Genomic DNA, 53,200 nt, shown 5'->3' with positions numbered 1-53,200 from the left:
GCACGCGATGGCGTCACCATCACCTCGAAACAGAAGGTCACTGCCGCCAAGGTGACCTCGAGGCAGAAGGTCAAGGTTCAAGCCGATCAAGGCATTACCCTGCAGTCGATCGCCGCCGATAGCGATATCGTGCTTGCAAGCGGCGCCGGTCTGCTCAGCATTTCTGGTGATGTCAACAGCGGCACGACTGTGCAGATGAGTTCGGGCGGCGGCATTGCTGCAGGCAGCGTCACCGCTGGGAGTGGTGCTGCAACGCTTTCCGCGACCTCAGGCGATATCGCGATTGCAGGGGCGGCCAATAGCACCGGCGACCTTACTCTGACCGCTTCTGTTGGTTCGATCTCGGCCGCTTCGCTGTCAAGCAACCAGAGCATCACCTTGAATGCCGGCCTTGATATTGCAGTCGCCGGTAATGTCCTGGCGCAAGGCAATGTCAGCGCCACCGGCCGCTCGGTGTCCGCCGGTATGGTCGTCTCGGGCATCAATATCGCTGCCACCAGTGCCGATCCGAGTGGTAATGTGGTGCTCGGGACTGCAGGTAATCTTAGCCTGACGGCGACCGGCGGCAACATCACGACGGGCAACCTGTTGTCCGCCGGAGCGCTCAATACGACGGCGACCGTCAATATTACCGCAGGCAGCCTTCAGTCTACCACCGATCTGACGGTAACCGCGGCGTCGCTGACATCGAGCGATATCACGTCGCATGGGGCGCTCACGCTGAACGCAGCGACGAATGTGAGCGGTCAGATTCTCGGCGCAAACAACGTCCTGATCTCGGGCTCCGCAATCTCGGCTGGGACCATCGTCTCTGGCGTCGATTTTGCACAAACCGCTGCGAGCGGCGGCAATCTCGTGCTCGGCAGTGCCGGCGAGATGACACTGGCGGCCTCGGGCAACATGTCAGTCAATACGCTGCTTGCAGCCGGAACGATTTCCGCCACATCCGCCGCTCTCACTGTCGGGAACGTCACCGGTCATCAGGCCGTCACACTCACAGGCACTTCCAGCCTGACGGCGACCGGCCAGGTTCTCGGTGCTGGTAATGTTTCGCTTTCTGGCGGCACGATATCCGCCAATCAGATCGTCAGTGGTCTCGATTTCGCCGGAACCCAAGCCAATGGCGGCAATATTACGCTTGGCACGGGTGGTGATCTGACATTACAGGCCTCGGGCAGCCTGACGGCCACAGCCTTGCTCACGGCCGGCACGATCACGGCTACGGCGGCGGACCTCAGTCTTGGCAGTGTCACGGGCCACAAAGATATCGCTCTTACCGGCACTTCCAGCATGACCGCGACCGGCCAGATCCTCGGCGCGAACGACGTCACCCTCTCCGGCGGCACTGTCTCGACCGGCCAGATAGTGACTGGTGTGGATTTCGCGGCGATGGCGCGATCTTCGACCGCCGCAATCGTCATAGGCTCGGCTGGCGACCTGACGATCAACGCCACGAGCGCGACGACGGGTCCGCTTCTTGTCGCTGGCGATTTCACTGTGACGGGCGGCTCGTTCTCGGGTTCGACTGTCACCGGTCACGGCAATGTCACGATCAATGCCGCTACGAACTTGACAGGAACGCTGCTGGCGGGCGGCAATGTCGGTATCACTGGCGCTGACATTTCCGCAGGCACACTCGTCTCGGGCGTCGATTTTGCCGCCACCAGCCAGTCCGTGGACGGTAGCGTGGTGCTCGGCCCCACCGGCGCACTCACGCTCAATGCCACCGCTGGCAATCTCAATGCTTCCAACTTGCTGGCGGCAGGCGGGATCAACGCCACCGCAAGCGGCAGCATCGGCAATACCACCCCGGTCAACGTGGTTGCTCACCAGAGCCTGACGATGACGGCCGGTGGCACGATCGCCCTTGCGGGCCAATCCATGGCGGCAGGCAATGTCAGCCTGCAGGCCCAGTCGATATCAGCTGGAAGCCTGGTGTCTGGCGTCGACTTCGCGGCTACCCGTGCGTCCACTACCGGGGCTCTGATGCTTTCGCAGGGCAATGCCCAGTCCGGTACGATGACGCTCATCGCTACGAATGGCGATATCACGGCCAGCAATGCGCTATTGTCCGGCGGCAATTTCTCCGCCGCGGCAAGCAGCGATATTAGTTACGCATTGCTGCAGAGCCTTGCGAATGCCTCGCTGACCGCGCCGGGTACCATCACCTACACCAACAACACCAATGCCACCGGCAATCTGACGATCGATACCGGTACGATCGATTTCTCGGGAACGCGCGGCGCCAAGCTCGCCGTCGGCGGTGATCTTGCCGTCACGGCCACATCCGCAGACCTGACGGGAAGCAACCTCGTCCTTGGCGGGCTCACGCTCAATCTCAGCGGTCAGGCCGATCTGACCGATGCGCGGGTGAGTACGGTTACGTCTAGCGTTACCGGTACCGGTAACGCGGGAGCCGGCGGCTCCGGCGACATCGCCATCACCGCAGCCGGTCTGACCGCAAGCGACACCACGACCTTGCTCGCCGCCCATGACGTGACGCTCACCCTGCCGACGCTCACCAACAGCGGTCAGATCGCCGCCGGCAACGATTTGACCATCAGTACATCAGGCGATCTCACCAACAATGCGACCGGCCTCCTCTATGCCGGGAAGGACGCGTCTCTTCTGGTCGCGGGGACGCTGACCAACGATCAGGGCGCTATCCTTGCCGGCAACGATCTGACGATTGCAGGCAGCACGATAACTCAGCGCAACGGGGCGACCACCAACATTTCCGGCTTGATCCAGGCCGGTCGTGACATGTCGATCCTGACATCCAATCTCACCAACAAGCGGTCAACGACGCCGACATGGGTTACCGGTCAGTTGGTTTCCTCGGGCGATGTGGTTGGCACCTTCGTTCTCAATCCCGATGTTGCTGGCAAGCCCTTCGCCTATCTGGAAACCAGCGACCAGAACATTTTCCAGCTTTATCCCGGCATCGATCCGCCGGCATGGCAGGATTACCAGCCGCTGCTCTGGTCGCAGGCAACCCTTGCCGACGGTACGACATATCATGCCTGGACCTGGACTTCCGCCAATGGGCCGGTTCTGGTGGGACCGATCTTCGACTGGATCAAGGCGCGTGTGCCGAAGGACGCCAACGGCAATCCAGTCCTCGACCCCAATAACCCGTCGAAGTATTTCATTGTTGATGAGGTCGTCAGAAACGGCACTGACGCCAGCACGACCTACACATGGGACCCAACAGCCAATCTCAGCCAATCGGTTTATGAGGACCGGTTTACCGGCGCACTCAGCCCTGAGGCGGTCATTCGGGCCGGTGGCAACCTCGCCGTCGACGCGACCAACCTCACCAATTCCTACAGCAGGATCGAGGCCGGCGGTAACGCGACGCTCAGCGGGTCTACGCTCACCAACGAGGGCGTCGTCCTCAATCGCACCACGATGCTGACCTGCAATGCCCAGAGCGCCTGCACGGCCTACAATGCCGATGGTACGGCTGATCCCTCGCGCGATATCGCCAATGGCACCTCGATCGTGTCAGGTTCGCAGGTCGTCGGAGGTGCCGCCGGCACGCTCAAGGCGGCCGGTGCACTGAGCCTCAATTTTGGTACGGTCAACAACACGTCCCTCGGCTCGACGGGTGGCGGCGCGACTGTGAGTGCGCCTTCGACATCAAGCGACCCGCTGTCCGCCCTGGACGGCATGACCGCGGGTGGCGCTCTCTTTACGGTCAACAGCGCACTCTCGAATGTGGCTGGCAACAGCGCACCGACCGCGGGCGGCGGCCTTACCGCGGCGCTTGGAAACCTGACCCAGATCTCCGCGGCGAACGTCGCGCAGCTGGCAGCGCTGGCGAAGCCCCAATCCGGCGGTGTTGGCGGTACAGTTCCGGGGCAGGCGTTCATTTTCGAGACGCGCGCGGCTTTCCTCGACGTTTCGAAGTTCTATGGCTCGGCCTACTTCATCAATCGCGCCGGCTACAATCCGGAGACAGGCATTCCGTTCCTCGGCGACGCCTATTTCGACAATCAGCTGATCGACACGCAGCTGCGGCAGCTCGTCGGCGATGGGCTCGGAAACGGCTCCTTCATCCCCGGCAACAACGCCATCGACCAGATGAAGTCACTGCTCGACAATGGTGCAGCTTACGCTGAAGCCAACGGTCTGGCTTTCGGTCAGGGCCTCACGCCTGAGCAGGCTGCCAATCTGAAGCAGTCGATCGTCCTCTATCAGGCCCGGACCGTCAACGGCGTCCAGGTGCTGGCCCCCGTGGTCTATCTGTCGGCTGCCGACCGTGCCAAGGCGGGAACATCGGCCGGTGCCATGATCGCCGGCAACACGGTCGATCTCAATGTCGGAAACCTGAACAATTCCGGTGCGGTTGCAGCTGCCGGCGGGCTCAACATTGCCGCCAGCACGATCAAGTCGACCGGCACCTTCTATGCCGGTGGCAACCTGAACCTGACGGCTTCGAACGGCATTACGCTTGCCGCCCAGACCATGACCATCGGCGGCCAGAATGTCGTCAGTCCGAATGCGAGCGTCTCGGCCGGCGGCAATGTTCAGCTGGCCGCCAACAACAGCGATCTCAATCTCCAGGGCGCCAGCGTCAAGGCCGGCGGCAACGCGCAGCTATCCGGCAACAATGTCAATCTCGCCGCAGTCAAGGTTGACAATAGCGGTCAGCAAAATGCGACGGGCGCCCGCGTCGATGCGGGCGGAAGCCTGAACATCACCGGCGCCAACGACGTCAACGTCATCGGTTCTTCTGCTAAATCAGGCGGCGATCTCAGCGTCAAAGCCACGAATGGCGCGGTCAACGTCGTCTCGACCGATCTCACCCGCAAGACGGACGATGGCTACACCAGGACATCAGGCACCGATCAGCAGGCCTCGCAGCTCTCGGCCGGCGGCAATCTACAGGTCAATGCCAATACCGGTGTTCTGATCTCTGGTTCCGACCTGACAGCCAAGGGTGACGTTGGCTTGACGTCCAACGGCGACATCAATGTCACCACCTCGCAGAACCAGTCGAACTCGACGTTCGGCAAGAACTCCTCGTCCGAGCTGACGCACAACGGCTCTACCATCACCGCCGGTGGCGATCTGGTCGCGAAGTCCAACAGCGACATCAATGTCATCGGCTCGACGATGGCGGCGGACGGCATGCTCGGCCTACAGGCGAAAAACAACGTCACCATCGCTGAGGCGACCGATGCCTATACGCTCGATGTCAAAAGTTCGAGCAAGAGGAGCGGCTTCCTGGGATCGACGAAGGAGAACGCTTCCGGTCATCTGGAAAATACCACATCGGCTGGCTCCACACTCTCCGGTAAGGGCGGCACCACCCTCATCTCCGGCGGCAATACCACTGTCTCGGCCTCTAAGGTGACGGCGGGAGACGCCACGCATACATCCGATCTCAATATCCAGACCGGTGGCAATCTCATTGTCACCGCCGGCAAGGACACTGAGACCGAACACGACAGCGCCAAGCGCAAGGGTTTCCTGCGCAGTGGCAGCTCCAGCTATGACGGCTACAACGAAACCACTGTGGGATCGCAGCTTTCAGCCTCCGGCGACGTCAACCTGGACGCCGGCAAGGCGGCGGCCATTGTCGGCTCGAAGGTCAATGCCGATGGCTCGCTGAATATCTCAGGTGAGAGCGTCAGCATTCTTGGCGCGCAGGAGAACCATCAGTCCGACAGCCAGCGCAAGGATTCAGGCCTCTTCGTCGGCTCCGGTGGTGGCTTCATCTCGCTCTACGGCAAGAACGAGAAACAGGGCCAGCAATCCTCCACGGACAATGTGAGCTCGACGCTTTCGGCCGGTCAGGATGTCAACCTGACGGCGAGGGGCGGCGCGACGATCGCAGGCGATCGCGCTGGTGATCTCAACATCATGGGATCGTCGGTCAGCGCCGATCGCGACATCAACCTCTCCGCCACCCGTGACGTCAATGTCACGCCCGGCGCCGAGAGCTCGTCACAGTCCGAACAGCAGAAGAAGTCCGGCTTCGGCTTGGCCCTCTCGGCCGGCGGCGGCGGTTTCTCGATCGGGATCGGCGCGCAGTCCACGAAGGACAGCAAGGCGCAGCAGTCCGACACCAATGCCATGTCGACGCTCTCGGCTGGCCGCGACCTCAACATCTCGGCTGGTCATGACGTCAACCTGCAGGCGACCAGCGCCTCGGCCGAGCGTGATGTGAGCGTCTTTGCCGGCAGTAACATCAATCTGCTGTCGGCCAACGACGTCACCAATTACCAGGAGGCACACGAAAAGAGCTTCGCCGGCGTGACGCTGACGGTCTCCAGCCAGGTCGGGAAGGCGGCCCAAAGCATCATGAACTCGGCCGAGCGTCTGTCGGACAGCGGCGACGTCAATGCGGTGACCAATACAGCCATTGCTGGCCTCGGCTTCTATCAGGCCTACAAGGACCTGCAGGGCGTCTATGATCAGTATCAGAAGTCCGGTGATATCGGCGTCAACGTCTCATTGACGGTCGGCGCCAACCATCAGGAAAACAGCTGGTCCTCCTCATCCTCGACGCCCGTCGTCACCGATATCCGCGCTGGCCGCTCGATCTCGATGGAGGCAGAGAACGGCTCCATCACCAGCGATGGCGCGCAGATCCTGGCGGGTTATGACAAGAACGGCATACCCACGACCTCCGGCGATCCGCTGGTCGGTGATATCTTCCTGTCGGCCAGGAACGGCGACATCAACCTGAATGCTGCGACAGGCACGTCGGATTCGACCAGCGCCAACTCCTCCTGGAGCGTTGGCGTCGGAGTCGGCGCGACGTTCGGCGGTGGTGGAAACGGTGATCTTGGTCTGGTTGCCAATGTCGGCTATGGCAAGGGCAGTGGCGACACGGAAAACCTTAGCCACACCAATACCCACATCAATGGCACCGGTGACATCACCATCGTCACCAACGACCTGTCGCTGCGCGGGGCGACGGTGACAGGCAACTCCGTCACCGCCAACGTGAAGAACCTGACGATCGAAAGCCAGTTGGATACGGCCAAAGCCAAGGCTGATCAGCTCAATCTTTCAGCACAGACAGGCTTTGGCTCGACCAATGCTTCCGGTGTCACCCAAAAGGCCAAGGGCGATGCGGCGCTAGTCTCCGAGCAATCAGGTATTCATGCTGGAACGGGCGGCCTGTCTATCGATGTGAGTGGCCAGACTTCACTGGTCGGCGGGTTGATCACTAGTGAAGCTGGTGAAGGTCGCAACAGCTTTTCGACCGGCACACTGACGGTCACCGACATAGATACGCATTCCACCTGGAAGGCCGATACTTACGGGCTTTCGATTGGCACCAGCGGCATCATGCCGACCCCGCCAGTGAAAGCGAGCGAAAACAAAACCGGTCAGGCGCTTTCGGCGATTGGCGGCAATATTCCGATCATCATCACCGATCCGGCGCATCAGACGCAGGATGTTGATGCGATCCGCCGCGATACCAACAACACCAATACTTCGCTGCCCGGTCTGCCCGATCTCGAGCATATCCTGCGCGATCAATACAAGACCCAGGCGGATCTACAGGCGGCGCAGGCAACTATGGCAGGACTGGCCGGAGACATCGCCAGCCAGTTCTACAGGCAAGCCGCTGAGAATAAAGACCAGGCTGGCATGGAGTATTGGAAGGAGGGTGGCGCGGGTCGTGCGCTATTGCACGCCATAGGCGGTGGCATCCTCGGAGGGGTTAATGGATGGGAGGGAGCGCTTAAGGGCGCCCTAGGCGGTACCGCAAGCACGATAATGGCGCCGGCCATTGCCGACCTTATCAAGGGTATGCTGAAGGATAGCTCCTTGTCGGACGCCGACAAGGAGACGCTTGCCACGTTTGTCGGCTCAAGCCTGAGTGCTGCGGTTGGTAGTGCCGTCGGTGCCGGTGAAGGTGGATCCTATGGAGCCGCAAACTATCAGAACAACTATCTCAATCATGCCGACAATGACGCTCTTGCCGCCGCAAAAGCCGCATGCGATGGCGGAAATGGGGATCCGAAGGCTTGCGGCGAGCAAACTCGACTTGAGCAGAAAGACAGCCAACAACAGGAAGCCTACGTCGGGTGCCGGGCCAATGGTTACAGCGGTTCTGGTTGCCTTACAGTTCTAAGCGATGTCGTGGCGTCGCTCTCCAGCTATGCCGGCACGATATCCTATTGGGCGTCAGAAAAAGACCAACAGGCCGCCAAGCAGCTTCTCGAAGGGTCCGGCGGAGCTGACCAAATCCTCAAAATTCTCGCGCCAAACGGTGTCGAAAACCTGACTGCCGAGCAGAAACGTGACCTCCCAGCAATTTATGGCCTCTTAGTCACGGATCCGGCAGGCTTTTTCGGCATTCCGTCGATGATTCAGCAGGCAAGTAATGGCGATCCTGCGGCCATGGCGCAGATCGTCGCATTGGCCACCAAGCTCAAGATTTTCGGCACGTCGACGCTTGGTGAGATTGCCAAAACAAGCGAGGCAGCCTCAAAGTCGAATGTCTGGTCACTTAACCCAATCGATAGAGGTAACTCGATTGAGACATCCCTGGCGCAAACCGACTACAGCAGTGCGAATGGCTGGTTCCGCATCGGTGCGGAAAGAAACGGCTATTTCCCATTAATTGATTTTCAGAACGGGAATACAGTCGTCAGTGTGAAAACCGTCGACACCACAGGTTCGACCTGGATGTCGCGAATACAAAATACAATTGACGAGCTCCGAAGGAGCGACATAACCGTTGATGGAAGTCCGGCAACCAAGATTCTTGACATTCGAGTTCAGCCGGGTGGAATTGATGCAGCACAAGCATTGGTAGACTACGGCAGAAATCAAGGCATAACGGTGCTGGTGAAGGAGTTTCGATGATGGCGCGCGACAGATCAGAAAAACTAAGGCTTGTTTTTACCTTAAAACCGCGCAGTGGAAACACGGTCACCATCACCGAGAAGCCCAAAATCGAAGTGCAGCGGCGATACGGCGAACTCTCTGCTCTCGAAGCTCTAGAGGCCATTCTCTCAGTGCTGCGTACGCTGCAACTGGATGACAAGCTTCACGCTAACGGCAGGCCTATAAAGCTAAACAACCTTTTAGCATCAGCTAAAAATACTGACCATCTAGGTCAATTTGAGACAACCACACTCGTCTTTAACTATGGTGCCGTGGCGAACGCTGAACTTTGTCAGGTGATAATCGCGGAGAAGATTGCAGGCGCCGCTATCGATTGGGAGAAATGGGCGGCACCGTTCATCGTCTCTCCCCATTTTGTGCAGGCATGGATTGCCGATGTAGAATACGACAAGTGGCAAAACACTGAAGATCCCTTAATCTACAAGGCCGCCAATCGGGATTACTCATCTCTACCTATGCGTTCGAATGGGTTGCCGCCGCCAGTGGAGCAGATGGTGATTGATATTTCCCAGAATCCTGGTCGCTGGGAATTTCGTTCCGGGTATATAGAGGCAGTCGGTTCCATCATGTGGCTCAGCGATCTGTTCTGGCGGTATGTCGGTTCAAACCGCAAAGAGTGGCTAGCCGAATTTTCACAGGCGAAGACGGAGCAATTGACGGAGAACGTGCTCCGCGTAGAGGTCTCCGAGACCAGTTTTAAAGACCAATCTACCCGTGATCTGCAGGATCGTTTGCGCAACGTTCTTTACGGCTGAGGTTGCGTAGAGAAATGCCGGCGCTGTCGATGGCAATGGCGATCTGGAGTCAGATGTAAGAACCGTTTCCGGAGAATTTAAATTGAACGCAAAACTTTTTGCCACAATCGCGCTCGGCTTAGTGACGAGTCTCCTGGCAGGATGCGCCGGAGGGCATGATCCGGCTAAGGCGGCCGCTGAACACAGCGCGGCTGTCGCACAGATCGCATCGAAGAAAAGCCAGAAAGGTGCCTTGCTGCTCGTCCGGATCGTGGATGGGAACCTGATGGGTGATCAATATTGCTCAGGGCATATTCGCCTGCGCCGGATGGACAACGGCAAACCTGATAAAAATACGCCGTTTGAAGATATCTATTCCGCCGATCGGTGGCTGCTGCCCAATGAAAAGAAGCCGAAGGATATGCAGGCGACTTTCCTTTATCGCGTGGCGAACGCCAGCTCCTATGCCCAGTCTTTCAGGCCTATCGCACCCGGCCGCTATGCCATCACCTATGCGGATTGCCAGTACGGCATCAGCCAGTTTAGCAACGGCGTCAAGATCGAGGCCGGTGGTGACCATAATTTTCTGTTCAGTTACGTTAGCCCGCTGGGCGGCGCCAGCACGATTACAATTGGTGCCGGGCAAATTGTCGATGCCGGCTACATCCGCCTAGTGGGACGACGTAGCAATCCTATCGTTGTAGCATCTGAGGCCTCGGCGGCAGAGCGAGAGGTGATGAAGGAAGTTCTTCCTGAAGCGTACACCTCGATAACTTTTACCCAATTTACCCCTTAATGGGACGTTGCGCGGCCGCGCTTGATTATGCCTTTTGTGCTGCCTCGCAAAGGACCGATCGAAGTTCAACGCTCCACAAGTTCCAGCTACCATTACATCTCTCGCCGTCCCGATCAGGCCAACCCCGGAGTGAATGGCCTCGCTCGATTGCAGCCACTTCATGAGCGACGTTCGTTCCGCGAACGATCAGCACAGGTTCCACTACGTTGAGCGGAATGATGGTCAGATCGGTCGGATCATGTGCCCAGTTGTCAAACGCAGGCGACGCGCCCTTTCCATGGTGGAACGCCGCAGCAGATATCGGTGGTTTCCATTATTCGCATCGGATCCTCATGTCGGCGCCGGGATTGGCGCTCGTAGAGTTTCGTTGCTGCCGCAGCCAATCACGGGAGCGGCCGCTTGCGTCGCGCCAGCACGATCACCGCAACGCCGACAATGGCGACCAGGGCTCCCCGATAAATCCAGGGCGACTGGTCGATCATGAAGCTCTCGGCCGGATAGGGAAAATACCCACTGCCCTGCCCCATCCAGACGAGACCGATCAGAATAAGCAGTCCCCCTAAAACATATGCAAACTTCACCATGGCGATCTCCTTGTTCCAGATTGGCGGGCAGAAAAGTAGCGACAATTTCAACGAATGCGACGGTTGGGGCTCCGCCTGCAGCAGACCCCCTCGCCCGAAAAAGGGTCGGGATAGCCGAAGCCAAATGGCCTGGTGCCTTAACCCGGGACATCCACTTGCAAGCGAACTACATCCCCAATCCCAGCCCTTTGTTCAGGGTCCGCTTTAACTCGTATTGACGCGACAGCTCTGCCTTCTGTGCCCGATCGGTAATACGAGCGACAGCCTCGATGCGATGGAGCTTATCGGCAACCTCTGGTCCAAGCCGCAGGTTCCCTTTCTTCAACTCGCGCGGATCGGAACTGCCGAACCGTTGCTCAAGCGCCTGGACGATCGTCTTCGCCTCATGGAGGGCCTGTCGTCCTTCCGGCGTGCCGGACAGTTGCTCAAGGAACTTCGGCTTGTCGGCCTGAGAGAGGGCATCGAACTGCTTCAGCAGCTCCTCGCTGCGGCTAGTCAGTCCGGGCACCTCGACCACATCGCGCTTCTCGCGGTGCCAGGTTTCGGATTGACGCTCCGCCTCCAGCCGGCGCTCCCAGCTGAGACCTGCGGCCGCGACATGATTGCTCAGCGCGGTGGAGTAGTGCCTTGCAGCCTTGCGCTGCCTGTTCTCGCCCAACAGGCCCACTTTTCCACACAGCTCACCGAACTGCTCCGGATGCTCGGCGACAGTTTTGGCGAGCGCCTCGCGGCCAATCCCTTGGTCCACGATCGCCGCGCTGATCCTCTCCGCGGCGCCGACGGGATCCGTGTAGACATGGCGGCCAACGGAACGCACCGTGTCCATGGCATCCTGCAGATGCGGCTGTGCCCTCTCCCGGGCTATGTCCTCGACACTGCGGGAATATCCCGTGATCGCGGGCACCAGTGGCGCCACCCTCTCGAGCTGCTTCTCCCCTACCCGCCCGACCTGCTCCGGTGCTGCCGACATCTGAGCCTGGGCCTGCGTCGGTGACGCAAGATCGATGGCAATCTCGCTGCGAACGCCAAACTCTTCGGCAATCCCCCGCCGCTCGGCAAAGGCGCCGATATAATCGAGCGTCGTTTCCTTCGCGCCAGAGCGGCTCAAGCTCGTGCTGAGCACCTTCATATCCTTGAGCTCGTCCGAAGCCGCATAAAGCTTCACGCTGTCGCGGTGACGCGTCATGGCCACATACGTCAGATGCCGGTCCATGCTGGCGGACGCCATGACGAACGCTCGGTCGACGGTCGCCCCTTGAGACTTATGGATCGTCGTTGCGTAGCCATGATCAAAGGCTTGGTAACTATTGACTGGTATCGAGATGGTCCGGGCGCCGTTCCGCCCGTCGCCTGAGCCGTCGAGACGTATTTGTAGTGCGTCCGCCTCGACGGCCTCAACCGTTCCCAACATGCCATTCTTCACACCGAGATCGCGGTTGTTCTCCAACAGAAGGATACGATCGCCGGGTGCAAAGGCGCGCTTGCCGTCATTGGTCTGATAGACCAGTTCGCGGCCCAGCGTTTCTGCGTCCCGGTTGACCTTGGCCGCGCCCTCACCTGCGCCAGACGCCAACAGCCCACGCTCCTGAAGCGCGGCACGAATATCCGCATTGATCGCCCGAACGTCGGCGCGGCGATGCGCCAGTGCGATGCGGGAACCCGATGGATGCTGCTCAAGATCCGCCAGGTAGTCGCGCACCAACGAGGCCCGTGTCTCGTCCCTGTCAGCACCGAACTGAACCCCACCCCGATCGGCATGGGCGGTCAGTCCCTCGACCGTTCGATGGGTGGCAAAGGCGATCGACGCATGGCGCTGCCAATCCTCCTTCTGTCGGCGGATTTCCGAGAGCTCGACCGCACCCACCTGCTCGGCGATCGCCCTGAAGGGTGAGCCGGCGCCGATCGCCTGCAACTGCTCGTGATCGCCGACGAGCACCAGCTTTGCTCCCCTCGCCTCCACTTCAGCGACGAACCGTGCCAGTTGTCGGCTGCCAACCATGCCGGCTTCATCGATGACCAGGATGTCGCCCTTTCCAAGCTCGCCCTTCCCTGCCTGCCAGCCATATTCCCACGAGGCCAATGTGCGCGAGGCGATGCCAGAGGACTCTTCCAATCCCTCCGCCGCCTTGCCGGCGAGTGCGGCCCCGTGAACGCGGTAGCCCTGGCGCTCCCAGGCATCGCGCGCGGCCGCCAGCATCGTCGACTTTCCCGCTCCCGCAAACCCGATCACAACAGCGATCTGCTGCGCTCCGGTGACGTGCTGAATGGCCAGGCGCTGCTCCTCGCTCAAGCCGGACCGCTCGATCGCTCGCTCTCGATCGACAAGCGGCATCACGTCGCGTTCAACTTTTCCGGAGAGGGAGGACGCGGTCCTTGCCCGGATGGCGCTGTCCTGTAGGATTATAGCCTGATCGACATGATGTCGATCAACACCATGGCCGAGAGCGCTCGCCATTTTCGATGCCCTCTCGGCCATGGCATGTTCGATCTCGACCATCTCCCGCGTCGAGTAACGCGCCAGCTCACCGTCCCGCTCGGGCTGCAGTTCGACCAATGCCGACGACGCCATGACGGAAGCAAAGGCATTCGGGAAACCTTTGATATCGTCGATATAGCGATGCAGCGCCCGCGCCACGTCGTGTCGATCGAACACACTCTTCTCAGCCGTAATGATCGCCAGAACCTGCTCAGGCTTCTCCCGGATCAGTTCGGCATTGCGCCGGGCCGCCTTCTCATCGAGCCGCGTCCGTGACACCTCCAGCCCACGCCGATCCATCTGCGAGGCATGCACACCCATATGCTCGGTCGGCTCGATTTCCAGCCCACGTTCCTGATGCGATCGATGATCGATCCGCACATCAAGTCCGGCCCGCACCAGATGACGATTGGCGTGGCTATCCCAAGCCTGACGGATATCGCGAAGCTGCATATGAGAGGTTGGCTGATCATGGTTCAACAGCCACTTGTTCTTGCGCTCGATCAGCGTCTTCTCGCCAAGCCCAGTCTCCCGCACCATCCGCGTCGTCATCAACAGATGGGCATGAACGTTGCGAACGTCCTCCTCCCCTTGCGGCTGGTGAATGGCAAAGTCGACCGCGGCACCATAGCGGTTTGCCAAGTCGCGCGCGAAGTCCCTCGTCAGCGAAAGGCGTTGCTCCGAATTGAGCTCATGCGGAAGCGCTAGTTCGAACTCCCGCGCCACCCGCGCATCCTTGCGCACCTCGGCGCGTTCGACCGCATTCCAAAGGTCGGATCGATCGCGTGCCCAATCGGCCACGACACCTTCCGGTAGCACGATCTCCGCGTGTTCGACACCTTGCTTGCGGGTGAAGTCGTGCACCAGGCCATCGCGCTCATTGGTGAGTTTGACGGCCGCACGATAAGCAGCGGATGCAACCGCGCTGCGGCCGCCGCTACGGGCTATCGTCTTCATGCTGAAGTGATAGATCGCCAAATGAGAGTTTTGCGAATTGAAACGGCCAATCGAACATAACAAGCCTTGAGTTGCGCTGCAACTCGTAAGTGCACCCTTAGAAACTACACTCGCTTCGCTCCCTCCGTCGGGATTTAGGCAAGACGCACCAACATCAGTATATATTCAGGGTTGTTGCAGACGCAACGCTGTGTAGTCTCGTGAGCATGCCGGAAAACAATACATCACCGCAACGGCAATCCTTGTTCATCTTCAGAACGGTTCAGTAGACAGCCGGCAGGAAAGGATAACATGGCGCGCAAAACCCTGGAACAACGCATTGCCGAACTGGAGGTTAGCAAGAAGGCGCTGCAGGCGCGTCTTGGAAAACGAGAGCGCGCGGAAGACACGCGGCGAAAGGTGCTGCTTGGGGCGCTCGTGCTGCATCGGCTGGAGAATTCCAACGATGCAGACTTCACCCGACGACTGGGCGACTGGTTGCGGAGCGAGCTACCCGGCTTCCTCACCGCGATGGTGACAAAGCTCTGTTCGACGACATCCTCAAGCCGGGCTCCTCGTCTGAACCGATCGGCGGCGGGAAATGACGTTTGCCCGATTGGTGAAACTGACTGTCAAGGCGCCGGTCATGGCCGTCGGATGTGCGATCATCGGCACTCTTCTTGCCGGACTGCTCGTGCTTGCCAACGGTCTCATCCATCTGGTTGCTGGGATTGAGCATGGGGCTGTCAGCCAACTCTTCGTTGCCGTCGTCAAATATCTGCCGCTTCTATTTGGTGTCGGAGGTTTCCTCTCGGCCTTCATGACGGATGCTCCGATCGCTGCCGTGTTCGGCTCTGCCCGTTGGGCAACGACGAAAGAATTGCGGACGCTCTCGGCCATCGATAACGGCCTGCTGATCGGCCGGGATCCGGTGACGAACAAGCTGCTGCGCTATGACGGACCCGCGCATCTGCTGACAATGGCGCCGACACGAACCGGCAAGGGCGTTGGCACCATCATTCCCAATTTGCTGACCGCCGAACGCTCGGTGATCTGCATCGATCCGAAGGGTGAGAATGCCAAGGTCACCGGACGCACTCGGGCGCGGTTCGGGCTGATCCATATCCTCGATCCGTTCGCCGTGACGGGACAACGATCGGCCGCCTTCAATCCCCTCGATACGCTCGATCCGAATGGCCTCGACGTCGCCGAAGACGCAAGCACGCTTGCCGACGCGCTCGTCTTCGATGAACCCGGCATGGCCGGGGAAGCGCATTGGAACGAGGAGGCCAAGGCGCTCATCGCCGGGCTGATCCTCGCGATTGCCGTTGGGGAATCTCCGGAGCGCCGACACCTCGCAACGCTGCGAGAATATCTGACGTTTCCACCGGAACGGTTCGCCACGCTGCTCGCCGTCATGCGGGAGATGGAAGAGGTGAACGGTCTGATTGCCCGCGCCGCCAATCGACATCTCGGAAAGTCCGATCGGGAGGCGGCCGGCGTTCTCTCTGCCGCCCAACGTCACACCCATTTCCTAGACAGTCCGCGCATGACCGCCGTGCTCGGCCGATCGGATTTCCGCTTTGCTGACCTTAAGCGCAACAACGCAACGGTGTTCCTGGTACTGCCACCGGATCGGCTTTCCACCTATTCGCGATGGCTGCGGTTGCTGGTCACCCAAAGCCTCACCGACATGGCGCGTGATCCCGCCTCCCCTACCCGGCCCGTGCTCTACCTGCTCGACGAATTCGCCGCCCTTGGCCATCTCGCTCCCGTTGAACGCGCCATGGGTCTGATGGCCGGTTATGGCGTTCAGCTCTGGCCAATCCTCCAGGACATCCATCAGCTGCGCGCCACCTATGGAAAGCGCGCCGGCACCTTCCTGTCGAATGCCGCTGTCCTTCAGGTGTTTGGGGTCAATGATATCGAAACCGCTGAGCTCATCACTCGTTCGATCGGCAAAACAGACGCGCAGTACATCACCCGATCGTGGAGCGAGGGTAAGAACTCCACATCGGAACACATCTCGGCACGTGATCTCATCAACGCCGACGAGATCCTGCGCCTGCCAGACGACAAGATGGTTGTGCTGAGACAAGGGCAGCGGCCGGCATGGGTTAAGAAGTTGCGCTACTATGCCGATGTGGAATTCGAAGGGAGGTTCGATCCGGCGTGAACGGCCTCCCGCGGGTCGGCGCCCCTTCACGGGCAGGTTCGCAGGACCTCCCACAAGCCATCCTCACGATGCAAATCGCTCTTCCTAAGCTTCGCGGTGCGCCGCAACCGACCTCATGGGGAACATGTCTTCCCCATAATGGTGAAGGCGTGTGTGATGGCGCCGGCAGAGCCAACGAACTTGCAACGGGTTGTCGTACTGGTCGTGGTGGGCGTCGACTGCTTCAATGCCGCAGACCTCGCAGACACCTTTTTCCAGTTGCCCGGTCTTCAAGGCTCTCTGGACCGCCAGATGCGCGTCGTACTTTGCTGGGTTTGCCCGACGCCAATCCGCCTGTCGTGTCTCGCTCTCGATCATGATGTTGGCCCAGTCATGTTGTTTCGAGTATGTATTGTCGAAGGCAATGCCCGTAATGGTTTGTGCGCCAAGCACTTACGGTAGTCGGCGACTAATCTTCGAGAGATATCCAGTGCCAAAGCCGCCTCCTGATTATAATTGTGATTTTGGCCTAGAGAATCGAACGCCGACGCCACCCCCGTTTTCGGGGATAAATTCGATACCTGCCTTCTCGAAGGCAACTTGGATAGCTTCAACGGTTGAAGCCCGAAGCTGTTCACCTCGTTCTAACCTGGCGATCGTATCGGGAGATACGTGCGCGAATTTGGCCAAATCGCGAGTTCCCCATCCCAGCGCCGCGCGCGCCATTTTGCACTGAATCGGAATCATTTCGTAACACCGATACGATTTTGTATTGAAGTCTGCTGCATTGGCGGATATCGTATCCATGTTACGATTTCATCGTTCCACCGCTCCTGGTTAGCCCACCACGAGCGGCACGACCAAAATCCATAAGTGAGGCTCGGATCATGGCTGATTCTGAGAATAGCAGAACTTTGCCTGCAATTACGCCTAGAAAAAAGCACTCAGTGAGCGGCGCCACCGAAATCTTACCGCGCGTGATCGACCGCCGGAACCTGCTTCCCGTCGCCGCGCGCCTGCTGAGCGCACTGATCGCGGAATCCCGGCAACCCAGGCAGAGTGGTCCGACGCCCGTCAGAGAAATGTGGCCTCGCTGGTACGAGTACCACCAGCAGCACGTGAGGGCCATCCGTCTTAGGGAAAAGCTGAAGGCGGAACTGCTCAAAGCGGCCGGCGGCCTTCCTGTGGTTATGCTTCCGAACGTCGGAAAGGATGGCGTCGTCGAGGTTCGCTCTTTTGCCGACATCAATCGAATGGCCTCTCAGTTCGATACCGAACACCTGTCTCAAGCGCGAGCGGAGCTTCGTCGGCGCCGGAAACGATGGAAAGAAGCGGATCGGCGCCTGGGATACAGTGCGATCCTTGCCCGAGAACAAGAACTCGCGGAACGGGCTGGGATATCCGGACGTGTCATGTGGATCACACGACCCTCCTCGCTGATCGAAGTCACGGCGAAGCTCCATTGCCTGATCGTCATGCACGATCCCGGCTTGAAGCTTGAAGAAGCACCTTGGCCCGAACTACGGACAATGCTGAAGGATCTCCTTCTCCTTATGGAAAAGGGCTGGCCGGAACCAGGCAATGGACCTGCATATACCGGCAAGGCAGCGGATGTACGAGGCATTCTAAATTTGGCAGCCCGATACCGAGACGCCGCCAACACGCTTGGCGAGGGTTTGTCGAAGCCCAATCACCTTCCGCGACGTCTTCTGGCTCTCCATTCGATTAAGCTGTATCTGGATGCTCTTCTGCTTGCTAACGGCCTTAATCGCCAGACAATCTGCAGCTTTGAGGGCAATTTAAACGAGCGAACTCGCGTCGCAATGGATCTCGGCCTGGTTCTACGCAAGCGTACAGCGGCACATTTGGCAACTCTCTCATCAAGCAGAGAGTATCTCGCCGTCAGTTATGGATCGGAGACGACGGCTACGCTCTCGCAGATGAATCGAGTCATGGCAACTCTGGATGAAGTCTCGCTAAAAGTACGAAAGATGTTGAGAGGGTTGCACGGTAGAAGAGACGATCATTCCCGTCATAACGCAAGCTAGTTGGTGATTTCGGGCAACAGTGAGGGTGCTCATCATTTGAAGCTCTGAAAAACGTCATTCCTTTCACGACGGTGTCACCGACGCAGCCTAGCCGACCAGTCTACGTTTTTCTTTTCGTGAGATCCCTTTCTTGAAACATCATCGTCCGCACATCGTAGTTATCGGCGCAGGTATCATCGGTTCGGCGATAACATACAATCTAGCCATTCGGGGTGCGGACGTCTCACTCATTGATCAAGGCATAATGGCCGGTTCCGGCGTGACAGGTCGAGCGTTTGGTTGGATCAACGTTATCAACGGAGTACCAGGCACCAGTAGTTATGCCCTCTGGCGCCAAGCCGTCGCTGAGTACCGAAACCTGAGAGATGCCCTGCCAACGACCTTTTCCGACGCTCGTTCCGGTTCCCTGCTGTGGAAGGCTACATCAGAGGAAACCGAGCAGTTTGCAGAACTTCACCGGAATGCCGGGGAGCGCATTGACCTGTTGCAACGAAGCGCCATACAGAAGCTGGAACCACGCCTCCGCCAAGTACCGAACCTCGCCGCGTTCTCACCGAATGATCTGGCTCTCGACCCAATGCAGCTTGCCAAAGACTTGGTAACTGCTGCAAGTGCCGCTGGTGCCTCGACGCGTTTCGGGGCGGCCGTCAGTGCTATTGACGCTGTCAATGGCAAAGTCTCCGGGATACGAGTCGGGGATGAGAAAATCGCTATCGACATTGTAGTTATAGCGGCGGGTGCTGGTGTCCACATGCTAGCTGATCGACTTGGTGTTCAAACAGGCCTGAGGACGTCTCCGGCCTTGCTTCTCCGCTACGCTTGTGATTGCCGCATCATCAACCACATCCTGCGTAGTCCGCAGCTGGAAATTAGGCAGGCCAGCGACAGCACGCTACTCGTTGCGAAATCCTACATCGACAACGGAGATGAGAATGGCCCTCGGCTCGTCGGTGAGAAAATGTTAGCTGTAATGAAGGAAGAGCTGGATTTACCCAACGAGCCCGCTCTGAAAGGTGCGCAAATCGGCGATCGCCCTGTTTTTGCCGACGGCTTACCGCGGTTCGGATTCCTTCCGGAGATCAGTGGTCTCTATCTTGCAGTCGGCCATCCCGGCGTTACCCTTGCACCATTGATTGGGCGCTTGACCGCAGAGGAGATACTCGAAGGCAGGAACCTGAACTCGGCGCGGCTCTCGCTCGAATGAGCATTGGTGCGCCGCACGAAAATCCACGTCTGGTGCTGCGCAGCTCTACCGTATATCTACGCGCCTTTCATGTTCAGCGACCAACAAGGCCACAGAACGGGTGAGGCAGCTGGCGGCATCCGGTTCATCTACGTTGACCAAGGTCTCGTGCTCGTGCAAACCTGGGACGGAAGGTACGGATAAGTGCAACTACGGCGGAAGTTGCGGCATCCTACAGGTCGATGGAAAGGATTTCGGCCAGACTTAGATAGCGGAGGGACTGGCGGTGCCATTCGTATGCGGCCGAAACGGTTGTCCTCCTACTCCAAGCCCCTGGTGCGGCTACACTCCCCGGAAAGCTCCTACTGGCTCGGCGCTCTCATGAGGCATCTTGACCGGATACGTGGCCGCAGAGAAAATACTTTCCATATCGTTCCGATCCGCAGAGATCAAAACTGAGGGCTGTGTCATCCAAGCAACCAGTGACGTCTGAAAAACAAACCGATCTGGTGACCACCCTTTGGGGAATAGGCGAAGCGTATACCTGCACATGCAAACCTCATTTGAACCGCAGTCTATCCACTAATTGTGCCCACCGCGTTCGTAGGAAATTTGGCTCGGCTTCAGACCGGGTTGCCAGCATGAAATCGGGCAACGGTACGTTTGGCATGGTATCGTACGCTTTGAGGATGGTCTCCAATGGCGTCAAAGTCTGCTCGCGGTCCCAATAGACGATCTTCAACCATGTGGCCGCGCGCGCATATTGGCCGGCTCCCAACCAAGTTTCCTCGAGATTGGCCTGTAACATTCGCCGCCCGGCCTCCAACAGGTCATCTTCATCAAACCGCGCCCGCCCTAGCTTATTTAGACAAAGCGCATAGGCAAACGCCCGCGGCTTTAACGTTGTTTTGAGCGATGGGGTTTTCGGCTTCAAGTGCCGCTCATATTCCTCGACTGCGGTGTCGTGCTGACAAGCCTGAAGGCTGAACGCCATGAAGTCGTCAAGAATTCTGTCGACGAGCAGCCGCCGCGAACTATGCGGCAAGCCCTTGATTTCCTGAGGAACGAAACGTTGGAGCTTGTAATCAAACTTGTCGACACCGAGTACCTTGGTAAAGCCGGTTCGCATGTATTCAATCTCTGCTTCTTGTGCGGTTTTCCACGATGCTTCGTCGTTTCCTTTATCGTGCATCCATTGGCCAAGGGCCTTGGCCCAGTGCAATGTCTTGCGGTGGAAGCAGGGCAAGGATCCAAACCTTTCCTCTTCTTTTTCCTCGATGGCCTTGTCCAGCCATTGGAGCGCCCGTGGAAGAACGGGTGCTATTTGCTTTTCACGACGCACCAGCCAGGCACGGATAACATCACTAATGTCATGCACCGCAAAATTCCCCATCGGCCTTGCGGGATCGTATTCTGTACGAAGTGCATGGGCGATAGTTCCATCGATCACCTCATGCATTCGAATGGGATCGAATTTCTTCAAAACTGTCTCCGCTTCCTGGGATTGAAATTCGGAATCCTTGCTGACACCGAGTTCTTGATAAACGCCGTTCCCGCTCTTATGCTGACGGGGTGTCTTCAATGTCGAAGTCCAGAGCCGCGACGAAGACGACGGCCCTTCGCCGTACGCATGAAGCCAACAAACGTCGACGAGCCAAATCGCTCAACTGCCGCCTCACAAGGTACTTGCGACATCCATAAACGCTGGTCGTTTTAAGCAAGTTAAGACCATGGATCAAATGTCGACAGCAGCCCGTAATGTGCGGGACAGAAGTAAGCGGTGCGCCAAGACGACTAAGAAGCCTCTCGAGACGGCGCTCCGTTCAAGCGCATCAACGCCATCAACATCGGCCCCATTGAAAACTCGCCGCGCTCGGCCTTCCGGGTGAGATCACGCAGATATGCTCCGGCCGAATTGATGTGCCCTGCCCTTTCGAGGATGCAAGCCATCACTGCGGCGGCGTTTTCGGGACCGAGGATATCGCAGGCATCCTGATAAGCGCTCGGACTGACGCCCAGCATGGATCGAACCACGACTGCCGCTGACATCAGCTCTCGCCAGCTGCCGATCGAGCCTCCCCGCCCGTAATTCGAGATCTCAGGGCAGGCTTGCAGGACCATACCAAGGGGGAACGCCTTTATCGGCTCCCCCGGAAGTTTCATGGCTTGGCTCGATTTCGCCCCCTGCTCTTTTTCGAGAGCTGGTTCAAGATCAGAAATGGATTCGGGATTTGAATTCTGTATGTGCCGCTCAATTTGAGACTCATTGGCGCGCAATTTATTCATTTTGATCCGCATTTTCAGACGGTTGAGTACTTCTTCGCGAAGCATCGTCAGCTCATCGAGCACATGGGCGACATCATCGATCGTAGCGGCTCGCGGAAGCCGCCCAATGATGTCACGGAAGATAAGCATGATCTTCTCCCAATCACCCTCCACACCCTCCTCTATCGCAACGTTGACGAGCTTCGAGATGTCACGGCGGCAGATGGTCAGCGTTCTTTGGTCGTACGGAGAAGCTCTCGATCTGCTTGAACCTGGGCAGCGATCGTTTCGATCTCGGCTGCCCGTGCGAGCAATGGAGCCAACGAGAAGCCAAAAGCCTCTGAGACCTCGCCTGCCCCGTCGCGTCGCGCATAGCGCTTTCCATTGGCGCTGTCCTTCCGCAAGATCAAACCGGCCTCTACTAGGACAGCCAAGTGCCGTCGAAGTGTTGCAGCAGTCATTCCCCGGGCACGGATCGAGAGCTGAGCGTTTGATGGGAATACCACCAGCCCGCGCTCCTCCGAAATTTCATCGCCCGGATAGAACGTTAGCAGTGCGTCGAGAACTGTCAGGGCGCGGTCCGATACCCCTAAAGAAGGCCTTGCTTCACAGATCGCGCGAAAGAGCTTCCACTTGTTCCTATTAATGCCGGGTTCGATCTCCTCGGCCAGTTGCTGGCTTGCCAACATGCCAAGCGTCATCGCCCGCCGCCCAAAGGGCGTCGACACACTTCCACTCTCCATTTCCTTCACCTTTCAATAGGCAAAAGAAGTTCGCTCACCAAAACGGTGCCAAAGACCCTTGACTGCGATTCGTGGAAATGCGATTCTCGACCTTGCTAGAGAATACGAGAGAGGCTTCCACGGGCAACCGTTTGGGGGCCTTTTTCTTTTGCTGCCTACCCTTCCTCAGTTTTGGTTGACGACAGAAACTCTTGGTGCAACCGTTCCAAATTCTCAGCGATGAAGCGGCCAAAATTGCCTGCATCATCAGACTTGAGCGCGATTGAATAGCTCTTGCCGGTGCCCTTGAACTCTGCGCGAACCGACGCATCACCCGCTCGCCACTCGCCCTTTTGTGGCACTTCCTTCTCTACCTGATCCGCCTTCTTGATCTCGGACACCAGGAACTCGAAGCGAGCGTCCGATTCGAGGGAGCCGAATGTGTCCCCCTGGACGAGCTTGAGGACAAGCTTCTTGGTGGACGGCTTCTCGATCTTCTGCGCGAAATCGATCCATCTGTCTCGGCCGATGGATTTCGCGGGACCGATCTTCGTTGCAACGGCTTCAGGCACTCGGCCGGATACCGAGAGCATGCGGGTCAACATCGGAGCGTCAGTTGCAAGAGCCGACTGGATCGTAGGCTTGTCATAACCTAGATCGAGCAAGCGTTGAGCAAATATCGATCGCTCGATGAACGACAGGTTTTGTCGAGCCGAGTTTTCCTGGCCTTGGGCGATCACATGTTGGGCGTCAGTGATTTCCTTGACGACTGCCCGAACTTTGCGACCCAGGTCTTTTGCGGCCCGGGCTCGGCGATGGCCGAAAACGATTTGATATCTACCGTGCTTCGACTGGTGAGGGCGCACCAGAATTGGGGAATCTTGCCCTCGTTCCCTGATAGCTTTCACAAGTTCCGAATAGGCGACATCGTCTTCGGCCATACGATCCGAAACAAAGGAGCCGTCGAGATCGGCAGTGTCTAGTTCGAGAACCTGTTCGCCCGCAAGATTCTGGTCGGCGAGGGCGGCTTTTTCAGCTAGCTCGTTCAACGAGCTGATCATCGATCGGGACGCGCCTTTGGCAGCGTAGGTCGGCGCAGGCTTCCTTTCCTGGTCGTCGCTTTTAGGCGACGTGATATTTGAGAATACGTCCCTTCTAGCCATGACAGACACTCGCCTTTGTTGATTTCATTGGAGAAAAATGCCGTTTGTACGGCTGACAATTCTGCTTATGCATTCCGACGCCCCCATGCCTTATGCAGCAGATCGATCACCTCCGCATTCACCGCGTCCATTGATTCACGGGCACGGTCATAGGTCGAAGGCGTGAACTGCGAGCGCTCGACTTCATAGAGCGTTTGTTTGGTCAAACCGGCGTCAGAAATTGCCGTTGATTTCACCATTTGATTTCGCATCATCTGGGCGGCAAACATCGACTGCATGAAACCGACCATTTGCTGCTGTGGAATGTCGGTCGGCTCATATCTCGTCACGAGATACCGGAACCAGTCGAGCGAGACATTCACGCCGACGGCTTCAACCGACTTCAAGATGTTGCCGAGCATCAAGAGGAACTGGCTCATCGACATAATGTCAAGCATCTGAGGATGAACGGTGATCAGGACGGACGTAGCTGCCGTCAACGCTGTGAGCGTGAGGTAGCCGAGCTGCGGAGGGCAATCGACCACGACGATATCATACCGATCGTCGACCTCCGCGAGAGCGTCTCCAATCCGGGTATAGAATAGCTTTCCCGCATTGGAATCTTTCCGCTGCATGGCGATGGGCGTCTCGTACTCGTATTCTTGAAGTTCCAGATTTGCAGGGACGATATCCAGATTAGGGAAGTTAGTCGACTGGATGATTTCGGTGATGGACTTCCGCTCTTCATCGTAGCGCAGCGACTCGTAGAATGAAGCCTTGTCGTCAAGCTCGGGCTGAATGCCGTAGAGTGCGGTCAGCGATGCCTGCGGGTCGAGATCGACCGCAAGGACACGATAGCCACGCAATGCCAGGAACTGCGCCAAGTGTGCAGAGGTCGTTGTTTTACCGGAGCCTCCCTTGAAGTTTACGACGGCGATTACCTGGAGTCGCTCGCCTTCCTTACGGTGCGGAACGCGATCAAGGAGGGCGCGCAAATCATTCATCTGGTCGGCCGAATAGTATCGCCGCCCTGTGGACGTCGTCGTAGCAGGCTCGACGCCCTTGCCTTGAAGATGTAGCTTCTTGAGATAGCTTTGCGAGACACCGACGAAATCGGCAACCTCGGCCAACGAAAATTGGCGCAAAGACTTCTGCGCGTTCGGCGGAAATTTTTCCTGCCGCAGCATGTCGAGCTTTGACGAGATATCGCCCCCTTGTTCAAGGATCGTATCTGCAAAACCCGGCACTTTCTCAGAAGTGGCCATTTTCACGCTCATCTTTCGAAATCCACTCAGTCACGATATTTTGGCACTTCCGCACCAATTATCGGGACAATGCTCCGATTCCGTCTTCATGGCAAGAAAAAGAGGGTAAACGAAAGGTTAACGCGGTCATTCGCTTACAGGAGCCGAGTCGTCGTTCGATGGGAATAGAGAAAGAGGCGGAGGCGGAAGGGCACAGTTTTACACACAAGTATCGCTCCAGCTTGCCGCCACGACCCGGTATATGGCAACACAGCGAGGGGACTGAACGCGCATGATTAGACGGCCTTCGGTCCGGGCGGGCAGGGGTGCGCGAGGATTCTCCTCGCCATCCGCCGTGCCACTGTCTTCACAGAGGAGCCGCATGTTGAATGGAAGCGGTCACATTCCGCTTCTTAATCATGCTACCCTTTTAGCCGGCGTCATTACCATATCCACATGGATATTCTCAAACGGGCAATTTAATGCGCCGCGCTCGTCCTTCTCGATCAACCCCAGATCTACCAATACCGCCGCGTCTTCATGGACACGCTTAACGTCCCGGTCCAATCTCCGCGCCAGTTCCCGCACCCCTACCGTACCGCTTCCCAAAAGCACGTCCAGCAATTGCCAGCGGCGCTCGGTCAAGCGGGAAAAGAAAGCGCCCGGCGTCTCGAAGTTGAGCGTTTCACCCTGATATTCACCCGTCGAAAGACCGCTCGCGGCGCGTTTTCCGGCTGCGCGCAGTGCCGATTTCCAGTCGGCGTTTGTCGTGATCGTCAGTGTTCTCATGACTGCCTCCGCTTTTCGATTTCGGACAGAAAGTCCTCGATGAGTTGGTCGAGTGTTGTGAACTGGTAGGGAAACTCCTTGCCATCCAAATGCATGTGATCGCCTTTTCCACGCTCATTGTCGAAGCCAACAACACGCGCACCGTTCCGAATGTAGACCATACGGTACTTAAATCCGTGGTCGGTTGGGGGAACAGGCGTTGGCACTTTCCAGACGACGAATTGAATAATGCTTCCGTCTGCCTCGACACTCTTATGTTCGGTGATCTTCTGTGCCTTCATGTTGTCCATAATGCCAACATCCTACGGCGTTGTCAAATCCGCCAACATGCCCTCCATTGAAAAACCCGGTGGCAGCGAGGAGAGGCTGCGACCGGCGACCGCTGGTGTTACTCAGCCGCCTCGGGGAAGTCGACTATGCCACCATCGTCGGCGTCATTAATCACGCCTGCAGTATTGTCGTTGCCGTCTCCCCCGCATAGGCCTCTGACAAGAGGCCATTGCCGCCCTGTACCTTGAACATGGCGACACGCAGCGGCGAGGGGAGCCATGCCGTGCCCTGGGCTTGAGCCTCGGCATAGATGCGGCTTCGGCCTTCTTCATACGATTGATCCCGCGGTCCTTTGATTTCTGTCAATGCGGCTTCGATACGATCGCGGGTGAGGTGATTAAATACCTTCCCACCGTCGCCTCGAAGTGATTGCTCATGTCGAGGTCGAGAGCCTTACCAGCACCTCGGCGCGGGCGCTGCGTCTTGCGAAAATCATACTTTTCCTTCACTGCGTCGATGGCATGTGCTGCAGCAAAGGCCAGCAATTCGACAAGCTCATGCTGATCGCGCACAAGGTACCATTCGAGGATATCGGCAGGATTGCCGGGAACGTGATCGAAAATGCATAGACCTTTGGTAACGTAAACAGCATAAGAGCGCTTTTGCATAACCTTACTTGATGCGAATGGGGAAAATATAATGAATATCGCCATTGTCGCGACGGTCGTTGCGTTAGCTCTTCTGCCATCTCCATTATCTGCAGCTTCATTTCAAAATAGGGATGCTGACGAAGCAGTCACCCATTTGATTTTAGGCTTCGAAGAAGGCGACAAGGTCGATATCAGAAGCCCACAGTTTACAGGTGTTCGTATTGCCAGAAAGGTCTCTGAAAAGCCGTTAGCTTTAGCTGTAGATGAAAACGGCATCGCAAAAGACGGCTCACATCGCTCAAGACAAATTTCCTCGCTGTCCGTGACCAAGCTGGACAATTGCACCTTCAGAGTGCGCGTCCAAATATTCGATAACCCGAATTTGGGGGCCGAAACTGCAACTATAAATGAGAAAACGGGGCAAAGCTCGAACGACAGTGTTTACCAATTCGATTTCAGCGGCCTGACTGCGGTAACAATTAGGCCGATATTCGATGGCGTGGCGGAAGAGGTGCGTTTCGAAGGAGCGAAATTACAATGTGTCCAGTCGGTGCCGCTTTCGTTCTGTGATCATGGATCCGGTAAGACTGTGTTCGAGGAACAAGGTATGTGGACCCGTTCACGCGATTTTCTGTTGCCGTATCCATACACTGATGAAGCGAAAATATCTCGACAGAAGAATGCCCAAGAGGCGCTTGTTTATTTTCGCGAGCACATCTGCAAACCCAAGGATTAGGATTCTTTGCTCCGGTAACTACTGAAACCATCTTTGGAAGGCGTGGCATTGCCGCCTAGAACAGGTGACCAGACAATCGGAGACGGCTTCAGTATGACTCCGGGCCTATATGTCGATCTTGAGCCATTTTGCATCAAGGCGAGCTAGGCGTATGGTGCTCTCGCCATTCTTGATGTTCGGCCGTTGATCCGAGTGGAAATTGAACACTTAGAAAAATGCTCTACTCTCGCCTCAGATAGCCAGCCGTGCCGCTACACAAGCAAACGCGCTGCGCGCCCGTTTTTCCTCTCGGCATTGTTATAGTAGCTCGCGGCCTGGGCCACCGACTTATGCAAAGACTGCTGCATCGCCTCCTGCAGCGGCACGCCGCGGTTGGCCGCCTCGGTCAGATAGCCCGATCGCAGCCCATGCGCCGAAAACATCTCTACGTCCAACCCCGCCAGCTTGCACCGGCTTTTCAGGATCAGATTGACCGATTGCGGCGTCAGCGCGCGCCGGTCGATGTTCCCCCACTGGTCGATCCGCCGGAAGAGCGGTCCGCTCTCGATCCTTGATTCTTCAATCCAGCGCTTCAACGCGACAACCGGCCGGCCGATCAGAACGGCATGCGCCTGGTCTTCAGTCGTCGTCGTCTTCGTGCGGCCGAGATGAACGGTGAGACACGGCAGGAGGGGGGAGGCGGGGTTTCGTGGATCGGCATGGACCTGGTCTTCATCGACCAGATCCTCGACCCGCAGACCGGCAACTTCGGAGCGCCGGCGGCCGCCGGAGGCAAAGGCGGTCAGCAGCAAGGCGCGATCGCGAAGATCGACCAGGCGCTCGCCGTTACAGGTGGCCAGCAGCTTTGTCAGAACGTCGGCGGTGACCGCTCGTCTGCTCTTGCTGCGGCGTTGCCGGGGTGCGGCGCGGACTGCCAGTCGCAATGCGGCCTTCAACGAGGGAGCGGTAAAGGATCCCGCTAGGCCACGCCAGCGGGAGAGGATCGACCATGAGGTGAGGCGACGCCTCACGGTATCGGGCGCGTGTGGGCCTTCGGCGCGCAGCAGGCCTTTGGCGCGTAACCCGATCTCGACGTCATCAGGCATGCCGTGGGAAGAATCCTCGGCCCGTTCGACCGGGTCCCAGAGATGATGAGCGACGAATTTCAGGAGCAGGCTCTCCGGCGCCGGCCAGGGGAGGGGGCTGCCTGTCGACAACTCGCACCAGGCTTCGAGATAGCCGAGATCGGAGGCGAGCGCTCTCAGTGTATTCGCGCCCATGCCCTCCTTGGCCAGATGCTTGAGGGTGGCGACATCCTCGTCGGTCAGCAGCGTTGCCAGCTGATCGCGGCGATCGAAAGGCAGGATGGCGTCGAGCGCATCGAGCTCCTCGGCGCGCGCCAGCACCGGATCGGCGGGGGAGATGCGGACGATCGTTTTCCTTGTCATTGGGTAGCCGATGCGGGATGACATCTCACGTCCGTCCGCCCAAAATCTTGCCCCTTGAACAGCAAAGGCGCCTTGGCGATCGCGGCAACGGCGTACGAATAGCAGTCGCCCATATTGAGACTAGCTGGATGGCGACCTTTGCCAAACAGGTCGAAGGCCTTCTCGGCAGCATAGTAATGCCGCTCGCCGAAGGCCACAGCGGTCACATTTGGCAAAGCGACGAGCTGAGAAATGATGGCTGCGGCGTTAGGAAAGCTCTTGCCGGTGAGCACCATTCGTGCCTCAAGCAAGGTCGGCCAGCCAATGACGACCTCCTCACGGGTGACGAGCGCATGAAACCGTTCAGCTTCGGGCTCTCCCAGCGACGTGGCCACAATCACCGACGTATCGACGGCAATCATTTCGGCAAACCGTTTTCGTCGTAAAGATCGTCATGGGCGGAGGTGGTGCCGGGTGGCACGGACCGGCGGCCCTCGGCCATCAGCTCCCAAAGCGTGTCGGCTGGCGTCTGTGCCGACTTTTGCCGCAGTTCTTGGTCGTAGTGCTCGAGCGCAATTTCGACGAGCTTGTTGATTGGTTGGCCGGTGCGTCTGGCCAGCGCATGTGCCAGATCGCGTGCCTTGCTGCTGCGGATGGAAAGCTGCGGTTCGGACATTTGGGCACTCCTGACGCGGATATTATGCCGCAAAGATAGTGCTTTGGGCCGAAGATAGCAAGGAAGGGCCGTCAGATGGCTTACTATCGATACTTGAACACTATCGATGGTTAGGAACCCGACCTTCAATTATACCATGTGAGGAACCGTAATATTCAGATAGAGTTCCTGTAAGGAATCATTTACCGTGATTTCAATGGCTTACGATCTCGCGAAAATCAGCATCACAGCCCTGATGCGACCGGCTTTTGACGCCGGGGTCGCTCTCGCCCGTCTCGACGAACGCATCGCCCGCTCGCCGGTCGGCGCGGGCTTCTTCGAACGCCAAAACTTCGCCGACGCCTGCGCCTCGCTGTGGATCGATGGCGAACTGGTCCATCTCGAGGACCTCGTCCTCCACGATGCCACCCGCGACATCCGCACCCCGACGCACGAACTCACCATCGCGCGCGATGTGCTGCGCACCCGTCGACGGGTTGCGGCCCAGTCACCGGATTGGGCGCTCTCTGCCGGCGGCATCCGCTCGCTACGGAAAACCTCGGAGATCGGGTCGGGGGGCGGGGAAGAAGCGACGGCCGCCGGAGATATTCGGGCGGCGGTCGCGATCGAAGCGGAGGAGGAGGGGTATGATGTTGACGTCGTTAAAAATCTGCCCGGCGTCGACTATGCCGCGATCGATGCGATCCTCGCGCGCTCTGACGCCGCGATCGAACGAGCAAAAAAGCCCGGCCCGGCTCCGGCCGATCCGCTGGTCTATGATCTGGACTGGGATGAGGATGCCCGACTCGATGAATGGCGCGCCGTGCTGCGAAAATCACAAGAACTGCCAGCGGTACTGCAGGCCATCGTCGCCCTCGACGCGTGGAACGAGCTGTCCGTGCTTCAGCACGCCCCCTGGCTCGGCCGATTGTTTTGCGCCTCAATCCTGCGGGAAACCGGCATCACCTCCGGCGCTCACCTCGCCGCCATCAATCTTGGTCTTAAAATCATTCCCGTTGATCGCCGCCGGCATCGCGATCGGGAAACCCGGCTGCTGGCCATCGCCCACGGATTTTTGGCGGCCGCCGAGATCGGCATGAAAGAGCATGACCGGCTGGTTTTGGCGCGCACGCTGTTTGAGCGGAAGCTGGAGGGGCGGCGGACATCTTCAAAACTGCCGGAGCTGGTCGAGCTCGTCATGGCGAAGCCATTGGTATCGGCCGGGATGGTGGCCAAGACGCTTAACGTCACGCCGCAGGCGGCGCGGCGGATCGTTTTGGAACTCGGCTTGAGGGAGATGACGGGGAGGGGGAGGTTTCGGGCGTGGGGAGTACTTTGACGGACATCCGTTTTCTTTTAGACTAAATTTTTATGTCGCATGGGACGGAATATGTCGCTTTCTAAGTCGTCGATAGAGTGGGCAATAAAGTTCATCACAGAACATGCAGATGGTGATTTATTCCCTCGGCTCCTTGAGATTGAAGCAATACGCGAGCGAGCGAGTGAATTCGCAGATTTAGTGCTTAGCAAACAGCTCAAGGACCTGCCGCATGGGTCGCACCGACGTTTTATTGTGCCTAAAGATGAAATCTCGTACCGTCAGGCGACGCAACTCGATCCGCAAGACAGTGTCATACTTTCCGCCTTGATCTATCAGTACGGGTCCCATCTGGAAAACCGCAGAAGGCCAGCCAATCAAGTTTTTAGCTACAGATTCGCTCCGTCGATGCACAATGGCCTCTATGATCGTGAAACATCGTGGAACGACTTCTGGACCACTGCATCTTCGCGTGCGCGAACTGCCGAGAAGGTGCTGTACTGCGATATCTCTGACTTCTATAATCAGATTTATCATCACGTTCTTGAAAACCAGTTGCTCGCATCGGGATTACCGAATCAAGCGATCAAGTGGATAGTTTCTCTCATGGAGTCCACCACCGCTGGCGTATCTCGCGGTGTCCCGATTGGTCCGCACGCGGTTCATTTGCTGGCAGAAGCTTCACTTATTCCCATCGATAATAGCATGCACACATTGGGAATAGATTTCGTTCGGTATGCTGACGACATTATCATTTTTGCAGACTCAGAGTTTGCTGCGCGGCGTGATTTAGGCCGGGTAGCTGCAATTCTGGACAAGCAACAACGGCTTACGCTTCAAAGACATAAAACGCGTTTTTTCGATCGAAGCGATTTCATACGCTATTGTGCCGAGATGATCGAAGACCGTCCAATAAATGATGAGGAGGATATGCTGCTCAGGGTTGTGAGCCGTTATTCTCGCGGTAACCCCTATCAAACTATTTCATATGAAGAAATCCTCCCGCAGGACTGGGCGCTATTTTCGGAAGAAGTGCTACGGGCGGTCATTGAGGAGTATATTCAATCTGATGACATCGACTTTATCAGGCTGAGGTGGTTCTACAGGCGGTTAGCACAGATCGGTCACCCGGATGCAATCGACGTAACACTTGAAAATATTGAGGCACTAGTTCCTTGTTTTGCCAGTATCTGCGCATATCTCGTTTCTGTGCAAACAATACCTCCAAATCAGTGGCGAGATATTGGTTCAAGGCTCCTCAAATTATTAGATGAGCCCGAAATAAAAGAGAGTGAATACTTTCGTCTATCAATCTTGAGCATCTTCACTCGCAATCCCCACATCAATCATTTCAGCTCCTTGGCTTCCCGATACGGAGGCTCTGACGCGTCCGCAAAGCGAGAGATCCTGCTTGCCGGCGCGATAGGAAGTGCTACTGATTGGCTCCGTGAGTTAAAGGAAGGCTTTGACGGCATGGATCCCTGGCAGCAACGAGCATTCATCTACTGTTGTGCGCTTTTGCCTGAGGATGAGAAAAAGTATTTTTTGAATAGGGTGACTCCGCCGCGTCCATTCGAACTTGTTCTAAGTAAATGGGCGAAGTCCGCGCGGCAATGATCCGAGGCGTCGGCATGGGTATTGTCAGAAAGGCTCCAACGGAGACCCCACGCACAGCTTTATGACAGCAATTAAGCACGGCCCTCAAAAAAGAAGTTCACTTCGGGATGCTGTTCGGCGGCCAGTAACAGGATAGCGATCGCTTCTCGGACGAAAAGCCGATCGCGTCGCTGATCAGTGTCAAAATATTTCCCGCCATGGAACAGATTGTTCCGCACGCGGCGGACCGCACCGAACAACTCCTGAACGCTCTCAGGTGGTGATGCATGCTGTTGGAAGCCATATTGACCATTGTCTATGCAGTCAGCCTTAGGCGGCGCGTCTAACAATGTCGGGCAGATATTGAGCTGTCGCACGTGGTCAAAAAAAGATCGCCCAAGTGGCGCGCTGTTCGCGAAACGGTCCCAAGCAACTTCGACTTTGCCTTTGCTCATCACCGCGTAACCAGCCATTTTCAAAGCGAATTCAAATCGAGCAAATATTTTGAAAAGCTTATAGGACAATGGGGGAAGGGAGTTGGCTGCGGTAAGGTCGATGCTCATTTCACACCTCGAACGATTTGACCGGGACGTAAGTGGTGTTCTGTAAGGTTCCGCCATCTCCGGCATCTCGAGCGAACAAAAGATCATAGTCGAATGTGCAAGCAGCTAGAACTTTCGTGGCCTCGTAGGCCTCTCCACGTCTTGTTTGTCTCCCGCATTCGGAAATCAAGTGAAGGTGTTTGCGGGCCCGGGAACCGATAACGTACAAAAGCTTCTTCGCGCTCTCATCATCGATGGCCGCGAAATTTGGCACCATTCCCTGAAGAAGTGCAAAGGCGATGACCACATCAAACTCTGCGCCCTTGACGTTATGAATCGTGGAGACCGTAATGCCGGCGCGTCCGGCGAAGACTCGTCGGAAATGAGTGACACTTGATATCCCCTTTATTCCTTCTGCTTCCAGTTTTTCGACGCGATCTTTTGAATCACGAAAAAATGTGTCGGCGTGAGCCTTGAGGCCCGGGTAGTGATCGAGTTCGAGGCCCAGATCGTAGAAGAGCTGGTCAAAGAATAGCTTGAGGTATTCTAGGCCATCATCAACCTTGATTTGTATGCTATTGCAAAGACGCAGGAAGCTGGCGCGAGTTTGTTGTTGGGCGTGCGCGCCGCTATGGTCTAGCTCACCGAGTATTTCTCCCGCCCACCTCGATCGTCTGACGTACAGGAAAGGCGAAGGCTCCGTTAAGGCCAGGCGTGCAAGCTTATAGAAAAAGTTGTCGATGTTACGAGCAAAGGGAGCGATGCCCGGACCGTCGAAGTCGTATTGGGGCATCGCCGCCACGAGCCTTCTCGTCATCGCCGCCAAAGGTATCCATTGGGGAGCCACAATGCAAATGTCCTTCGGCAGAACGCCCGCACTTTCGATGCTGTGACGCACCAGGCGTATCAGCTCATCTTCAAGAGCGTTCCTGTCTAACGACGCATTGAAGGATACAACGCTCGGAAAATTTCGGTTCTCGCCCTCCGCACGAATTGTTGCCGGCGAGACCTGGAAGTTGCTGAAGTAGCTGATGATACGGCTGGAGGAACGATAATTTAACTCGAGACTTTTGGGTGTGAAGGACACCTGACACGCTCTCTCAAAGTCTTCTCGTGAAATAGCATAGCCGCCTAGAGACCCATAAATAGCTTGATTTGCGTCACCGACAACGAATGCTTGGGTACCGCCCCGGCTTGCTCGCATTATTTTCGCCAGAATACCGTATTGGATTTCTTTCGTATCTTGGTACTCATCGACAAGTATGAACCGGAACAATTTGCTGAGCAGCGTCGTGATCGTAGAGACACGGGAAATAAGTTCATACGTAAATCTGAGTATCATTTCGAAGTCGACCTGACGATGTTCCTCGAGATCCATCCAGTAAGCTTCCAAAACCTTCATGACTGCCGGTTTGAAGCTTGTAGAGATGCCGCGTAATTCGCAACCTTCGGTGGTGTAATTGTAAGCGCAATGGAATGGCTTCACGTTATTGCGAGCAGCATTACAGTGTAGCGCAAGCCGGTCTTCACTTTCTTTCGCATCAACAACAGTGAAGCCGTGACGAAGTGCCGGATGGTAGATTTGGTAAGGCCTCAAAATCCACTCAAGGCAAAAACTATGGATCGTGCCTATCCATAGTTGGTCTGTGCTCACCCCAAGAGTTTCAATACGCTCGCGGATCTCATCGGCGGCGCGATGCGTGTATGTAATGGCCACTACACGCTGGTTCTCATTTGAAAGACGAGACAGCTCGAGTGCCGCTTTGTACGTCAACGCTCGTGTCTTACCACTGCCCGGACAAGCTGAGAGAAATACACTGCCCTGGGTCGTAATAGCATCGACCTGTTCAGCATTTAAGTCATCTGTTTGCCAGACAAATGTCATTTCAAAAAACTCAGCAAACGCACAATCTGATCGGCAGGGAAAAGGCTGGTCATATCAATTAGCAAATCAGCGCGAGTTATGTTCCCCTCGAGATACAGTTTTGTTTGCGCCAACATTCGATTGATGGAATCTGTATTTGCGACGCCGGACTCTCTGACTTTGCGCAGTCGGTATCGCATGATAGCGGCTATGACTGGAGGAGAAGGTTGGTGTGACTGAAATAGCGCCTCCGCGACGTAGTCAGGCAGGTGTGTGTTCGCGTTTATTTTTTTTGCAACTTGAATAGCGAACCAGCCTTTTCCGGCTCCTTTCGCCACCGTTAGAACCCGCTTTCCAAATCGGGCAATGTCTTTCGACTCTAGGTCTGCTGTTGCTTCTGCAATTGTCGATGCGTCCTTATAGAAGTCTGGGAGAGCATCGACGATTTCTCGAACGTTGCCACCGTCGACAAAGTCGACCTCGAACGTGTGCGGAGCGTAGTGAACACTCAACCAGCTGTTGTTTTGCGAGAACTCGTTCAGACGCTGCTGACGTGCGAGGCCGGCCTTCGCCGAACCAAGAGCCTTCGCTTTGGCGTTCTTTACCTTATCCGGGTCTGATGGGTCAGGGGCTGTATCAAAGAACATCGCATCAAGGTCTGTAATGATGGCGCAATGCTTTCTTATTCTTTCTTCATGGAAAATCACCGCTACATTCTCAAAGCCCGTGCTTCCGATGTTCACAAGGCTGATACCGAGCTCGTCAAGACTCAGCCCTAAGACTTCTTTGACTAGGGCTGGGATAAGTATTTCCTCCGCGTCCCCCTCGACCATCAGGACGCTTTTAGCAAAGAGGAGATTGCTGCGGACTGCATCAAGGTACCGTTGCAGGCCCCGGATTTGATCCTTCGGCAATTTATTGGCTGGCTGATAAGCCTCACACCTACCGACGATACGGCCGAGGACGTTTACGTTCTCAATGTTGCTGACTTCTGAAATGTGTGCCGAATGGGTCGAGTATATTACTTGAGTGTCTGGATAGTTTAGGCGATCGAACAAGGTCTTCTGGATGTGGGTGTGAATATGCGCTTCGGGCTCTTCGATAATTAAAAAATTAGCGCATGCCTGTTTTGCCGTTTGATAGCGGAAGTGAAGCAGCTTCAAGGTCAAGTAGATCAGATTGGCGCCTCCAAGGCTTAACTCGTGGATCGCGCCTTCGTATCCGTCGTCCGTCTCTCCTATAAATAGCCTTAATGACTGGAAGAGCTTTTCAGCCTCGGATGGTACCCCAGATCTTATCCACAAGCCTGCAGGAGAATATGTCTCGCCTGCGGCATCCTTGATTGTTTGCCGAATATCGCCTCGAATTTTCTCGACATCTTCAAGGCTTTCGATGTCGCTGTTTAAGCGATTGACAAGATCAGTGATTGGCTGAAGCTTATTGGTGTCGAGGCTTCCGGTTCGATCTTTGAGAAGACTGAGAAGCGGATTAGTCCGGTTATCTTGGAAGTCTGCAACCACATCTCGTAATGCTTGGACGAATGTGAACGAAATCTCCTTAGCGACGGATAATATTTTTGGTATGCGCGTCCCAAGCTCTGGGGGCTCCATCTCGGAAGGAAATCTTACTTGGTCAAAGTCACCGACTAATTTGCGGTATGTCTGCGGATCGGCAAAGTCGGCGGTGCTGCGGCCGGTGAAAACAACTTCGTAGTCAAGCGTCGTTATTGATTTCCGGACTGATTTCAGCCCGTCCGTGTTATTTTCTTCAAGGCGGGCGAAGCGCTGGCGTGTCGCCGTATTTGGACGAAAAATAAGATTGTAGGTCGCCTTGTTTACATTTTCGTCTTCGAGGTTTCCGGAGCCGTGGAGAAACAAAGCTTGAAAGGCTTCGTCCTGAGATACGTGATCGAATTCGATGCTTATGATGATCCAGTGACCACGCCAGTCATCTAGCCCTCGATGGAAATCACTATCCTGCATTCGATACGCCATGCGTATCATGTCGTCATCCAAAAGGAGACGCATCGCCCGAAACACGTTGCTTTTTCCCGCCCCGTTTTCGCCGATGATCGTGTTAATGCCCTTTTGGAACTTCAGGTTCGCTTGGGCGAAGTTGCGATAATTCACTAATTGCAAGCGCGAAATGTGCATGTCACCCCGACGAATCTGAGACGCCGACAAGTATAAGCAGAGGACATCTTAAAGGCGAGTGTTGTAAAGGCGGGTCATGGAGGCAGTTGTGACATTTGCCTAGGAGAGAGGAGTTTCCAGAGCGCAGATTGCTCTCGCTTGGGTTTTGGGGAAATCAGAAATAACAGCGCCCATCATCGGCGCGGCCAGGTTGCAGCATCTGGATGACGCTGTCGTCGCGTTTGCCGTCAGGCTGAGCCCGGCCGAAATCGACGCCCTTGAAGGTAAATATATTCTCCACTCGGTCGTCGGACTTACGTGACGAGATGTCAGCGGCACGTATGTTGCGGCGCGTCGACCGGATTGAATTTGGCGATCCTCCGCTAGCTGTTTGCAAAAAAACAGGTGACTGACTGAGTGAATGGTTGCCATGGATTTTGATATTGGGGACACGGTCAATCAGCTCTGGCCGAAATGGCGCTGTTGTTTAGCTTTTAACCGTGAGAAATCTACCACGATTCTGCTACCAGAGGGCGCATTTCCCTTCGAAGCAAACTCGCTTTTGCGAATGGAGGCAGGGATCAACCGGCGAGGATTCAACTAGGTCGCTACACATTAAAAAAAGAACACGGCATGTCCGGGTCAAGAAAGGAGAGTGGGTTTTTCGGCCCCACAACATATTCGGGCCATTCAGTTGCGATCTTTTCAGCTGACCTCGCCGAGGGAGCAATCTGGCGGGAAACATTGTATCGGCCAACCTCGACAAACCGCTCCACCAGCTCGATGACTTTCTGTGATCCGACTTTCGCGGGGATGGTGAGACGTACGGAGTTTCCGAATGTGTCCAACAGGATATGAACGATATGGTGATGAATAGCCTTTGTATCTTCTAGAAGACTTTTATAGTTGAACTGTCGCCCGTCCTGCGCGTGCAGTCTCACGTCGTAAAGAAATCCCGCTTCGCCATCGATGTTAGACCATTCCGCCCAAGGCCGCCGCTGAACATTGACAGTTACGCCGATCACGAGTGACTTATCAACGAAGCCCACTTGCGCCCATTCGTGCGGGCGAATTTCACCCCAAGGGAGAGGATCCATAGGAAGCAAATGCTCAGTGACCCTATCTCGTGATTGAGGAAGGATCGGCCGAGCGTCATTGTAACTCGTACAGAAATTCCAGAATCCGAGATCGACGTCTCTCATGAATTGGAGAAGGCGAGATAGGTCGTCGCCGTGCCCTAGCCGAAAATGGGCAACCCGGTTCCTGATCTGAAAAACCTCTTTTAATTTTGCATCAAGAATGTCTTTAGGAGGAAAGTAGCACTCGAAGCACGTCCAGTGCTTCCCAATCGCTTCCATAAGTTTTGTCAGCGTGGAATAGCTTAGAACGTTCATCTCGGGCGTCGGCATGTGCCTTAGCGCTTTGTCTGCATCGAACGACTTCGACAGCGGAGGTAGGTTTTGAGCCCAGTCATCACCTTTTAGTGCTCGCAGCTCGACGTATACCATTCGCCGCAACCATGTCTCGAGCTGCCATAACCGCGCGAAGATCTCGAGCGCGCGCTTGGGCACCTCTGGAACTATTTCGAGAAGGTTCGGCTCTTTCGTCTGTGAAATGTCTTCCTGTCCGTCTTCTTCCACATTTTCCTCCTGGAGATCGCACAGCAAGACTATCACTACCGTTAATCAACACAACAAATTTGATGCGCCATTGACCACAACAAAAAAGTTGTCTATATCACGCCTTATGAATGGAATCGTACTAAACGAAAAAGAGCTGCGAGATGCTAAGGCGCGCGTTGCCAAATTAGCTGATGCGCTTTCCTCTGAGAGCGGCATAACCCAGCTCGTATCGAATCTACCGCCCGAAGTCGTGACGCAGGTCACGAAGATGATGAAGGCGGAGCGAGTCCGTCTGCTGTCAGCGATTGAGGCTTTTGAGAACGCGAAAGGCGGCGGCGATGCGTCCTCTCTCCTGAAGCAGTCTGGCACGGATCCTGGCGTTACGCTCATCGTCGCGCGGATCGCCAAGGGCTATTCTCAAAAGGACCTTGCATGGCGACTAGGGGTGAAAGAGCAGCAAATACAGCGGTACGAGGCGGATCGATACAGTTCGATCAGCCTGAAAAACTACGCGCGAGTGGCTGCACTACTCGGTGTGCAGATGACAGCTACGATAACGGAAAACCCCAGCTTCCGTGGCCTAGACGCAGTCATCGCTGACGTGACCCGCGAGGATATTCGGAAGATCCTCAAACATGGTCGTTCACGTGGTTGGTTTGCAGCTGAGATGAGCGAAGCACAGCTTCGGCAATATATCGCGGAGAATCGGATCGAATTCGGAAGCCCATCATTGCTGCGGACTGGTCTAAACGTGACAGATCATAGTGAGGATGTCCTTCTGCATGCGTGGAGGGCGCGCGTTGCAACTCGCGCTCGTGAAGAGCTATCTCTACAGCCAACGACCTTCGACCCCCTCGAGATCAACTGGTTGTCCGAATTAGTTCGGCTGAGTGCCTTTTCCGATGGGCCAATCCGAGCGCGGGCGGCACTCAGAGAAAATGGGATATTGCTTATCGCGGAGCCTCAAATACCGGGCCTCGCGATTGACGGAGCCGCATTCCTCGAAGGCAACGTACCAGTTATCGGGATGACAATCCGAAAGGATACGATCGACAATTTCTGGTTTACTCTCCTTCATGAGATCGCGCACGCGGTCCTTCACCATCGAACAGGACTGGCAACTGGCTTCTTCGATCAGCTTGAGTCAGTATCTACCGATGAACAAGAAGCGGAGGCTGATTCTTTTGCTGCCAATATACTGATACCCGAAGAGAAATGGCGAAGATCGACTGCTAGAATTGCGAATTCTGGCGATGTGATAGAAAAATTTGCAAAAGAAATCGGAATTCATCCAGCCATAGTATTCGGTCGCATACGCAAAGAAAGAAACAACTACGCATTATTTTCGAACAAGATTGGCGCCAACACTGTCCGTGAACAGTTGGTCGGCCCTGTATAAGGAAACATGATGCTTCCCTACCATCCGGCTCTCCGCTTCAAGCAAGGCGAATACATCGCAACAGCACGAATTGCTCGCGATGTGCAGCGACACATTCAGCCTCGATTCATCCTCGCTCCGCCGAAGGAGAGGGACCCCGAAAAGGGAAAGCCGTTGACCGAGGAAGAGATAGCCGTTGTGACCGGGGAAAGGATCGCGAAGCACTGGCCGTTGTATCCTGCGTATCTGGATGCTCGATATGTCGCTCCTCTTTTGGGAGATGAAGGCCTCAGATCATTGTTTCGGATCGCGCAGCGGAAGAATGAGCAACTGGCGGCAGTGGCCTCCGTCCAGGATCTTTTCAACCCGATATTCCGCGAGTTCCTGAGAACATCCGGTCCTCGCATTGCAATTCATCTACCTTACGAAGATATCGACATTGATGCGTTGCTGAACGGGGTAGAGGCTGTTGGCTGTAAGACGAGCGAGTGCGCTCTCTTCTTGGACTTTACGAAAGCACCTCTGAGTATGGAGGGTGTCTCTGGATCGGTTGCCGGTGTCTTCGACACCCTCGGTTCCGTCGCCCAATGGGCGCGAATTATCTTCCAAGCGTCTAGTTTTCCATCCAAGAATCCCGCCGAAAGCGATGGCCAGTGCGTAATACCGCGTCACGAGTGGGAGGTTTTTCTTGCCGCATTGAAGGAATGCTCAGTTGCGCCGAACCTAATCGGTTATGGAGATTTTGGCCCGGATCACGGCGAAATCCGGTTCAGGCGCAAAGGGGGAGGAGCGGCACCTATCCGACACCTCCGCTACACTGGAAAGAAATCGACGATCGTCGTCCGCGGGAAAGAGACTGGCAAACAAGGCGACGTCATGAAGGCGGTTTGTGAACGCGTTCTCAACAGCGGCGAGTTTGCAGGGCAAGGGTACTCCTATGCGGATGACATGATTTGGCGGGTGGCGAAGGGCCTTTCGAATGCTGGCACACCGTCCATGTGGCGCGAATGGAATATGGCCCATCACCTTTCTCAAGTCGTGAAAGATCTCGGAATATTGTCCGGCATGAGTTTCGCAGAAGGGCCCGTCAGCCGTATCGCGGAACAGTTTGCGCTGTTCGCTGAACCCGTCGAAGAATGACGACTAGCCGCAAACAGCACCTGAAGCTATTCTGTCAGGTCGGCGCATGGCACCCACAATTCCAAGGGCTTCGTCTCGACGGGAACAGGAGCCTGTATGAAAAGGATCACAATTGAGAGCCTTCGCCCCGGCGACATCATCCTGACGGCACGCCCTGGAAAGGGAAGTAAGTTTATTCGAGGGATGACAGGGGGGCTCGTTTCCCACGCTATGATCTGCGTCGAGCAGGGGTCTTTTATTGACTCTACGATGGATGGCGTCCAAGCGCGAAACGTCCAACGCGAATTTTTCGAAAACGACGAGAATGTCTTTGCCTTTCGGTTGAAGACCCCTCTGCCCGACCACCTCGTTTCGCAGGTCGTCGATTATGCGAGATCCCAGATTGGAACGCGTTACTCTCTCGCTGAAGCAGTAGTCTTGGTAACCGGGGGTCCGAGGCTTCGAACAAAACGTTTATTTTGCTCCAGGTTGGTTGCCAGGGCGTATCAGAGCGTCGGTATTCATTTGGTGCCGGATCAAGACTACTGCTCGCCAGAGGATTTGCGGATCAGCCCGCTTCTCGTTGAACTGGAGTTGCAGATTGAGACTATAGCGCAAGACGAGATCGAGGCGATGGCTCGGCGTCCCAATCCTATAGCGATGACCCACACGGTCCAGAACCAAGTCCTCGACTTTGCCCGTTCGCTTGACGCCAGCGTGGAAACTTTTCAGGACCTTGACCAAGTGATCAACGACCATCCTGAATGGGACAGCCGCATAGCAGATGTCCTGCAACGCTCCGGATATTTAGATCTCTGGCGATACGAGCTTGAGACGCATCCGTGGCGCTACGACCATGCAACAATGGCGACGATGACAGGATTGGAAATCCAGCAAGAGCTCCGGCTTTATTGTGTCGATACGGTTAAGGAGGCCTATAGCGGCGGGATCCGCTTTGCGGTAAATCTTGCGCACTATAACCAGCGGCATTTGGCCTCGCCTCGCCGATCTTGGCAGCTATTGATCGGGCTTTATGAGACTTTGGTCCGTAATGATCATTCTCGGCGGGAGGTCGCGCGGTCCTGGCTGGCAAAGACTTATCCCGCTGACCTTAAACTGCATATGGAGAGGATTGAGCCGCATTCCGAAATGTGGTTCGCAATCGTGGATCGCGTCGAACCGCGTCTTGGCGCACTGGCGCGTATCGTGATCGCGAATGAAAAGAGCAAGATGGTCTGTTCTTCCTGCGGCGATGAACCGACGACGGACTACCGAATTGCAAACGCCGCAGAAGCTATGCCCGGCGTTCCCTCGCTGCGGCTTTGCAATGACTGCGTGAACATTCGTCGGGGCTTTGGCGAGCGACTTGAACCTCTCAGCTGAGCATCGCCTACCTGAACCCGCCGGAGAGAATTGCGCCGGGCGTGCCTCAATCGGGAACTGATTATATGTCCGTTAATGATGATGAGAAGCGGATTTGCTTCCGTTGCGTTGGGAATGAGTTCTTAAGTCTTCGCGTGAAACGTGAAGGACAAACAGGGAGATGCTCCTATTGTTCCGATGGCGAGGATCCAACCTTCAAAGTCACAGAATTGGCAGATTGCGTCGCGCTGGCTTTTGAACAGCACTATGTTCGGACTGCGAGCCAGCCGAACTCAATGCAATATGCTATGTTAGCCGACAAAGAGTCCGATTACTCGTGGGATAGAGAAGGAGAACCGGTCGATGACGTGATCGCGAACGCTGCTTCAGTCGAGCCGGAGGTGGCCTGTGACATCCGCGAAATCCTCGCTGACAGGTTCGGAGATTGGGACTCGGCGCTGTCGGGCGAGGAGACGGAATTTGACGGCGAAAGCTACTATGAACGCAAATCGGTGGGTAGCGGCCGATGGACCAGAGAGTGGGACGACTTTGAACATTCTTTAAAGACAGAGGCGCGGTTCTTCAGCCGCCGTGCGTCGACATATTTGGTCGATCTCTTTGAGGGATTGGACACACTAAAGGCCCGCGACAAGACTTCCGTGCTCGCGGAAGCCGGCCCCGGCTTCGCGATCTCCGGTTTGTATCGGGCGCGGTCATTTCCCCGATATGCCGATATTCAAACGGCACTCGCGAGGCCCGACATCCATCTTGGCCCACCGCCAGCGCCTGTTGCCCGTGCCGGTCGCATGAATGCACACGGTATCTCCGTCTTTTACGGCGCCAGCGATCCCTTGGTTGCTCTGGCAGAAGTTCGTCCGCCGGTTGGATGCACAGTCGCCGTTGCGCGGTTCGACATCACGAAGCCTGTGCTTCTTCTTGATCTCACGGCACTCCGCGATGCAATGACAATCGGCAGCGTCTTCGATCCAACCTATCTTGATCGCCTCCAGCGAGCTGAGTTTCTCAGGCAACTGAGCAACCGGATCACGGTTCCCGTCATGCCGGATGATGAAGATCTTGGCTATCTTGTAACCCAAGCTATCGCTGATTTTTTGGCAACGATAGAACGGCCGGAGATCGATGGAATTCTGTTCCCCTCGGTTCAGGTGAAAGGTGAGGCACGCAATGTGGTGCTCTTTCATAAGTCGTCTCGCGTTCGCCCGATGGAATTCCCTGCTGGAACTAAGTTCGAAGTAAACGAAGGTTTTACGACTGAAGACGGATGGGAGCCCGACTTTTCCGTATATGAACGCATACCCCGAAAATCTGCTGAACCGAAACCTGAAGCAAAGGTCCCACCGACTATACCATCGTATCAGCAAGTATTCGATCCGTCGGATCCAGACCCACGCGACTTCACTTTACGTGTTGACCCAAAGTCGCTTGAAGTCCATGTCGTTGACGCTGTGAGCTACAAAACGGATAGGAATTCCGTTCGTCGGCATCGATTTGAAGATTTCGATCCGCCGTTTTAGTTCAGATACTAATGCCACCGGATCGCTCGCTGGCGCCTTATTTAACTATGGATGAGCAATGCCTTAGCGTAACAGCAGGCTTCAAGCTTTTGTTTTAGAATATATTTTTCAATCGTGGTCATTGGTTCGGTTCCCATCAAGGCGGTCCTATCCGAAGCGCAGGGTAAAGATCTTGCCGAATCCCCATCGTAACGCGCCGCGACGCGGATTGGGCCGGTGCGTATCGAAAATCCTAGCGACGAGCTGTTCAACCTGTAGCAGAAGATTGTCGCCTCAATCGTATTGGCATTCATTCTTTAGAAGACGCTTGCGGCTCATTACGCATCCAAAGACTCCAGAGCAGAAGCGACCATCCTGCACCGATGCTCCAACCACCAATAACGTCGGTTGGGAAATGAACACCGAGAAAAATGCGCGAAAAGCCTACCAAGCCAGTGATCAAAATCGCCAAACCCAAAAATGCCCTTCGCCCTGCGGTTGATTGCAGCCGCGAGGCAAAAAGCAACGCGAGACCGAGATAGACTGCTGAAGAGAGCGTTGAGTGACCGCTGGGAAAGCTCTGTCCACCTGCAGCCACCAAATGCGAGATGACATCGGGCCGCGCCCGACCTATCAGAGGTTTGATGCCGTTGCCGAGAAGTTCGGCGCCGCCGAAAAGGAGCACAATGAATGCAGCCTCTCGATACGCGGCGTTCGCGACCAGAAACATCGCAAATACCGCTGCAACGGATCCGGTGACGGCTGAACTGCCAAAAGTGGTCAGGATGATCATGATGTCGGGCAACCATGTCGGACCGACAGGCAGTTGCGTATCCGCGCTTTTACGCAAGGCGAGGAGAACCTCGTTGTCGAAAGCCCAAGTCTGACCGCTCATGACGCCAACGGCAAGTGAGCAAGCAATACTCAGGCAAATGGCAGCGGCTATTCTTACCAATGTCGCGGCGTTGCCCGTTTGATTGTCTCCGTACACTGATTTCCTTGCCGATTTTCCAGTATAGAAGCGATATGCGCGGCGATGCTGACAGCGCGCTGAAGGCTTGACTTACAGGACCGGGCGATCATGCCCGGTCCGACGGGATGGCGTTGCCACGCAACGGCCTTTGAAAATACCCTACTTTGCAGGCGTCACTCTTGAGGCCAGTGCGACGCCGGATTTCTGGACCGCGTATTGCACGGCAACCTTCTCGCCGACCCTGAACGTCTCGGCTTCGATGTTTTCTGGCAGCTTGATCGTTGTCCCCGTGGAAAGCGTGATCTGGTCCGCCTTGACGTCGATATTCGTGATCGTTCCAGTTTCGTCACGGGCCAGCGCCATTCCCGCAGCGAGGGTCGAGGTCGCGATAACAGCGATCGCCAACGACTTCTTCAGCATAATTCACTCCTTTGATTTCACCGGACTTACTATTGCGGCCTTGAGCGGCCTTAGGCCGGCATCGCCGACCGCCCGGAAAATCTAAGCTGCGATTCTTCCCTACACTTTGCCGAATTCTTACGAATTGGATATTGTATGAAATATCGAATGTTATTGGCTCCCGGGCCGTTTTTCCATCAGAGCGAACCGATCGCGGTCTGCAAATGCGACGGCTGCGTCGAGCGCCTTCCCCGCAATTTGTCGAACGCCAGATAGATGACCGGTGTGGTAAACAGGGTCAACGCCTGCGATACCACAAGCCCTCCAACGATCGCGATGCCGAGGGGAACGCGCAATTCGGATCCCGGCCCGGTTCCCAATGCCAACGGGACAGCGCCGAACAACGCGGCGAACGTCGTCATCATAATGGGCCGGAACCTCAGCATACAGGCTTGGCGTATGGCATCATGGGGTGCCAAATTCTGTGTTCGTTCGGCGTCCAGTGCAAAATCGATCATCATGATCGCGTTCTTCTTGACAATCCCGATCAGCAAAATGATTCCGATCATTCCCATGATCGATAGATCCAGATTAGCGAGCTTCAACGCCAGCAGCGCACCGAGGCCTGCAGAGGGCAGCGTGGAGATGATCGTGAGCGGATGTATCGCGCTTTCATAGAGAATACCCAGCACGATGTAGACTGCCACGATAGCGGCCAGGATGAGCCAAGGCTGGCTTTGCAGCGAGTCCTGAAAGGCCTGTGCGGTTCCTTGGAACGAGCCGATCACCGTTGCTGGCATACCTGCACTGGTCTCGGCCGCTTTGATAGCTGTAACCGCGTCGCTGAGTGCATTGCCAGGTCTAATGTTAAAGGAAATCGTCGTTGCCGGCATGGATCCCTGATGATTTATGGATACGGGCAGCACACCAGTTTTCAGCGATCCGAGCATGCTCAATGGAACGAGCTTGCCGGTGGTGGAGGATTTCACGTAGAGATGCGACAGCGCTTCGGGCGACAGGGCAAACTCTGGCGCAAGCTCCATCACAACATGATATTGACTGACCTGTGTATATAGCGTCGCGATCTGCCGCTGCCCAAAGGCATCATAAAGCGTCTGATCGATTTGAGAAACGTTTACACCCAGACGTGAGGCTGTCGAGCGATCTATATCGAGCGTGGCGCTTGTGGCTGCCTTTTGCTTATCGGAGATCACGTCTTGAAGCTCTGGCAGGCTCTTCAGCACCTTGGTCATCGTCGCGGCCCATTTATCGAGCTCCGCCGTATCCGGATCCTGAAGAGTGTATTGATACTGCGAGGCCGACGCGCGCCCGCCGATCTGAATGTCCTGGCGAATCTGAAGGCCAACGGTCAAACCTTCCAGGCCCGTCGTTGCCGCTCGTAGACGCGCCAACACCGTTGAGGCGGGGTCTCGTGTGCCGATTGGTTTCAGGTTTATTTGAATCTGGCCGACGCTTGCGGAGGGGCTCGGATTGATCCAATAGGCAACGTTGTCGACGGCGGGATCAGCCATCACGACCTGTGCCAGCGCCTGCATCTTGGTCGACATATCCGCGAAAGAAATGTCTGTGGCCGCCTGCGCCTGGCCTTGAACCCATCCGGTGTCCTGTTGTGGGATAAATCCCTTTGGTATGGAAACGTAAAGCCATCCGGTGGCTACCATGGTCGCCAAAGCGACGGCCAGCGTGACGGCGCGGTAGCGCAGGACAACATCGAGCACCTTGCCGTACCCCGCCGTGCACCTTTCAAAGAAGGTTTCCGACCAACGGAAAAGGGCACCATGCGGCTGATTATGGTCGTGCTTGATCAGCCAGGCGCACATCATCGGCGTGACAGTCAGCGACACCAGCCCCGAAATGATGATCGCGACGCTGATCGTCACCGCGAATTCGCGGAAGAGTCGGCCGACAATGCCACCCATCAGAAGAATGGGGATGAAAACAGCCACCAGGGAGACGGTCATGGAGACGATGGTGAATCCCACCTCCCGCGACCCTTCGATAGCCGCTTCGAGCGTGGACTTTCCTTCTTCGACGTGACGCATCACGTTCTCAATGACAACGATGGCATCGTCGACGACAAACCCGACTGCGATGGTCAGTCCCATCAGCGACAGATTGTCGAGACTATAGCCTGCAACATACATGATGGCGAAAGTGCCGATCAAAGACAGCGGAATGGTTGCCGCCGGGATGATCGTCGCCCACAGATTCCGCAGGAAGCTGAAAATCACCAGCACCACGAGCCCAATGGTGATCAGGATCGTTGTTTTCACGTCATCCACCGAGGTCTGGATCATGCCCGACCTGTCAGCAACGACCGAGAGTTTGATGCCCGCTGGTAGCGCCGCCTCCATCTGCGGCAGCTTGGCTTTGATCCCTTGTATGGTGTCCAGCACATTCGAGCCCGCCATTTTATGAACGTCGAGCATGACCGAACGGGTATCCTGCAACCACGCCGCCTGGTTGACATCTTCCGGACCGGATACAACAGTCCCGATGTCGCCAGCTCGGATGGGCGATCCATTCTTGTAGGCGATCACCATCGAACGAAACGCCTGGACGTCCATGATCTGGTCGGTTGCATCCAAGACGGTGGTCCTTCCATTGCCGACCAGTTGCCCCTTGGGCTGGTTGACGGTCTGAGCGCCGACAGCGTTTCGGACGTCTTCGAGCGTCAACCCGCGCGCGGCGACCTTGTCCGGATCGAGCTGAATTCGGATCGACGGCCGCTGCGGCCCGTGGTAGTCCACGAGCCCGACGCCATTCATCTGCGAAACCTGCTGGGCGATGATGTCTTCAGCATAGTGATCGAGTTCGGTCGTCGGGATTCGATCGGACGTCAGCGCCAAAGTGAGAATCGTCGCTTCCGCCGGATTGCTCTTGTGGAAAGTCGGAGCAGCCGGAAGATCCTTGGGTAACTGACCGCTGGTCGCACTGATTGCCGCTTGAACGTCCTGTGCGGCGCTGTTTATATCCCTATTCAGATCGAATTGCAGCGTAATCGAAGTCCGCCCGGACGAGCTCGTCGACGTCATTTGAGATACACCCGAGATCGTCGAAAGTTGGTTTTCCAATGGTGTTGCAACCGAAGTCGCCATCGTTTCCGCGCTTGCCCCAGGAAGAGAGCTCGAAATCTGGATCGTGGGGAAATCGACCTGCGGCAATGACGCGACAGGCAGCAAGTTGTAAGCAATGGAGCCAACGATCAGAAGGCCTGCGGCCATCAGGCATGTTCCGATCCTGCGGTTTATGAAAATAGCAGAAATGTTCATTGGACCTTCTCCTCGCCGACCGCTGCCAACTTTTTGCCGTCAGCATTCTCGGTCGAGACGAACGTTCCGTCTGAAAGCCTGGATTGACCGGAGGTTACGACCGTTTCGCCGCTTGCGATGCCCTGCGTTATCGCGACGAGACCTGAATAGGCGCCGCCCGTGGCCACCGATGCGGTCGAGACCTTGTTATCGGGCTTCACCACGAAGACATACGGTCCAGTCTGGCCATTCTGAATCGCCGAAGACGGCACGACTGTCGCATTCGGATCAGTACGCAATCTTATGTTTGCGGTTATCAGCTCACCCGGCCAAAGTGTTAGGTCATCATTCGCAAATACGGCCTTTAACTTCACCATGCCAGTCGAAGAGTCGACCTGACTATCAACCGCGCTTAATTTCCCATCAGCCAGGTGTTTGGCGCCGTCGCGACTGAATGCTTGTACGAGCAACGGCCCCTTCGCCTGGCCCGCGATCAAATCGGGAAGATCATCCTGCGTCAGCGAGAACTCGACAGCGATGGGACGCATCTGCGTGACGGTTACCACGCCGGTCGTATCAGCGGCATGGAGGATGGCGCCCTCTTGCTGCTGGCGCAAGCCTACCCTGCCGCTGATCGGAGCCGTGATGGTTGCGAATTCAAGATTGAGTTTCGCGGTATCCAGTACCGCCTTTCCCGAGGCTGCCGTGGCATCCATGACTTTGACCTGAGCCGCAGCGGTTTGGGCGGCCTGGGTCGTGCCGCTGCCCGTCGTCGTGAGCTTCTGCGCTCTGGCGTCATCGATTTTGGCCTGTTCCAGCTGGGCGAGTTCCTTATCATAGTCGGCCTGCGCCTGCGCCACCGCCGCTTCATAGGGCCGCGGGTCGATCGTCGCCAAAACGTCTCCGGCTTTGACGTCCTGCCCCTCGGCGAAGGCTATGCGTTGAAGCTGACCTTCGACACGGACCTTCACATCGACGGCAGTCAAAGGTGAGACCACGCCCAGGCCACTGCGCACGACTGGCAAATCCCTCCTAGTCGCTTTGGCTGTCTGTACCGGAACCGGCGCGCGCTCGACGGCAGGCGCTCTGGTTTTGCTCAGACCAGGCTGCGGCCAAGAGACCAGATACGCGGCAGCCGACCCCACAACCGCCACAGCGCACATCCCCAGGAGATACAATCTTTTACGTGATCCATTTGACCCTATGCGGGGATGATCCACTGCAATACTCCATCAAGCGTTTAGAAGTGCTCGGCGGGACGACAGCCCTCCGAGGGTTGCTCTGGAATTTGGCGGATTGCAAATGGCGGGTAATTCGCGCCAGCATGAATTTTTTTTTATGTTTCGCCGCGAATACGTGTCACGGCTTGATGAGGTACCCGGCACCTGGGACCGTGGTGATCATGCTCGTCATCGCCCCCATGTCGATCTTCTTGCGCAAACGGTGGACATGCATATCGACGATGTTGCCACGGGGATCGAATGCATAGTCCCAGGCTGCTTCCATAAGCATGGTACGAGTTACCACCGAACCCGCATTTCGCATGAGGGTTTGCAAAAGGAGGAACTCTCTGAACTGAAGATCGATAACGCGTTCCTTCCTGCGAGCAATCCGCCGCCTGATATCGAGAGACAGTTCGCCGACGACCAATGTGCTCTCATGACCTTCAGCTATGAAGTGCTTGGTAATCGCTTCGATGCGGGCAAGTAGCTCCGAGAAGAAGAAGGGCTTGGCGAGATAGTCATCGCAGCCGGCACGCAGCCCTTCGACCCGATCCATCGAACTGGCCAATGCGCTGACCATGATCACCGGCACATTGACCTTCATCTCTCGAAGACGCCTGACCAGCTCGACGCCGTCAAGCTTGGGCAGGAGCCGATCAACAACCAGCCCGTCATAAATCAGCTCCATCGCGAGCGCGAGACCGAGCTCGCCATCGGTTGCCACATCCACGACGTGGCCTGCCTCCGAAAGCCCCCGCTTCAAATAGGCCGCACTTCGGTCATCATCTTCCACTACCAGCAGGCGCATTCAATCCTCATTATAGACAACACGTCATTCCGAGCGCTTGCGAAGATGAAATTGATTTAATGTCCGGGCGAACCGGCATTCACGATAGGTTGTTTATCTGGATAATGCGGGGAAGGTAGCCAGCGTTCTTGGAGGAAATGTGTCGAAGATACTCGTAGTGGAGGACGATCAGGGAACAGCATCGGAGATCGAGGCAGCACTTGTCGATCACGGCTGCACGGTCATGCGGGCGATCGATGGCCACGATGGCCTCATCAATGCCATTTCTGGCACATTCGATGCGATCGTGCTCGACCGGATGCTGCCCGGTACATTGGATGGCCTTGGTTTGCTGGCTGCCTTGCGCGCGGCCTCTGTACAGACGCCGGTTCTGATCCTGAGCGCGCTCTCTGCTGTCGACGAGCGCGTACGCGGTCTCAAGGCGGGTGGAGACGACTATTTGACAAAGCCATTTGAAGCGCTCGAACTCACGGCGCGGCTGGACGTCCTGATGCGCCGGCGGACGAATACGACCCAGGAAACAGTTCTGAGAGTTGGCGATCTTGAGATCAATCTACTGGCGCACACCGCGAGCCGGGCGGGCCGCGCCATTGATCTTCTCCCTCGAGAGTATCAATTGCTAGAATATCTGGCACGGCATTCCGGCCAGATCGTCACGCGCACAATGATGTTCGAAGAGGTTTGGCATTATCGCTATGGTGAAGCCACCAACGTCATAGACGTCCATATCAGCAAACTTCGCAAGAAGCTCGATCTCCCGGGTTTCACCCCTCTGATCCGAACTCTGCGTGGTTCAGGTTATGTTCTCGATGCGACCAATTGAACTTTTTCGGACAAGCGGCTTCCGATTGGCGCTAGCTTTCCTGCTTGTTTTTGGCGCGGCCGCGAGTGCGTTGTTCCTGTTTGTCGACTGGCAGATGCGCGACTTTCTCGATCAGCGAAGTGATGAATGGCTCACGCGCGAGATGCAATCGCTCCAAATCCTTCCCACCGACGAAGTCGTCTTGCGTCTATCGGCGCGAAGCCAGGATTCGACAACTATCGAGCGGCCGTTCTCGCTCTTCGATCAGAGCGGAAAGCTGGTCGCGGGAAACAAGCTTACCTACCCGGAGAAACCGACGTTTGAGGCCCCCTTCGATTTTGTTGACCATGGCACATCAAGAGGAGCCCATTACAGGGGCTATCTGCATCGGCGCCCTGATGGCGGCTCTATTCTCGTCGCGCAAAGTCTGCATGAGCAACGCGAATTTCGCGAACGGCTCGAAAATGCCACACTATTTGCCTCGCTGGCGACAGCCATCCTGGGACTCGTTGGCGCGATCGCCGTTGGGTTGGGCGCGGTTCGGCGGCTGGACGAAATATCCGGCGCTGCCGTGCAGATCATGAAGGGTGACCTCAAGCGCCGACTGCCGACAGGTCGCGCCGGGGGCGATATCGATCGTCTTGCCAAGGTTGTTAATGAAATGCTCGACGAAATCGAGCGCCTGATGCAGGAAGTGAAGGGCGTTTGCGACAACATTGCCCACGACATGCGAACGCCGCTGACGCGCCTCTTGGGTAGTCTCGAGCGAGCACGCAGGCGCGCCACCACCATTGACGAGTATCACGGCTATGTCGACGAAGCGCTTGAGGAAATTCGCGGCATTCTAAAAACCTTCGGTGCTCTTCTGCGGATTTCGGAGGTGGAGGATGGCCTGCGGAGGTCCGGATTTGTTGACATCGACCTGAAGGCGATCGCACGCGATGCGGTTGACTTCTTCGAACCGGCAGCCGACGAATGCGGTGTCACACTCAAATTCGTTTCGAATACGAACGAGCCCGCAACTATCTCGGGCGATCCCAGCTTGCTCTTTGAGGCGATCGCTAACCTGATCGATAATGCAATCAAATTCACGCCGCGGGGAGGGGAAGCAACGGTGCGCGTTGAAGGCTGCGGGCAGGTGGCAACGGTGACTGTCGAGGATACAGGTATAGGTATCCGCGCGGAGGAAGCCGATGCCGTGCTTCGCCGCTTTTACAGAGCCGAAAGAAGCCGACATGCCCCTGGCAATGGTTTGGGTTTGAGTCTGGTTGCGGCGATTGCCAGGCTTCACGGGATGCGTCTTGAGATCACGGCAGCGACGATCGGAACGCGGGTTCATCTTGCCGCCGGTTGGAAATATCGCAGCAGGATAGGCCAGGCTTTGAGTTAGAATTGCCTTGCCAACCCGTAGCTCAGCAACGCGACGACGACAGCCACGGCCGAGATGGCGAATATTGATGAGCGCCTCTTCTTGATGAACGTCAGTGCGGCTGCCCCGTAGTGCTGCAGCAAAGCGCCGAGCAGAAAAAATCTTGCGCCTCTCGCGATTGTTGCCAGGCATATGAAGGCGAGCAGATTTACATGCACCACGCCCGATAGGATCGT

At 56.3% G+C, this 53,200-nt stretch carries 41 protein-coding genes and 2 pseudogenes (1 of these 43 running past the window's edge); 17 read left to right on the top strand and 26 right to left on the bottom strand.

All coding sequences use genetic code 11. The features are described from left to right. The first annotated feature begins 51 nt into the window (after nt 1-51). The 3 genes from FHT73_RS26425 (at nt 52) to FHT73_RS26415 (ending at nt 10,410) form a co-directional block, all read left to right on the top strand. Entirely contained in the window at nt 52-8,838 is an 8,787-nt protein-coding gene (locus tag FHT73_RS26425) for a hemagglutinin repeat-containing protein (protein ID WP_348648166.1), read from the top strand. Beyond that, complete coding sequence (locus FHT73_RS26420) at nt 8,835-9,635, top strand: hypothetical protein (RefSeq protein ID WP_112611330.1); 801 nt, start codon at nt 8,835-8,837, stop codon at nt 9,633-9,635. Before FHT73_RS26425 ends, FHT73_RS26420 begins: the two co-directional genes overlap by 4 nt. Before the next feature lie 82 nt (nt 9,636-9,717). Then, on the top strand, nt 9,718-10,410 hold the full coding sequence (locus FHT73_RS26415; RefSeq protein ID WP_112611332.1) for a hypothetical protein: 693 nt from the start codon (nt 9,718-9,720) through the stop codon (nt 10,408-10,410). A gap of 383 nt (nt 10,411-10,793) precedes the next feature. Here FHT73_RS26415 and FHT73_RS26410 read toward each other — a convergent pair whose 3' ends face one another. From FHT73_RS26410 to FHT73_RS29375, 3 genes are all read right to left on the bottom strand, one after another. Then, nucleotides 10,794-10,994, bottom strand: a complete 201-nt coding sequence (locus FHT73_RS26410) for a hypothetical protein (protein WP_112611334.1) — start codon at nt 10,992-10,994, stop codon at nt 10,794-10,796. A gap of 166 nt (nt 10,995-11,160) precedes the next feature. Continuing rightward, nucleotides 11,161-14,448, bottom strand: coding sequence for a Ti-type conjugative transfer relaxase TraA (traA, locus tag FHT73_RS26405; protein ID WP_183715934.1), 3,288 nt, complete (start codon nt 14,446-14,448; stop codon nt 11,161-11,163). A 231-nt stretch (nt 14,449-14,679) separates the two neighbouring features. Then, on the bottom strand, nt 14,680-14,853 hold the full coding sequence (locus FHT73_RS29375) for a choline/carnitine O-acyltransferase (RefSeq protein WP_162708116.1): 174 nt from the start codon (nt 14,851-14,853) through the stop codon (nt 14,680-14,682). On the opposite strand from FHT73_RS29375, the pseudogene FHT73_RS29620 reads away from it, so the two are divergent. Together FHT73_RS29620 and FHT73_RS26400 are read left to right on the top strand one after the other, a co-directional pair. Next, nucleotides 14,776-15,011 (top strand): annotated as a pseudogene (locus tag FHT73_RS29620) (mobilization protein). The gene FHT73_RS29375 and the pseudogene FHT73_RS29620 sit on opposite strands and share 78 nt — an antisense overlap. After that, nucleotides 15,008-16,582, top strand: coding sequence for a type IV secretory system conjugative DNA transfer family protein (locus FHT73_RS26400; RefSeq protein WP_183715932.1), 1,575 nt, complete (start codon nt 15,008-15,010; stop codon nt 16,580-16,582). The pseudogene FHT73_RS29620 and the gene FHT73_RS26400 overlap by 4 nt, the downstream one beginning before the upstream one ends. Nucleotides 16,583-16,666: 84 nt before the next feature. Here the strand turns inward: FHT73_RS26400 and FHT73_RS29615 are convergent, their stop codons facing one another. Together FHT73_RS29615 and FHT73_RS26395 are read right to left on the bottom strand one after the other, a co-directional pair. After that, complete coding sequence (locus FHT73_RS29615; protein WP_112611391.1) at nt 16,667-16,939, bottom strand: hypothetical protein; 273 nt, start codon at nt 16,937-16,939, stop codon at nt 16,667-16,669. Between the two features lie 132 nt (nt 16,940-17,071). Beyond that, the gene (locus FHT73_RS26395; RefSeq protein ID WP_210290502.1) at nt 17,072-17,308 is read right to left on the bottom strand and encodes a helix-turn-helix transcriptional regulator; all 237 of its coding nucleotides are present in this window, start codon (nt 17,306-17,308) and stop codon (nt 17,072-17,074) included. A 140-nt stretch (nt 17,309-17,448) separates the two neighbouring features. On the opposite strand from FHT73_RS26395, the gene FHT73_RS26390 reads away from it, so the two are divergent. Beyond that, nucleotides 17,449-18,609 carry a hypothetical protein gene (locus FHT73_RS26390; protein WP_246712237.1) on the top strand — a complete coding sequence of 387 codons (1,161 nt, stop codon included), beginning with the start codon at nt 17,449-17,451 and terminating at the stop codon, nt 18,607-18,609. 130 nt (nt 18,610-18,739) lie between these two features. Further along, on the top strand, nt 18,740-19,813 hold the full coding sequence (locus tag FHT73_RS26385) for an FAD-binding oxidoreductase (RefSeq protein ID WP_162708118.1): 1,074 nt from the start codon (nt 18,740-18,742) through the stop codon (nt 19,811-19,813). A 538-nt stretch (nt 19,814-20,351) separates the two neighbouring features. On the opposite strand, the gene FHT73_RS26380 is transcribed toward FHT73_RS26385, so the two are convergent. The 8 genes and pseudogenes from FHT73_RS26380 to FHT73_RS26345 form a co-directional block, all read right to left on the bottom strand. Next, on the bottom strand, nt 20,352-21,374 hold the full coding sequence (locus tag FHT73_RS26380; RefSeq protein ID WP_246712236.1) for a hypothetical protein: 1,023 nt from the start codon (nt 21,372-21,374) through the stop codon (nt 20,352-20,354). A 212-nt stretch (nt 21,375-21,586) separates the two neighbouring features. Then, nucleotides 21,587-22,800, bottom strand: a pseudogene (repC, locus tag FHT73_RS26375) (plasmid replication protein RepC). A gap of 155 nt (nt 22,801-22,955) precedes the next feature. Then, entirely contained in the window at nt 22,956-23,942 is a 987-nt protein-coding gene (repB, locus tag FHT73_RS26370) for a plasmid partitioning protein RepB (protein ID WP_112611342.1), read from the bottom strand. A gap of 65 nt (nt 23,943-24,007) precedes the next feature. Beyond that, nucleotides 24,008-25,186, bottom strand: coding sequence for a plasmid partitioning protein RepA (gene repA, locus FHT73_RS26365; RefSeq protein WP_162708124.1), 1,179 nt, complete (start codon nt 25,184-25,186; stop codon nt 24,008-24,010). A gap of 396 nt (nt 25,187-25,582) precedes the next feature. Continuing rightward, nucleotides 25,583-25,954 (bottom strand): hypothetical protein, encoded by a 372-nt coding sequence (locus tag FHT73_RS26360; protein WP_112611346.1) that lies wholly within the window; start codon nt 25,952-25,954, stop codon nt 25,583-25,585. Then, nucleotides 25,951-26,244 (bottom strand): DUF6516 family protein, encoded by a 294-nt coding sequence (locus FHT73_RS29610; protein WP_348648165.1) that lies wholly within the window; start codon nt 26,242-26,244, stop codon nt 25,951-25,953. Before FHT73_RS29610 ends, FHT73_RS26360 begins: the two co-directional genes overlap by 4 nt. Nucleotides 26,245-26,395: 151 nt before the next feature. Next, on the bottom strand, nt 26,396-26,590 hold the full coding sequence (locus FHT73_RS26350; protein ID WP_112611348.1) for a hypothetical protein: 195 nt from the start codon (nt 26,588-26,590) through the stop codon (nt 26,396-26,398). Next, nucleotides 26,587-26,937, bottom strand: coding sequence for a hypothetical protein (locus FHT73_RS26345; RefSeq protein ID WP_162708120.1), 351 nt, complete (start codon nt 26,935-26,937; stop codon nt 26,587-26,589). Before FHT73_RS26345 ends, FHT73_RS26350 begins: the two co-directional genes overlap by 4 nt. On the opposite strand from FHT73_RS26345, the gene FHT73_RS26340 reads away from it, so the two are divergent. Further along, complete coding sequence (locus FHT73_RS26340; protein ID WP_112611352.1) at nt 26,924-27,610, top strand: hypothetical protein; 687 nt, start codon at nt 26,924-26,926, stop codon at nt 27,608-27,610. The two genes, FHT73_RS26345 and FHT73_RS26340, sit on opposite strands and share 14 nt — an antisense overlap. Before the next feature lie 251 nt (nt 27,611-27,861). Here FHT73_RS26340 and FHT73_RS26335 read toward each other — a convergent pair whose 3' ends face one another. Genes FHT73_RS26335 through FHT73_RS26325 form a run of 3 tightly spaced genes read right to left on the bottom strand, consistent with a single transcriptional unit; the run spans nt 27,862 to nt 29,692 of the window. Beyond that, a complete protein-coding gene (locus FHT73_RS26335) occupies nt 27,862-29,037 on the bottom strand; it encodes a site-specific integrase (protein WP_112611354.1) in 1,176 nt (391 codons plus the stop codon). Continuing rightward, complete coding sequence (locus FHT73_RS26330; protein ID WP_112611356.1) at nt 29,034-29,438, bottom strand: type II toxin-antitoxin system VapC family toxin; 405 nt, start codon at nt 29,436-29,438, stop codon at nt 29,034-29,036. Before FHT73_RS26330 ends, FHT73_RS26335 begins: the two co-directional genes overlap by 4 nt. Next, entirely contained in the window at nt 29,435-29,692 is a 258-nt protein-coding gene (locus FHT73_RS26325; RefSeq protein ID WP_112611358.1) for a type II toxin-antitoxin system VapB family antitoxin, read from the bottom strand. Before FHT73_RS26325 ends, FHT73_RS26330 begins: the two co-directional genes overlap by 4 nt. A gap of 187 nt (nt 29,693-29,879) precedes the next feature. Between FHT73_RS26325 and FHT73_RS26320 the strand changes: the two genes are divergently transcribed. Continuing rightward, a complete protein-coding gene (locus FHT73_RS26320) occupies nt 29,880-31,010 on the top strand; it encodes an RHE_PE00001 family protein (RefSeq protein WP_183715931.1) in 1,131 nt (376 codons plus the stop codon). Nucleotides 31,011-31,061: 51 nt separating this feature from the next. Beyond that, entirely contained in the window at nt 31,062-32,606 is a 1,545-nt protein-coding gene (locus FHT73_RS26315) for an RNA-directed DNA polymerase (protein ID WP_183715929.1), read from the top strand. A 71-nt stretch (nt 32,607-32,677) separates the two neighbouring features. Here FHT73_RS26315 and FHT73_RS26310 read toward each other — a convergent pair whose 3' ends face one another. Genes FHT73_RS26310 through FHT73_RS26300 form a run of 3 tightly spaced genes read right to left on the bottom strand, consistent with a single transcriptional unit; the run spans nt 32,678 to nt 37,144 of the window. Then, nucleotides 32,678-33,148 (bottom strand): hypothetical protein, encoded by a 471-nt coding sequence (locus FHT73_RS26310; RefSeq protein ID WP_183715927.1) that lies wholly within the window; start codon nt 33,146-33,148, stop codon nt 32,678-32,680. A 1-nt stretch (nt 33,149) separates the two neighbouring features. Next, complete coding sequence (locus FHT73_RS26305; RefSeq protein ID WP_183715925.1) at nt 33,150-35,012, bottom strand: ATP-dependent helicase; 1,863 nt, start codon at nt 35,010-35,012, stop codon at nt 33,150-33,152. Beyond that, nucleotides 35,009-37,144, bottom strand: a complete 2,136-nt coding sequence (locus FHT73_RS26300) for an AAA family ATPase (RefSeq protein WP_183715923.1) — start codon at nt 37,142-37,144, stop codon at nt 35,009-35,011. The genes FHT73_RS26305 and FHT73_RS26300 overlap by 4 nt, the downstream gene beginning before the upstream one ends. A gap of 145 nt (nt 37,145-37,289) precedes the next feature. Between FHT73_RS26300 and FHT73_RS26295 the strand changes: the two genes are divergently transcribed. Then, nucleotides 37,290-37,445 carry a hypothetical protein gene (locus FHT73_RS26295; RefSeq protein ID WP_246712235.1) on the top strand — a complete coding sequence of 52 codons (156 nt, stop codon included), beginning with the start codon at nt 37,290-37,292 and terminating at the stop codon, nt 37,443-37,445. Between the two features lie 286 nt (nt 37,446-37,731). Here FHT73_RS26295 and FHT73_RS26290 read toward each other — a convergent pair whose 3' ends face one another. Further along, nucleotides 37,732-38,763: a hypothetical protein gene (locus FHT73_RS26290; RefSeq protein ID WP_183715921.1), complete on the bottom strand. Its 1,032-nt coding sequence runs from the start codon at nt 38,761-38,763 to the stop codon at nt 37,732-37,734. A gap of 70 nt (nt 38,764-38,833) precedes the next feature. Between FHT73_RS26290 and FHT73_RS26285 the strand changes: the two genes are divergently transcribed. The 4 genes from FHT73_RS26285 to FHT73_RS26270 all read left to right on the top strand — a co-directional run bounded on the left by FHT73_RS26285 (nt 38,834) and on the right by FHT73_RS26270 (nt 44,139). Continuing rightward, a complete protein-coding gene (locus tag FHT73_RS26285; RefSeq protein WP_246712234.1) occupies nt 38,834-40,144 on the top strand; it encodes an XRE family transcriptional regulator in 1,311 nt (436 codons plus the stop codon). A gap of 9 nt (nt 40,145-40,153) precedes the next feature. After that, entirely contained in the window at nt 40,154-41,263 is a 1,110-nt protein-coding gene (locus FHT73_RS26280; RefSeq protein WP_183715917.1) for a beta family protein, read from the top strand. 96 nt (nt 41,264-41,359) lie between these two features. Continuing rightward, nucleotides 41,360-42,625 (top strand): YiiX/YebB-like N1pC/P60 family cysteine hydrolase, encoded by a 1,266-nt coding sequence (locus FHT73_RS26275; protein WP_183715915.1) that lies wholly within the window; start codon nt 41,360-41,362, stop codon nt 42,623-42,625. A 65-nt stretch (nt 42,626-42,690) separates the two neighbouring features. Then, nucleotides 42,691-44,139 (top strand): RES domain-containing protein, encoded by a 1,449-nt coding sequence (locus tag FHT73_RS26270; RefSeq protein ID WP_183715913.1) that lies wholly within the window; start codon nt 42,691-42,693, stop codon nt 44,137-44,139. 289 nt (nt 44,140-44,428) lie between these two features. Here FHT73_RS26270 and FHT73_RS29835 read toward each other — a convergent pair whose 3' ends face one another. From FHT73_RS29835 to FHT73_RS26245, 5 genes are all read right to left on the bottom strand, one after another. Further along, a complete protein-coding gene (locus FHT73_RS29835; RefSeq protein WP_183715911.1) occupies nt 44,429-45,109 on the bottom strand; it encodes a phosphatase PAP2 family protein in 681 nt (226 codons plus the stop codon). A 141-nt stretch (nt 45,110-45,250) separates the two neighbouring features. Continuing rightward, nucleotides 45,251-45,511 carry a DUF1344 domain-containing protein gene (locus tag FHT73_RS26260; RefSeq protein WP_183715909.1) on the bottom strand — a complete coding sequence of 87 codons (261 nt, stop codon included), beginning with the start codon at nt 45,509-45,511 and terminating at the stop codon, nt 45,251-45,253. 176 nt (nt 45,512-45,687) lie between these two features. Then, on the bottom strand, nt 45,688-48,783 hold the full coding sequence (locus tag FHT73_RS26255; RefSeq protein WP_183715907.1) for an efflux RND transporter permease subunit: 3,096 nt from the start codon (nt 48,781-48,783) through the stop codon (nt 45,688-45,690). Further along, nucleotides 48,780-49,925: an efflux RND transporter periplasmic adaptor subunit gene (locus FHT73_RS26250; RefSeq protein WP_210290499.1), complete on the bottom strand. Its 1,146-nt coding sequence runs from the start codon at nt 49,923-49,925 to the stop codon at nt 48,780-48,782. The genes FHT73_RS26255 and FHT73_RS26250 overlap by 4 nt, the downstream gene beginning before the upstream one ends. Before the next feature lie 196 nt (nt 49,926-50,121). Beyond that, on the bottom strand, nt 50,122-50,793 hold the full coding sequence (locus FHT73_RS26245) for a response regulator transcription factor (protein ID WP_183715903.1): 672 nt from the start codon (nt 50,791-50,793) through the stop codon (nt 50,122-50,124). 139 nt (nt 50,794-50,932) lie between these two features. On the opposite strand from FHT73_RS26245, the gene FHT73_RS26240 reads away from it, so the two are divergent. Both FHT73_RS26240 and FHT73_RS26235 read left to right on the top strand, forming a co-directional pair. Next, nucleotides 50,933-51,616, top strand: coding sequence for a response regulator transcription factor (locus tag FHT73_RS26240; RefSeq protein ID WP_183715901.1), 684 nt, complete (start codon nt 50,933-50,935; stop codon nt 51,614-51,616). After that, nucleotides 51,594-52,985, top strand: coding sequence for an ATP-binding protein (locus tag FHT73_RS26235; protein WP_183715899.1), 1,392 nt, complete (start codon nt 51,594-51,596; stop codon nt 52,983-52,985). Before FHT73_RS26240 ends, FHT73_RS26235 begins: the two co-directional genes overlap by 23 nt. On the opposite strand, the gene FHT73_RS26230 is transcribed toward FHT73_RS26235, so the two are convergent. Beyond that, on the bottom strand, nt 52,982-53,200 hold the end of the coding sequence (locus FHT73_RS26230) for a YqaA family protein (protein ID WP_183715897.1). Its footprint extends 375 nt past the window's final position; the window shows 219 of its 594 coding nt (coding positions 376-594); its start codon lies off the right edge, out of view — the gene reads right to left on this strand; it ends in the stop codon at nt 52,982-52,984. The two genes, FHT73_RS26235 and FHT73_RS26230, sit on opposite strands and share 4 nt — an antisense overlap.

Source organism: Rhizobium sp. BK098 (assembly GCF_014193155.1).
Taxonomy (GTDB): Bacteria; Pseudomonadota; Alphaproteobacteria; order Rhizobiales; family Rhizobiaceae; genus Rhizobium.
The sequence above is the reverse complement of the archived record's forward strand: the minus strand, read 5'-3'. Positions and strand labels throughout refer to the sequence as shown.

Bases quoted from the DNA above. Each gene is read 5' to 3' on its own strand.
- FHT73_RS26305 (WP_183715925.1), bottom strand. From the start codon at position 35,012: ATGACATTTGTCTGGCAAACAGATGACTTAAATGCTGAACAGGTCGAT.
- FHT73_RS26345 (WP_162708120.1), bottom strand. From the start codon at position 26,937: ATGGCGATATTCATTATATTTTCCCCATTCGCATCAAGTAAGGTTATG.
- FHT73_RS26315 (WP_183715929.1), top strand. From the start codon at position 31,062: ATGTCGCTTTCTAAGTCGTCGATAGAGTGGGCAATAAAGTTCATCACA.
- FHT73_RS26325 (WP_112611358.1), bottom strand. From the start codon at position 29,692: ATGTCCGAACCGCAGCTTTCCATCCGCAGCAGCAAGGCACGCGATCTG.
- FHT73_RS26255 (WP_183715907.1), bottom strand. From the start codon at position 48,783: ATGAACATTTCTGCTATTTTCATAAACCGCAGGATCGGAACATGCCTG.
- FHT73_RS26410 (WP_112611334.1), bottom strand. From the start codon at position 10,994: ATGGTGAAGTTTGCATATGTTTTAGGGGGACTGCTTATTCTGATCGGT.
- FHT73_RS26335 (WP_112611354.1), bottom strand. From the start codon at position 29,037: ATGACAAGGAAAACGATCGTCCGCATCTCCCCCGCCGATCCGGTGCTG.
- FHT73_RS26260 (WP_183715909.1), bottom strand. From the start codon at position 45,511: ATGCTGAAGAAGTCGTTGGCGATCGCTGTTATCGCGACCTCGACCCTC.
- repB (WP_112611342.1), bottom strand. From the start codon at position 23,942: ATGGCTAGAAGGGACGTATTCTCAAATATCACGTCGCCTAAAAGCGAC.
- FHT73_RS26270 (WP_183715913.1), top strand. From the start codon at position 42,691: ATGTCCGTTAATGATGATGAGAAGCGGATTTGCTTCCGTTGCGTTGGG.
- FHT73_RS26275 (WP_183715915.1), top strand. From the start codon at position 41,360: ATGAAAAGGATCACAATTGAGAGCCTTCGCCCCGGCGACATCATCCTG.
- FHT73_RS26400 (WP_183715932.1), top strand. From the start codon at position 15,008: ATGACGTTTGCCCGATTGGTGAAACTGACTGTCAAGGCGCCGGTCATG.
- FHT73_RS26420 (WP_112611330.1), top strand. From the start codon at position 8,835: ATGATGGCGCGCGACAGATCAGAAAAACTAAGGCTTGTTTTTACCTTA.
- FHT73_RS26250 (WP_210290499.1), bottom strand. From the start codon at position 49,925: ATGTGCGCTGTGGCGGTTGTGGGGTCGGCTGCCGCGTATCTGGTCTCT.
- repA (WP_162708124.1), bottom strand. From the start codon at position 25,186: ATGGCCACTTCTGAGAAAGTGCCGGGTTTTGCAGATACGATCCTTGAA.
- FHT73_RS29610 (WP_348648165.1), bottom strand. From the start codon at position 26,244: ATGGACAACATGAAGGCACAGAAGATCACCGAACATAAGAGTGTCGAG.
- FHT73_RS26245 (WP_183715903.1), bottom strand. From the start codon at position 50,793: ATGCGCCTGCTGGTAGTGGAAGATGATGACCGAAGTGCGGCCTATTTG.
- FHT73_RS29375 (WP_162708116.1), bottom strand. From the start codon at position 14,853: ATGCAGCACGAGCGCCCCAAGCAGCACCTTTCGCCGCGTGTCTTCCGC.
- FHT73_RS26235 (WP_183715899.1), top strand. From the start codon at position 51,594: ATGTTCTCGATGCGACCAATTGAACTTTTTCGGACAAGCGGCTTCCGA.
- FHT73_RS26300 (WP_183715923.1), bottom strand. From the start codon at position 37,144: ATGCACATTTCGCGCTTGCAATTAGTGAATTATCGCAACTTCGCCCAA.
- FHT73_RS29615 (WP_112611391.1), bottom strand. From the start codon at position 16,939: ATGATCGAGAGCGAGACACGACAGGCGGATTGGCGTCGGGCAAACCCA.
- FHT73_RS26395 (WP_210290502.1), bottom strand. From the start codon at position 17,308: ATGATTCCGATTCAGTGCAAAATGGCGCGCGCGGCGCTGGGATGGGGA.
- FHT73_RS26330 (WP_112611356.1), bottom strand. From the start codon at position 29,438: ATGATTGCCGTCGATACGTCGGTGATTGTGGCCACGTCGCTGGGAGAG.
- FHT73_RS26280 (WP_183715917.1), top strand. From the start codon at position 40,154: ATGCTTCCCTACCATCCGGCTCTCCGCTTCAAGCAAGGCGAATACATC.
- FHT73_RS26340 (WP_112611352.1), top strand. From the start codon at position 26,924: ATGAATATCGCCATTGTCGCGACGGTCGTTGCGTTAGCTCTTCTGCCA.
- FHT73_RS26390 (WP_246712237.1), top strand. From the start codon at position 17,449: ATGGCTGATTCTGAGAATAGCAGAACTTTGCCTGCAATTACGCCTAGA.
- FHT73_RS26360 (WP_112611346.1), bottom strand. From the start codon at position 25,954: ATGAGAACACTGACGATCACGACAAACGCCGACTGGAAATCGGCACTG.
- FHT73_RS26310 (WP_183715927.1), bottom strand. From the start codon at position 33,148: ATGAGCATCGACCTTACCGCAGCCAACTCCCTTCCCCCATTGTCCTAT.